The following is a 57,671-nucleotide window of genomic DNA, read 5'->3' as shown; positions in this document are numbered from 1 at the left end:
TCGCTGCGGCTGACCGTGCGGAGAAGCTTGCCGCTGCCGTTGACTAAGACAAGCGAGCAAAAGATCTGAGCTGTACATCTCAACAGACCGAGGAGAAGCCTTCGATCTAGGGCGCAGGTTTACACGTTTCTCGTGGTACCATGCCTGATGTTGATGGCGGTTTTTGCACCGCCTCTATGCTCGGTGAATAGAAGCGATGAGGAGGCCTCCTGTGGCTATGAACATGAACCAGATGATGCAGCAGGCGCGCAAGATGCAAGAGCAGATGGCGAAGGTAGAAGAGGAGCTTACATCCACAACGGTGGATGCTTCTGCTGGCGGTGGCATGGTAAAGGTTACCGTCAATGGTTCGATGATGCTCGAGTCCATCACTATTGACCCGGAGGCAGTTGATCCTGACGACATTGAGATGCTGCAGGATATGATTGTTGCTGCCGTAAATGAGGCTCAGCGTGGTGTGAGCGAGATTGCAAGTCGCCAGATGAGTGCAGTCACCGGTGGGCTTAACCTCCCGGGTATGCCGTTTTAAGGCGGCGGTCATCCTCTATGTCTGCAGATCGCAGCCTTCAAATCCTTCTCGATGAGCTTGGTCGCCTACCAGGTATCGGTCCTAAGTCAGCTCAGCGGATTGCCTATTATTTGCTTGAGGCTGATGCTGAGGAAGCGCGTCGTCTCTCCGATGCAATTCGTCGCGTAAAGGAGCAGGTGCATTTTTGTAGCCGGTGCTTTAATTATGCGACACAAGATGAGTGCTCGATCTGTATGGATCCAAGCCGTGATCAGCGCCTGATCTGCGTGGTTGGAGAGCCCCGTGATATCTCGGCCATTGAGCGAACGGGCAGCTATCACGGGCTCTACCATGTGCTCGGTGGTGTGATTTCTCCCATGGATAAGATCGGGCCTGACCAGCTCCATGTGCGTGAACTGCTTGCTCGCTTGGGTTCTGAAGATATTGAAGAGGTCATTATTGCCACCAATCCCAATATTGAAGGGGAAACGACGGCGAGCTATTTAGCACGTACCATCAAGCCGCTCGAGATCTCGGTCAGCCGCTTAGCGAGTGGTTTGCCGGTAGGCGGGGATCTTGAGTATGCCGATGAGCTAACCTTAGGTAGAGCAATCGAGGCACGCAGAACGATTTAGGTGCGGTGGCTTGAGTCTCGGGCGCATCTACAAGCTGTGATACGAGCCGCAGGGCGTGTTCTGGGCGTGGTGCGAGGTGCGGGCGCGACTTCCGTGGATTGCTTTGTGGATGAGGCAGAGTGACTGTGGGTGCGCTCGAGCGATCATGTTTCGTTGGCGTTTTGCACCACGTACCCACGGTAAGACGATTGAGAAATAGCGGATGGTTGAGCATGCAGGTGAGGGATTCATGACACGTTGGCTTATTGAGCGCATCTTAGGTGTTGAGGCTGCAAGTGAGGCTCCTGCTGCTGAGGCACGAACGCGGCTTGGTCAGGTATCGAGCTTGATTTCCATCGGGCTCAACCTCTTGCTCTGCCTTGCAAAGGGTGTGGCGGGTCTTACGGTGGGTTCAGTTGCCATTGTGGCAGATGCCATGAATAACCTCTCAGATGCTTCCAGCAATATTGTGAGCCTCGTTGGCTTTAAGCTGGCGAGTAGACCGGCAGACCGCGAGCATCCGTATGGGCATGGGCGCTTTGAGTATCTTGCTGGTTTGGTTGTGGCCGTGCTGGTGGCTGCGGTGGGCATTGAGCTGATCCGCAGTTCCATTGCTGAGCTGATCGATCCCGTGCCGGTGAGTACGAGCGTCGCTTCAGTACTGGCCTTGGTGTTTTCGATAGTAATCAAGCTTTGGATGGCAGTTTTCAATCGTGCTGCAGGTCTTCGCATTGATTCAGAGCCGCTCATTGCCGCTGCCGTGGATTCTCGAAATGATGTGCTTGCAACGGCGGTTGTACTCGTTTGCACAGGCGTTACAGCTGCAACTGGTCTTGATTTAGATGGCTGGGCTGGCTTGGCTGTTGGTGCCTTTATTTTAGTGAGTGGCTTTGGGCTCGTGCGCGATACGGTCAATCCGCTCTTAGGAGAAGCGCCGTCGCCAAAACAGGTAGCGCGAATCAAGGAACGCATCTTAAGCTATCCCGGTGTGCTTGGAACTCACGATCTTATGGTGCACGACTATGGCCCTGGCAGGCAGTTTGCGAGTGCTCATGTGGAGATGGCGGCAGAGTCAGATCCTCTGGCTACGCATGATTTGATTGACAATATTGAGCAAGACTTCCTCACTGAGGAAGGGCTCATTATGACCTTGCACTACGATCCAATCGTTACCGATGATCCCGGTTTGGACGACTTGCGCAATTGGCTGGCCGCTGAGGTAGAAACCGTACATCCCGGGCTTACGGTTCATGATGTGCGCCGTGTTTTAGGCCCTACGCACACCAATGTTGTCTTTGATTGTGTGCGCCCGGCCGACCTGCTGATGACTGACCGCGAGCTCAAGGCTCGCCTTTCTAAACTGGTGCGTGACCAGTATCCCGATGCCGTTTGCAAAATTACCGTGGATCACTCATACGTGAGTTCTCAGCAATAGTAGAAGCGGGGATATACGGAAGCGCGGGTTTTGAGTCGTGGGGGAGGCGGCGTAAGAACCTGCACAAAGCGTACGCACAACCCATTTTGAGCTTGGGCAAACAAGCGGGGTCGCCAAGGAACGCAAGACCTCTGACCGCTCCCTGCAACCGTGTTGTCTGAGCGTTACAATAGATGTAATGGATGCATGTCGGCTGCGCCCACGCCGGGGCGCTATCGTGCACCAAAAGAGAGGAGAGGGGTACATGGATCGCACGTATAAGTCCATGGATGGCAACGAGGCTGCTGCTTTTGTCTCGTATGCGTTCACCGAGGTGGCGGGAATCTATCCCATTACACCATCGAGTCCCATGGCAGATCACGTGGACCAGTGGTCCGCAAAGGGCATGAAGAATATCTTCGGTACGCCAGTTAACGTGGTAGAGATGCAGTCTGAGGCTGGTGCCGCAGGTACGGTACACGGCTCGCTGGGTTCGGGCGCTCTCACCACAACCTATACGGCCTCCCAAGGCCTGTTGCTCATGATCCCCAATATGTACAAGATCGCTGGCGAGGGTCTGCCTGGCGTATTCCACGTGAGTGCGCGTACGGTAGCTACCCATGCCCTGAACATCTTTGGTGATCACTCAGATGTTATGGCGTGCCGCCAGACCGGCTTTGCCATGCTTGCTGAGGGCAACGTACAAGAGGTCATGGATCTCTCGCCAGTGGCTCACTTGGCCGCTATTGAGGGTCGCGTGCCTTTTGTTAACTTCTTTGATGGCTTCCGCACTTCTCATGAGATTCAAAAGGTTGCTACCTGGGATTACGCTGATCTCAAAGAGATGTGCAATATGGATGCTGTTCAGGCATTCCGCGATCATTCGCTCAATCCCGAGCGCCCGGCTGCCCGTGGTTCGCATGAAGATGGAGACGTGTTCTTCCAGCATCGCGAGGCATGCAATACCTTGTACAACGAGCTTCCCGCAGTTGTTGAGAAGTATATGGCCAAGGTTAATGCCAAGCTGGGAACCGACTATGGTCTCTTTAACTACTATGGAGCTCCCGATGCAGACCGCGTTGTAATCTGCATGGGTTCGTTCTGCGACACCCTTGAGGAAGTCATTGACTACCTGAATGCACATGGCGAAAAGGTTGGCCTGGTAAAGGTTCGCCTGTTCCGTCCCTTCTCTATCAGCCATTTCGTAGATGTGCTTCCTGAGACGGTGAAAAAGATCGCCGTTATGGATCGCACGAAGGAGCCAGGCTCCATTGGCGAGCCGCTCTACCAAGACGTGGTAACGGCTCTGTATGAGACCAACAAGACCGGTATCACTGTTGTGGGCGGCCGTTATGGCTTGGGCTCAAAGGATACCGGCCCGGCATCTGCCTTCGCCATCTTTGAGGAACTTGCCAAGGACAGCCCGGCACGCGAGTTTACTGTGGGCATTGTTGACGACGTGACGCATCTCTCCTTGCCTGAGCAGGCAGATGTTCCCAACACGGCAGCAGAGGGCACGATTGAGTGCAAGTTCTGGGGCCTTGGCGGAGACGGTACCGTGGGTGCCAACAAGAACTCAATCAAGATCATTGGCGACCATACCAACAAGTACGTACAGGCCTACTTCCAGTACGACTCAAAGAAGACCGGCGGTATTACCATCTCGCACCTGCGCTTTGGCGATGCTCCGATTCGTTCGTCTTACTATGTTGCCAAGGCGGACTTTGTGGCCTGCCACAATCCGAGCTATATCATCAAGGGCTTCAAGATGGTTCGCGATGTTAAGCCCGGTGGTGTGTTCTTGGTCAACTGCCAGTGGACGCCCGAAGAGTTCTCACAGCATATGCCGGCAGAAGCCAAGCGCTATGTTGCTCAGAACAATATTACGATCTACCTGATTGATGCCATTGGCTTGGCAGAAAGCGTTGGCATGGGCAAGCGCACCAATACGGTGCTTCAGTCTGCCTTCTTCGCGCTTGCCGGTGTGCTTCCAGAGGCGGACGCCATTCAGTATATGAAGGACGCCGCCACTAAGTCGTATGCCAAGAAGGGTCAGGCCATCGTTGAGGCTAACCACAAGGCAATTGACGCAGGCGCTACGGCCTTCAAGAAGTTTGAAGTGCCTGAGTCGTGGCTTGAGGGCAAAGACGTTGAGACCGAGCGCGATGCAGCTGAGGATACTTCTGAGCTTACCGATGAGGCTCGTGCAGCCATCGTGAAGCAGGTGCGCGAGATTATGGAGCCTATCTCTCGTATGGAGGGAGACTCCCTGCCCGTATCTGCCTTCATGGGGCACGAAGATGGTCAGTTTGTCCTCGGCGCTTCTGCCTTTGAGAAGCGTGGCGTAGCTGTACAGGTTCCGCATTGGGATGAGTCGAAGTGCATCCAGTGCAACCAGTGCGCTTATGTTTGCCCGCACGCATCTATTCGTCCTTTTGCCTTAACTGACGAAGAGGTAGCGGCTGCTCCGGAGAATCTCCGTACGATCGATGTGCGCAACCCCAAGGGCAAGGGCATGAAGCTCACGATCTCCGTTTCACCGCTCGATTGCATGGGCTGCACGAACTGCGCCAAGGTCTGCCCGAAGGATGCCTTGAGCATGGTGCCCATTGATGATGAACTCGACCAGCAAGAGGTCTTTAACTACTGCGTGGCAAATGTGGCAGAAAAGCCAGCTCTCATTAATAACACGCTGGTAGGAACCCAGTTCAAGAAGCCGTTGCTTGAGTTCTCTGGCTCCTGCGCTGGCTGTGCCGAGACGGCCTATGCCCGCCTTATCACGCAGGTTTCCGGCGAGCGCATGTTCATCTCCAATGCAACCGGCTGCTCCTCCATTTGGGGCAACCCCGCAGCTCGCTGCCCGTTCACTACTGATGCAAATGGTCATGGTCCGGCATGGAATAACTCCTTGTTTGAGGACAATGCCGAGCACGGTTTGGGTCTGGCCTTAGGTTATGAGGCAGTGCAAAACAAGCTGGTTGCAGCAGCACAAGAGATGCTCACCTGCGATAAGGCAACGGATGAGCTCAAGGCCGCTGCACAAGCGTGGCTCGATGCTCGAGGCGACGTTGAGGCAAGTAAGGCAGCTGCTGAAACGCTGATTGAGGCCTGCAAGGGTTCTGAGTGCGAGCGTGCAGCAGAGATCTTGGCCGATAGGGCATATCTCACCAAGAAGTCCTTCTGGATCCTTGGTGGCGACGGCTGGGCATACGATATTGGCTTTGGCGGACTGGATCACGTCTTGGCATCTGGCCATAACGTCAACGTCTTTGTCTTTGACACTGAGGTCTATTCCAACACGGGTGGTCAGGCATCGAAGGCATCCAACTTGGGTCAGGTTGCTCAGTTCTCCGCTGCTGGTAAGAGCACGAAGAAGAAGAGCTTGGCCGAGATTGCCATGAGCTATGGCTATGTGTATGTGGCTCAAGTTGCTATGGGTGCCAACCCCATTCAGACGCTCAAGGCCATCACTGAGGCCGAGAACTATCCTGGCCCTTCACTCATCATTGGCTACAGCCCCTGCGAGATGCACTCCATCAAGAAGGGTGGCATGCAAAACTGCCAGGCCGAGATGAAGAAGGCTGTTGAGTGCGGTTACTGGAACCTCTTCCGCTTTAACCCTGAGGCACCTGCAGGTAAGAAGTTTGCTCTTGACTCTAAGGAGCCAGCTGGCGGGTATCAGGAGTTCTTAATGAACGAGGCTCGGTATGCAAGCTTGACACGATTCTTCCCAGAGCGTGCTGAGGAGCTGTTTGCCGAAAGCGAGCAGGCGGCTATGGAGCGCTATCAGCATCTGGTGAAGCTGAAGGCTCTTTACAACGAGGCGTAAGCCTGCCTGAGGCAACGTTGAGCTCGGAGCTTTACAGCTGAGCTTGAGGCGGGGTCTCCTTTGAATGTATCTTTCGAGGTGCTTCAGGGAGGCTCCGCCCCTTTTGTGCGTGCGGAAACGTGTGGGCTGTTCGATTTTGCAGAGACCTACGATGACGACAGTGGTCTTGCCTTGTTTAAGAACAAATGGGGTGCCAAAACGGTTGCATATTCGGGGGGCTTTGAAAAAGTAATCAGCCATCCTGCGGGTGATGTGTTCAGGTGGCTCATGAACCGCCGAGAGCGATTTACACAATAGTGGGTTTCTGCTTGGTTGCTCATCTGCATGCGAAGGATTAGCGGTTTCAACGTTAAGATGTCTGTTCGAGCCAGATGGCACGGTTGCGCATCTCCTAAAATACAAGCACGTCTTGTTGAAAGGATTCTTTTATGGCATCTGAGCGGCCGCGTAGCCATTCACTCCGATTCCATCTTGCGCTTATAGCTTCTAAGGTCACAGCTTCTGCATTGCGGATGCTTGGTCGTACGGGTGAGCAGCTTCCGGGCGCAATTGCAGGAGCGATTGATCCACAGTTTTTAGCGCATATAGGCAAGCCTGAGCACTGCGTTATTGTTTCTGGAACTAACGGAAAGACGACAACAACAAATCTTTTATGCGACTTGCTCGCGTTTAATAAGATTGATGTAATCACCAACCGTTCTGGCGCTAACTGTGTCGGCGGCTTTGAAAGCATCTTCTTAAAGCATGCAAATCTTTCTGGTCATGCTCGGCGCAAACTTGCCGTCATGGAGCTCGATGAGCTTTCGTTTCGCACGGTTATGCCGCATATGGACCCTGAGATGGTTATTGTTACCAATCTCTATGGCGATACGTTTACGCGGAGCGCCGATCCGGCCTATGTGTTTAGCGTCATGGATGCTCATCTTCCAGCAAGCTCAAAGCTTGTACTGAATGGCGATGACCTGTTGAGCTGCCGTCTTGGAGCTCAGCGCTCGTCGGATCGCGTATTTTTTTCTATTGCTCGATTGCCAGAAGATACAGGAGAGCCTCAGGGCATTGTATCTGACATGACCGTATGCCCAGAGTGCGGCGGAAGTCTTGAATACGAGTACTGCCATCTGCGGCATCTGGGAAAGGTGCACTGCACGCACTGCGGTCTTACTAACCCGTTGCCAGACTATGAGATTGTGTCGGTTGATCGTGAGCGTCAGACCTTTGTTGTGGCGGAGCACAAGGATCGGGAGCCGCGCACGTATGAGTACCGCTATGGCTCATATTCTGTGGCCACCCTCTATAACGTGTTGGCAGTGATCTCTGCAGCCCGAGAGATGGGGCTCGCACCCGATCAGATTGCTCGGGCGCTTGATGGGGGCGTTACTATCACTGAGCGTCGCCTTTTTGAGCGCGAGGCGCATGGAAAACGCGTTGCCTGCGTAGCGGCTAAGGGCGAGAATGCAACGGCAAATTCAGTTGCCTATGACATAGTGCGCAAAGGAGCTGGCAACAAAGCCGTCGTCATTGTTATTCATGACTCGCATATGGCAGAAGTTCCAGAAGACACTGAATTTACCGGTTGGTACTATCAGGCAGATTTTGAGTACCTCGCTGATCCAAGTATCAAGCAGGTTATCAACTTAGGTACGACGTCGGAAGATGTTGCGCTTCGTCTGGCTTTAGCAGGTGTCGATCGCTCCATTACGCATATAGCCTCTAGTCCAGAGGAGGTAGTCGAGGTCGTTGATTTCGACCTCGTGGATACCGTCTACATTGCACACTGTGTGACCAATGTCGAAGTTGCCCACCAGATGACAGACCAGCTGATTGCTAAGGTTGAAGGAGCTTTCCATGAATAGCGCTAATCAACCAATTATTGAGGTGTTATACCCTCGCTTCGGATGCCAGGCAGGAGATAATGGCAACGTGATGTATCTGAAGGCGTGCTTGCCAGAAGCTCGTTTTATTGAGACACATGCAGGAAGCCGACCTTATTTTGCTGATGCGCGTCCAGACCTCATTGTTATGGGGAGTATGTCGGAGCTTTGCCAGGAAATTGCCATTACGGAGCTCAAGGCCTATCGCGATCGCCTTATTGCTTTGATCGAGGCAGATGTTCCAATGCTTTTTACCGGAACTGCTGGTGAGGTGTTGGCTCAAACAATTGTGCAGCCGAATGGTGCGCGCATTGATGGCCTCGGTATTCTCGATGCAGTTGTAAGGCGTTGCGCGCCTGAGCGCTTCTTTGACGTGAACCTCTGCAGGTTTGTGCCATCTGAAGATGAGGCTCCCTGCACGGTTGTTGGCTATAAGGTACAGTTCACGCAAATTGAGGGAAACAATCAAACGTCCTTTTTTGGACGCAATGAAGTTGGCTTTGGACTGAGAAAGGGCATGTCGTTGGAGGGATTCCGGCATCACAACTTGCTGGTGACCTCTATGCTCGGCCCTCTGCTCCCCATCAATCCCGATTTCACCGCATGGTTGCTGCGCCTTGTTACGGGAGCCCCGGTCGAGTTGGCGTTTGAGGATTTATCACGCGCTGCTTGGGAACGCAGGATCCAAGAGTTTAAAATCCCGGGCGTAGGAATACACATCTAGGAGCGTGTCAGCATGATGCGCGCTTACCGTTGGTGAAGGTAGCAGATATGTCGGGAAACAAGCGGCTCTCGCTGCCACATATAATCGCGTCGGTTATCTGCGTCGTCTTCACCATTGAGGGCGTATCTCCTATGGCCGCGATTGGCAACGCCCAGCTCTTTTGGTGGTTGGTACTGATTCCAACCTTTTTGTTGCCCTATGGCATGGCTGTTTCTGAGCTGGGAACGGCCTACCCGCATGAGGGAGGCATTTACCATTGGGTGCGCCGAGCCTTTGGCAAGAGCTGGGGAGCGCGCACAGCTTACTATTACTGGGTGAACTATCCTGTTTGGATCTCCTCGCTGTCCCTGCTTTTCCCAGCAGTCATTCGTTCAATTTTTGGGGTTAATCTCGACTTTGGAACAAGCCTCTTCATCGAGCTAGGTTTTGTATGGGCAGTGGTGATTGCCGGTTTCATGCCGCTTTCTGAATCAAAGGGTTTGCTCACAGTTGGCACGGTCGTCAAGGTGGGGATCTCGCTGCTCACCGGAGTGATGGGGATCGGTTTCGCGCTCAAACACGGCTTTGCAATTCAGCCGACCCTTCAGAGTTTCTTGCCTGATCCTGCTCGTGGAGGAAGCGCGCTCGGCTATCTTTCTGTCATCTTATTTAACTTCATGGGCTTTGAGGTAATCTGCAGCTTTTCAGACTCGATGGCAAAGCCAAAGCGCGATATACCGCGAGCGATTCTGGTAGGAGGCCTTGCTGTTGCGGGCGTTTGTGTTTTGAGTTCCTTTGGCATTACGGCTGTGACTCCTCCCGAGGCGATTGCTGAAGATCTGGGGCTCATCAATGCGGTGGGCATTGTTGCTGGTCGCTCCGCGCTGCTCACGCGTGTCGTGGCTATTGGATTTTTGGCTACGGTTTTTGCAGGCATGGCAATCTGGGCGATGGGGGTGTGCCGTATTGCCTGTGAGGCCGCCGAGCAAAAGGACATGCCAGCAATCTTTGGACGGGTCGCAGGGAAAGACCGCATTCCAGTGGGTGCTGCAATCATGAATGGCCTAGTCGCTTCGGCAACCCTGTGCCTGCGTCTCATTCCCATGTTTTCAGACGGAATCTTTTGGATTATCTTTTCGTCAAACGTGATCTTTCTGCTGATGTCTTATATGGCGCTTTTTCCTGCCCTACTGCGCTTGAGAAAGGTCGATCCGAATCGTCCTCGTCCGTACCGCGTTCCGCTCACAGGATGGCCGCTTTATCTCTTGCTTGCCGTGCCAACGATTGAGCTGGTTCTAGTTATTGGCATGACGACCTTGCCGCTGAATGCAGCTGAGGTAAGTCAAAAGCTTCCCATTTTGCTCTGCGTGCTGACCTTTGTTGTGTTAGGCGAGATTATGCGGGTCATATCGTCGAGGCGTTCGTAAGGAGAGCCTGGCTGTTTCTATGCTCATGCTCGCGAATATTTCATTTCATTTTTCAAACGTTTTGCATATTATGAGGAAATGAGGCGGATGCTCTTGTCATGGCTGCATGTCTTCACAGCGAGATAGATAGTGAGTAAAGGAAGGGATCAGGGCGTTATTTTCACGCTCACCTCTGATTTTAGACCGTTTGCCTAGTCGCTCAGATCCCTCATTTCCAGAAAGATATGGGCGGAGTATATTGCATAAAAACAGCCACTTGGTGAATAATAAGTTGGCACGTTACAAAGAAAGGGGATCGTATGACGAAGCCCATGGGAAAACCAGATCGCATTGTTGTTGCTCTTGGCGGCAACGCGTTAGGCAATACGCCAGAGGAGCAAATTGAGAAGGTGGGTGCCACCGCACATGCCCTTCTCGGCCTCATTGAGCAGGGTAATGAGATCATCATTACGCATGGTAATGGCCCTCAGGTTGGCATGATTCAAAATGCTTTTGCTGAGGCACACGAAACCATTGGAACGCCTCTCATGGATCTGCCTGAGTGCGGAGCGATGAGCCAGGGCTATATTGGCTATCACCTCCAGCAAGGCATTGGCCGCGAGATGCATCGTCGCTATAAGCGCTGGCATGCGGCTACCGTGATTACCCAGATTGAGTGCGATCCTGAAGATCCCGCCTTCTCAGATCCCACGAAGCCCATCGGCCCGTTCTATTCCGAGGAGCAGGCACGCGAGATTATGGCCTCAAATCCCGAGATGGTATTTACCGAGGATTCGGGTCGCGGTTGGCGTCGTGTTGTTGCAAGTCCTGAGCCCAAAAAGATCGTTGAGGTTGCATCGATCTTAAACTTGCTCGATAACGAATTTATTGTTATCGCTTGCGGCGGTGGCGGCATTCCGGTTGTTCGTGATTACGAGAATAAGGGCTGCTACAGAGGCATTGCTGCCGTTATCGATAAAGATATGGGTGGCGAGCTGTTAGCCGAGGATTGCGAAGCAGACGTCTTGTTCTTGTTAACCGCCGTTGAGCATGTTGCCATCAATTTTGGCACACCTGACCAGGTTGACTTGGAAGAGCTGACGGCCGATGAGGCTGAGCGCTTGGCTGATGAGGGTCATTTTGGCAAGGGTTCCATGGAGCCAAAGGTGCGTGCTGCGGTGAAGTTTGCGCGCTCCCGTAAGGGCCGTACCTGCATTATTGGTGCTTTGGATAAGGCCTCCGAGACCATGGCCGGCCTTTCTGGTACCCGCATCATTGGGTAGGCTCTGCTACGGGTTGGGTGCCGAGAACGATTGAGTGTCACACGTAACTGCGCTCTAGGCGCGATGCGTGATTGAGCTACTTTTGCGCAGCATTTGCACCCAAAAGGTGTCTGCGTGAGGTATAAGCGAGTTCGCTGGTTTTTGCCACCTGCCAGCGGACTCGCTTTTTGCCCTGCAGCTCGGTTTGTTGAATACGCCCCGCACGATTTTTGTCGCGAGTGAGCGCGCTGGTACTGATTGGCGCTCCAGTTCGCCCGTCCAGCCCCTGAGTGTAGTCGGCATATTCTCAACGCTCGGCTACCGATTGGCGCTTGAGCTCATCCCACGATCAGGAGCAGACCTGCCGCTCGTTAGTAGGCTCGTCAGAAGGAGCCGCTTGTTCATCAGGGGCGAGCCTGCAGCCTGAGTAATCGAGGCGTTGTGTGAGATCGGTTAGGTCTCCACCTTCAATGAAGCGCTGAACAGCATCTTGATAGGCTGCAAGAGCACGATCAAAAACAGCCGGGAAGCTCTCACGTGATGCTTGGTGGGTAAAGGGGTTCTCCCATAGGTACTCATCCAAGTTCCCTGCACGCCGAGGAACCTTAGTTGTTACTCGGTGAGCCAAACCGCCCAACAGTGAGAAGCCAGCTACGCGCCGCTCAAGGGCGGCAAGCGTTTGGGAGCGTGGGGAGCCTGCTGGTTCAATCAGGCGGTAGATCAGGTTCATATCCGCCACAGCGCCCCCGTATTGGCTGGCATTCACATCGAGTCCATACACCTTGGTGGCGATATAGCTCATGAGCACGCCGCCAATCTTGTCAACCCGATCACCCGATGTAAGCAGGCTCGCGGGAGGCAAGTTTTCTGTAGTGGCACCTGAGCGCTTGCGTTGCAGCATCAACACATCAAGATCGCTTTCAATAATGGCATGGATTTGGTTACCAGCTGCAGCAATCTCGGGATCAGCTTCTTGGATGCCCCATTGCTGGGCATACACAAAGGGATGCGCTGTTCGATCCAAAATATAGTGAGAGAGCAGGCCTAAGGCAAAGGCGCGCCCTGTTCCTGCGTCATGCGCTGGTAGTCGGCTGACTCCATCGCGAAGGGTCATAAACTGCTGGGTAATAAACGAGGCATGCATGCGGTGAGCCAAGCTCATGCAGTCTTTGATTTTGAGCGTCCGAAACCGGAAAAAGAAGGGGTCAGGTCCTTGGTTTGCAATAAGAAACGCAGAGCGGTCATCTGCGCTGGCGATGAGCCCTTCAGGGAGTAACGTGATACTTTCTTCGCCAAAGAGGCGGTGAGTAATTAGAGCGGGCATAGGTTCCTCTCAAAAGAGCGAGCAGGAGCTTTTCTAGCGCAGTGCGCTACTCGTCGCTTACAAACATTGCTAGTATACTAGCGCTTGTTGGAGGAGCTGTAATGGATATGTCAGCATCTCTTTAGTGTCCACGTAACAGCTTGATGCGGTGCGCGCACAGATCATCTCTGATATGCCAGCATGCTTTCCGTACTTGCGTGACAGCTGACGCTCAATTTGCGTGACAATTGATGCTCAACGACCAGATCATTTCATGTTCATGGGCTTTCAGAAAGCTTACAGACGTCCCGGGTGTGTCTGTCGTACTATGAGGCGCGACAACAGCGAGGGGGTTTCATGAGATATACAAGGCTCGAGCGCAACTGGGTTATGTACGATGTTGGCAACTCGGCGCTCGTACTTTTGAGCACATCGGTTGTGCCGATCTACTTTAATGCCATCAATACCGGAGCGTCTTCTGCAGAGTTGGTTACGGCTTGGGCAAATGCGCAAACCATAGCTTCGCTGGTAGTGGCTCTGCTCATGCCCATTTTGGGTTCAATTGCAGATTTTGCTGGCAACAAAATCAAGTTCTTTATCGGCTCGTTTTTTACCGGCTTGGTGCTTTGCTTTGCTCAGGCGCTGCCCATGGGAGCGCTGCCGTTTTTGGTGATCTATGTGCTTTGCACCATTGGCCTGAACTCGTCGATGACGTTTTATGACGCCATGCTTTGCGACATCACTGATGATGAGCGTATGGATGCGGTATCCAGTTCAGGCTATGCTTGGGGCTATGTGGGCTCCACCATTCCTTTCATGCTCTGCTTGGCACTCATCTTCTTAGGGCCTTCACTTTTGGGACTTGAGACCTTGGTTTGCACACGGCTCTCGTTTGTGATCACGGGCATATGGTGGCTTGCCTTTACGCTGCCGCTCATCCGCACCTATCGTCAGCGCTACGCTAAAGAGCGTCGTCCCAATCAGACCGCTGCCTCAATTGTTGCTGAGACATTTGTGGGACTTAAGGGCACCGTGCGTGCGATCCTTTCAAACCGCGCGCTCTTGGTCTTTATGATCGCGTTTTTCTTCTATATCGATGGCGTTCATACCGTCATTGCTATGGCCACAAGCTATGGCTCGGCCTTAGGGATCGATTCGAGTCAGCTCATTTTGGCGCTTCTGGTAACGCAGTTCGTGGCCTTCCCGTCTGCCATTATCTATGGGCGTCTTGCTGGCCGGGTAGGCACGCTCAAAATGATCACCATTGCCGTCCTTGCGTATGTGGGTATTGTTACCTTTGCCGCATTTTTCCTGCAAAGCGCTGTGGAGTTTTGGATCCTTGCGATCCTGGTTGGCCTGTTCCAAGGCGGCGTTCAGGCGCTTTCTCGCAGCTACTTTGGGCGGCTGATTCCAAAGGATCGGGCAAACGAATATTACGGCTTTTTTGATATCTTTGGGCGCTATGCATCGGTCATGGGCACTCTGCTAGTATCGGTCGTGACGTCGCTCACGCACGATCCTTCTTTAGGAGTGCTTTCCATCGGGATCCTGCTCATGTTGGGCTTCGTCATGCTAGTAAAGCTCTCCCGCATGCCGGGCGCGGCCGTCTAGGTTCGTGCGCCGACACCACCAAGGTCTGCTTGCTTGACAGGTGCCGCTCTTGGCGCGTCTAAGCGGCTCGGGGGTTTTGCCAGCAGCGTGCAAGCCCCGAGTGAGAGGTGGATGAGTATGGCTTCAGCACAGATCTTTGATGCTCGATTCATTACGCGCGTGGGCACGGTTGCCGCGCTGTATGCAGCAGCGAGCCTGGTGACCCTGCTGTTTATGGGAAGCCTTGCTTGGGGGCCGGTGCAGTTCCGCATCTCTGAGGCGCTCTGTGCCCTCGCCTTGCTCACCCCGGCTGCCATACCGGGTCTCACGCTGGGCTGCGTCATTGCAAATGTGGCAAACATTGTGCTCTCAGGAACAGGAGCACTGGGTCTGCTCGATGTGATCTTTGGATCGTTTGCCACCTTCGTAGGTGCCACCATTACTTGGAAGCTCCGCCGTCACCCTGTTGTAGCACTGATGGGCCCGGTGCTTGCAAACGCTCTGATTGTGCCTGCGTACCTTCCGCTTCTCTTGCAAGGAATTGGCTTTTATACCATTCCCTTTACAGGCATTTCTCTGGATGGCGCGTGGGTGCCGATGTACCTCTTTGGGCTTGTCACCACAGGCATTGGCGAAGCGGTTATTATGTACGTGTTGGGCTTACCGCTCGTTCGTGCACTTTCGCGGACTGCCTTTAAGGAGGCGGAATCAGCCAACAGCTAATGGGGGATGTTGAGGCAGCAAGGAAGGGGGCTGGGCGATGAGACCCATGGTCGTGATCCCGTCCTATTGGTCGGGAGGAGCTACCTTCTCAGGTGCCCCCGCTGCCTATGACCACACCACCCCTGTTGATTCAGAAGCCCCTGAGCTTGATCGTTGCTTAACCTCGCTTGAGCAGGTGCGCGACTTGCCTCTTGTGGTTATCTTGGTTGTTTGTCCGCCTGCCCAAGCAGAGCCGGTAGTTGAGCGCGTGAGAGGTATCGCAGCGGCTCATCCAAAGATTAAGACACTCATTATTGAGCAGGAGCTTGCAACCCAAATTGGTTCGCGCGTAGCTGAGTTGGCTCCTCATGCCTCAGGAGAGGGTATTTCGCTTCGAGGCTATGGAGCGATTCGCAATATGGGGCTTGCGGTGGCAAGCATTCTTGGCCATGATGTCGTCGTTTTTTTGGATGACGATGAGCTGGTGATCGGCCCTGATTTTATGGACAAGGCGCTGTATGCCTTAAATCAGCAGAACCGTCAGCGCTTGCCCATCATCGCCAAAACTGGCTTTTTCTTTGATGAAGGGGGTTCTCCGCTGGCAGATACCGCCAAGGCAGGGCCTACGCGCCGGTGGTGGACCAAGCGCATTGAGTTCAATCGATGGATGCGCCAAGCGTTATCGGGGACACGGATCTCACGATCAAATTCGGTGTGCGGTGGCTGCATGGCGCTCTCTGCTCGTGCCTTTATGCGGGTATCTTTCGACCCGTTTATTACTCGTGGAGAAGACCTCGACTATCTTTTTAACCTCAAGCTGTTTGGCTATGAGATGTGGTTCGATAATCAGTGGGCTGTGCGTCACCTGCCTCCTCCTACTGCCGATCGTGCTGGTCGCTTTATGCAAGACGTATACCGGTGGTATTACGAGCGCGAAAAGCTTGCCTTTGCAGCTCGCCTCAAGCAATACAATCAGGTAACTCCAGCGGCGCTCATGCCCTATCCAGGACCTTGGCTCACCGATCAGCTCGATGAGCGCGTGAAAAAAACCGCATTAATTCGTGCCCTGCTTACGCGTGAGCGGAGGACATACTGGCGCATCTGGCGGGAGGGTCGTGAGGAGGCATTGCGCTATGCTCGCGAGAGCGCCCATCGGTACCTGCAGTTTCAAAGTTTCTGGCCAAGTATTATGAATGGGCTCTGGTGCGATCCTGTCCTGATGGCTGTATTGGAGCGCTCATGAGTCGTGACGCCTGGGATATGCATGGTGCCCTTACGGAGGGGGCACAAACGGTACGGGTGCTTCGTGGCGTCTGCCTGTCCTGCGCCGTTTTGCTCTGCGCCTATCTTGCGTATGCCTTCACGCACCATCTTGATCCGGTGAGCACCATAGTTGTTTGCTTCTTGCTGGTAGTTTTTTTGGCGGTCTTTACCTACCTCATGCTGAGCTCAGACCCTCTGCGCTCGCAATATACCGAGCGATCCTTATCGATTGCCTCAGACATGCTTGAAGATATACGTGACGGACTCACTCGTGAGGGAGCTATGGCGGTATGCCGGCGGCTGCTCTCAGAAACTCGTGCAATGACGGTGGCTGTTACCGATACCGAGTCCGTGCTTGCGTGCGCGGGCGACTTGGCTGACGATTTTCCTCCAGGATCGATGATTCACACACCGGCAACTCACTATGCCATTGAGCATGGGCTTGCCCAGTCCTTCACACGCGGTATATATCGCTCGCCAGCAACAGGGGAGGAGCGCGAAATTCCGGCAGGCATTGTGGCACCGCTCAGAGTGCGCGATACCTCCATTGGTGCCTTAAAGTTTTATTTTCGCAGCCCGCGTGATGTGGATCGCACGCAGTATGCCTTGGCTGCTGGCTATGCTGAGCTCATCTCCACACAGCTTGCTATCCATGAGTTGGAGCGCCAAGAGGAGCTGGTGGCTCGCGCGGAACTGCGTGCCTTGCAGGCTCAAATTAATCCTCATTTCTTGTTCAATACCCTAAACACGATGGCTGCGCTGACGCGCACCGATCCTGCGCGTGCCCGCGAACTCCTGCGTGAGTTTGCTTCGTTTTATCGCTCAACGCTTGAAACCTCAGGCTCGCTGATTCCCGTTGAGCGCGAAATTGCTCAAACCAAACGGTATCTTTTGTTTGAAAAGGCGCGTTTTGGCGATGATCGCATTGTTGATACCTTCGAGATTGATCCGGGTGCGCGTGAGGCTCAAGTTCCGGCGTTTGTGATTCAACCCCTGGTAGAGAATTCTGTTCGCCATGCTATGAGAATGGAGGGGGCACTGCATGTGCGTGTTTCGGTGCATGCAACTGCCGATGATGCCATCGATATTGAAGTGACCGATGATGGTGTGGGCATGGATGAGGCAACGGCGTCGCGTCTCTTTGCTCGTGCCTTAGGGCCGATGGCAGCAGATCAATCCCAAGGTGGTGGCGCTGGTATTGCCATGCATAATATCCACGAGCGGATCAAACGCTTCTATGGTCCGGGTTCGAGCGCCAAGGCAGTTTCGGTTCCAGGATCGGGAACAACAATCGCGCTCCATCTCGATCTGAGGGGCAGTATCTTCTCATAGGGTAGAATGCATAGGTAAGGGCTCGATAGCCCGCGTGTTCACCTGCGTTATCTGAAAGGGTTGCGTATGCTACGTGCGATGATCGTTGATGATGAGGCCCCAGCCCGCTCTGAGCTGCGCTTTTTGCTCGAGCAGACCGGTCAGATCTCTTCGATCTCCGAGGCGGCGAGCGTGCGCGCTGCGATCGAAACGCTCATGAGCGTCCGAGTGGATGTCGTCTTTCTCGATATCTCTATGCCGGGAGCCTCAGGAATTCAGCTTGCCGAGGCCTTGCGCAAGCTCAAGGCTCCACCTGCCGTGGTTTTTGTCACTGCATATAGCGACCATGCGCTTGAGGCCTTCGAGGTCGATGCGGTCGACTATCTTATGAAGCCGGTTGAAGAAGAGCGCCTCTCTCGCGCGATTGAGAAGGTGCTTGCGCGAACGGGTATGACTGCAGAGGTAAAGCAGCCAGCTATTGAGCGGATTCCGGTTGAAAAGGGCGGGCGTAAGGTGCTCGTTCCCGTGGAGCAGATCCGCTATATCATGGCCAAGGACGACTATTCGTGTATCTACACCGAGGATGATCGTTTCTTATCGACGACCTCACTTGCTCAGTTTGAGGCACGGCTTTCAGACTTCGGCTTCTTCCGCGTTCATCGCCGCTATATCGTGAATCTAGGCAATATTGAAGATGTAGAAACCTTGGAATCCGGTGCGATCCAGCTCGGCATTTCTGGCGTTGAAGAGCGCGTACCCGTTTCTCGGCGGCGTGTAGTTCCTTTGAAGAAAGCCTTGAGCCTCTAATGGCGGACACCGATTTTTCGCTCGGCTCTGGTAACGTGCGGCCTAAACGGATCGATATCATCTCTGACACACACGGCTATCTTTCCCGCTCTCTGCTTGAAACCATTGACGGAGCAGATCTGCTGATTCACGCCGGAGATATTACCTCCGAGGCAGACTGGGATCTTTTGAACACCTTGGCTCCCATCAAGGGTGTCTTAGGGAATAACGATTATTGCTACCACTACCATCCTGAGCTGAAGGCTCTCAATCGTTTTACCTACGAGGGGCTAAGCTTTGCGGTTGCTCATTATCGCGAAGATCTACCAGTTGGTTCAGTTGATGTTGCCATTTGTGGACATACGCATCGAGCGCGCGTGGTAGAGCTTGGGCGTTGCACGGTGATCAATCCCGGTTCGGCTTCGTATCCGCGTGGCACGCGAGGAGCAACCATTGCCCGTATGATCGTTGCAGAAGGCACGATTCTTTCCGTAGAGATTATTGATCTTTAAGCATGGTTTGTTATTTTACCTGCGAAAACACACCGTATTCAACTTGTTAAAAAATCGTGCTTGCCCACGCCTAGGCTTCTGTGTATACTAACGCACGCAGCCTAGCTGCCTTGGGGAGTTAGCTCAGTTGGTTAGAGCGCCGGCCTGTCACGTCGGAGGTCGCGGGTTCGAGTCCCGTACTTCCCGCCATTGCATGAAGATGCCCCGTCATTCGACGGGGCTTTTTGCGTTCACAGCTTCTTCATCATCTGCTCGTGTCACGCCGCACTGCGGGAGGGTATAGTGATGTGGCGCGCCTTGTCGGTCAGCTGGAAGGCATGAGGTTTGAGAGTCGGGTATGGGTGGCTCTCATGTTTGCTGTCTGGGAGCTTTGTTTTGTGACAGGCGTATTGGTACCGGGTTTGTTCCGCCAACGTTCAAGGAAGATCATGGACATCTCTCGAAAGACTGATTACGCCATTCGGATGCTATCGATGCTTGTCGATCTCGACGAGTCAGAGGCACTTTCGGTACGGATTGCTGCCGAGCAAGGTGATGTTCCCTATTCGTTTGCGCGATCAATTCAGCATAGCCTTATGCATGCGGGCATCATTGAGAGCCTGCGCGGTGTGCGTGGAGGCATGCGTTTAAAGATTGATGCCTCAACGGTTACGCTTCGCGCGATTGTCGAGGCAGTTCAAGGACCGATTGCGGTCAACCAATGTACGCTGCCAGATGTTACCTGCCCGCGCGAGAAAGGCTGTTGCTATCACCCCGTGTGGGTTGGTGCTCAGATGCTCCTGCGCAACTACCTTGATTCGGTCACGCTGGCGGATGTGGTGCGCGGCCAGCGCAATCCTGCGGTTGATCCCATCTTTACTGATCCTGAGCGGTTTAGCGAGTATACGGGTTGCACGATTAAGCGCCAGTGCGTGTCTTCGGATGGTGAAGCGGACGCGTAAGGCTTGTACCGTGTGCGTGCAGAGACTTTCAGAGCTAAACCGTGATGGAGCGCGGCAAAATGAGTGAGCGTGAGCGTGCAGACGAGCTTTGCAGTATGCGAGGTGTGGGTGGAGCTGATGAGCTTCGGGTCACGTCTGAACATGAGCTCCTCACATCATTTCGTTCCTTCGTTCGCTCTGAAGGAGCCCGTCTCTACCGTGATCTTCCATGGCGCAATACGCGTGATCCCTATGCCGTGTGGATCTCAGAAGTCATGCTTCAACAAACTCAGGTGCCCCGCGTACAAACGCGGTGGGGTGCGTGGCTTGAGCACTTTCCAAGTGTATTTGCACTTGCTGAAGCATCTGCTGCTGAGGTATTGGGCGAGTGGCAAGGACTTGGCTATAACAGGCGTGCATTAGCGCTTAAATCCGCTGCAGAGATCGTCGTTAACGACTACGATGGCGTATTTCCGACAGAGGTACGCTCGCTTACTGCGTTGCCAGGTATCGGTCCTGCGACTGCGCAGGGGATTCGAGCCTTTGCCTTCAATTTGCCGGGAGTCTATCTAGAGACCAATGTACGAGCGGTTTTTCTGCATCATTTGTATCCGGATGCGCCTGCGGTGCCCGACCGTGAGCTCATAGACCCTATTGAGCGTACATGCCCCGGATTAGATGCGCCCTATGCTCAGCCTCAAGACGATACGGATACGCCTCAGGCATGGTACTGGGCCCTGTTGGATTATGGCGCGGAGCTCAAGCGTTTGGTTCCCAATCCGTCGCGTCGCTCACGAAGCTATGCCAAGCAATCGCGTTTTGAGGGCTCCCGGCGTCAGAAGCGTGCGGAGATCGTGCGCATACTCCTTGCGGCGCAAGGTCAGGCTCTCGATTTAGAAACGATTACCGCCAAGCTCAATCAGGTTGAGCTATTGGCTGCGCGGCCACATGTTGGAACTGATCTGGTGCAAGAGATTATGGCCGACCTGTCTGTTGAGGGCTTTTGCGTAGATACCGGGTGTGCTTGGACAATCGCGTAGGCAGGGTTCATAGTAAGCGTGAGCTACCTTTATATTGCACGTGACGCAAGCCTATTTCAGCGTGTAATCGCCTCGTTCATGCGTCGTTCCTGCGCCTAACGAAACATGAGTTTACCTGCGATTATTTGATGAAATTGTGCTTCTTTTTTCTACCGATCGAAAAAGCAATGCTCTCAGGTGGGCAAAGCGAGCGGTAGGGGGTTAGCTTGCGTAGGAGCAGTGTAAAATGACGGCGTAACTTGATCCTTATTAGGAATGAGTTACAATAAGAGCTGACGTTGAGGGAACGTCACCTGTCGCATGGCACCGTCCGTACAACAGAGGGGAATGAATATGGATTTCGAGAATTCTCAGACAAAGAAGAACCTAGAGACCGCTTTTGCTGGTGAGTCACAGGCGCACACCAAGTACGCCTACTATGCCTCCCGCGCTAAGAAGGACGGCTACGTCCAGATCTCCAATATCTTTATGGAGACCTCCAAGAACGAGTCTGAGCACGCCAAGCTTTGGTTCAAGTATCTGCACGGTGGCGAGGTTCCTGGTACCCTTCAGAACCTCAAGGACGCTGCTGAGGGCGAGAACTACGAGTGGACTACCATGTACAAGGAGTTCGCTGAGACCGCCGAGGCCGAGGGCTTCAAGGAGATCGCAGCTAAGTTCCGTGGCGTGGGCGCTGTAGAGAAGGCTCATGAGGCTCGTTACCTCCAGCTCGCTGATCGCGTGGAGAAGGGCGAGGTCTTTACTCGCGAGGGCGTTAAGGTTTGGAAGTGCCTGAACTGTGGCCATCTGCATGTTGGCGCTGTTCCTCCCAAGCTTTGCCCGGTGTGTCTGCACCCGCAGTCCTACTTTGAGGAGCATGTCGTTAACTACTAAGGTAGTTACAACGAGTTAGCGCTCGTACACGAATCCTTCTAAGACCCCCGGAAGGTCAAGCCAAAACTGCTTTGGTGTTCCGGGGGTCTTTCTATGCGTATGCGGGGTAGAGCCGTGGGAGTTGCCCTGTGCGTGGGGCGGGGCACTTGAGCTCGAGCATACGTGTGCGGGGTAGGGTCGCTCAAGCTCACGTCCACGTTTGCGTATATGGGGTAGCCGCACTCCCGCTTGCTTGCGTGCGCGTGGGGCATGATCGTTTGATCCTCCGTGCGTGCATTTTGGTGTCGTTAGGAGCATTTTTGCCCGCACTTGGCGTCAAATCTATGCCTGATGGGCAATAAATGTACTAAATCAAACCCCCTCATGCACTCATACAAAAGAAAAAAGCCGCATACCTGGGTGTAGGTATGCGGCTAAGCACGTGGAGTAGGAGCTATATAGGTGCAACCTCCCTAGTGCTCTTCCTCGGAGCCAGAAGAGATGTAGAGCGTGATGGTAGAGCCGGGATGCTGGCTGCCTGTGGGGGAATAGCGGACAACACTGCCTCGTGGCACGGTTGCACTCGCTTCAGACCTGCCAATGGTGTAGCGCAGGCCAACGCCAGCAAGTACGCGCTGAGCATGATCCTGAGACATACCAATTAAGTCGAGCGAATCAACATCAACATCTTTTGCAGGCTCGGGTCCTTTGGATACAACAAGCGAGACTGCTGTACCCTTCTTGGCAGTTCCAGTAACGCTTTGACTCATAACCTGGCCGGCTGCATAGCTTGAGCTGTAATCAGAGCCTCCATTTTCTACCTGAAAACCAGCGTCAGACAGCGTGTTTGATGCTTCACTAAAACTCATGCCCAAAACGCCGGGAACATTTACCGACTCACTTTCTTTGGCCACGCGGCATTCAATCTCGGTGCCTTCATCTACCTCAGAGCCAGCCTCCTTGCTCTGCCAGAAGACTTCACCAGCCTTCACGCCATCATTGACCTCTTCAGTCATACGAGGCTTGAGGTTCAAAGCCTTAAGTGCAGCCTCGGCTTCAGAGGCGCTCATGCCTACGAGCTCAGGGACTTTCCGAACCTTTGCGGGTTCTTTGCCCTTAGAGATTCGAATTGTAATACGAGATCCCTTCGGTGCCTTGGCTCCTGCGTCAGGGCTTTGTTCGATAACCTTGCCCTTGTCCTCATCAGTAGAGTATTTCTCTTCAACGCTGGCGGTAAAGCCACTGCGCTCAATTTGCGCCATGGCGCTATCTTCTGTCATACCAATGAGATTGGGAACATCGGAGCCGCCGCGATTAAAGAAGGTCATGAAAGCGAAGGCGGCTACAGTAATCAGCGCAATGACTCCAATTACAATCGCGGCTGTCTTGCCACGGCTCCGCTTGCGATCTTCCTCTTCAGCTCCCTCAAGATCTAAGCTGGTTGGGTGCGCGCCAGCAGGCCGTGTGCCGGCCGGTGTTGCTGGCATCCGTCGAACCATCGTGGCATCTGCCGGTGGCACCACACGCGTGGTTTCGTTGCCTTGGGGAATCACGCGGGTTGGAGCGGGAACATCCACCACGCGGCCGGCTAAGTATGAATTGAGTGCACTCTTCAGCTCTTCGGCAGATTGAAAACGCATAGCAGAGTCTTTTTCCATGCAGCGAAGAATAATTCGCTCCAAGGTAGGATCGACGCGGGGATTAATCTGACTTGGAGGAACTGGCAGCTCGTTGACCTGCTTTAAGGCAACCGAGATAGCATCGTCACCATCGAAAGGAACCTGACCGGTTGCACACTCATACATCACCACGCCGAGCGAATAAATATCGGAGGTGGCGTTGAGTTCTTGGCCTCGGGTCTGCTCAGGGGACACATAATGCGCCGTGCCCAATACATTATTGTCCTGGGTGAGGTGGCTATTCTTGGCTCGCGCAATGCCAAAGTCCATGACCTTAATGTTGCCGTCGGGCAAAACCATGATGTTTTGCGGCTTAATATCGCGGTGGATGATCTCGTGGCGATGAGCAACCGAGAGTGCACCGCAGATCTGGGCTCCAATCTGGGCAACCTTTTGCGGATCCAATGATCCGTGCGATCTGATTCCGCTCTTGAGATCGGTGCCATGCAGGTATTCCATCACGATGAAATAGGTGTCACCGTCTTTGCCCCAGTCATATACACCCACAATGTAGGGGCTGGAAAGGCCTGCCGCTGCCCGTGCTTCTTGCTTAAAGCGGGCAGCAAAGGTGGCATCAGAGGCGTATTGCGGCAGCATGATCTTTACGGCAACCGTGCGATCAAGCACCTGATCTTGGGCTCGATACACAGAGGCCATGCCGCCAGCACCAATACGATCTTTGAGCAGGTAGCGCCCTCCGAGTATATGCTTCTCACTCATGCTATGTGCTCCTTATAGTCCCTGCGCCTCAAGCGCGGCCGCAATAACGCGTGATGCCAATTTGTCCGCTGAGACACCATGTTCATCGTAGTCCTCAACCATGACCGAGATTGCCACGGTCGGTTCATCGAAGGGGGCAAAGCCCACAAAAGCCGAGTTAATATTGGCTCCTGAGACCTCTGCAGTTCCCGTCTTTCCCGCAACCTTAAAGCCATACACAGCCGCGTCGCTGCCACTGCCACTTGCAACAACTTCAAGCATGGCCTGGCCAACTTGTGCAGCGGTACTTGCGCTGAGCGCTTGTCCGAGCGAGCGTGGCTGAGCGGTTCTTACCACTGTCCCTTCAGGGGAAAGGGTTTGGGAAACAACATGAGGATTCATCACGATACCGCCGTTTGCAATTGCGGCGGCCATAACAGCGTTTTGCATGACCGTGGTCTGAGGGCCGGGAGTGTGTCCTTGTCCAACTGGCTGGCCAGCACCAGCCCAGGCGAGCTCCCACTCGCTCATATCTGAGGGCTTGGGCATGATGGAAGCGGCGGTGGAAAAATCTACACCTAAGCGCTCCCCATAGCCAAAGGTGCGAGCAGCCTGCACTAAGCCTTCAGCTCCCACACTGCCAGCAAGCTGTGCAAAGACGGTATTTGCAGAGTATGCAAAGGCTTTGCTGAGCGAGATATGGCCAAAGTCGGTACCACGGATATTCGTTATATCGGCTCCGCCAATTTCTACCGAAGCGGGAGCGGCGAAGGTATCATCCAGTCCGGCGATGCCTGCTTCGAGGGCAGCAGCTAAGGTTACGACCTTAAAGGTTGAGCCGGGCGTATACAGCGCCTGAGTTGCTCGGTCATACATGCCTGAGTTGGAGCTATCCTGTGCGGCGGTGAGGGCAGAACCCACATCGTCGTTGTCGTAGGTAGGAGCACTTGCCCAGGCAAGGACGGCACCCGTCTTAGGATCGAGCACAACAATTGCGCCCTTGTATCCTGCAAGCGTATCTTCGGCTGCTCGCTGAATGCGTGAATCGATGGTGAGTTTGACCGAGTTTCCCGGCTGGGTCGATCCTGCCAGCGAGTTCAGTGCGTTTTGCCAATTTGAATAGTCCTTGGAGCCCGTGAGTGTTTGAGTTTGTGATGCCTCAAGACCCGTTGCTCCATACTGGGTTGAGTAATAGCCTACGGCGTGAGCTGCAAGGTTTCCGTTGGGGTGAGAGCGCTTATAGGTGCCATCTTCTTGCTGGTTCGATTCTGCCAAGGTCACGCCATCTGATGTAATGATCGAGCCACGCTTCACGTAGGCGGCTTTGAGAATCGTATGGTTATTGATGGGCATTTCCTGATACTCGCCAGCCTTAATAATCATGACATGGGTGAGATTGCCAATCAGGACAGCAAAAAGCGCGGTAAAGGCAACAACTTCCACGGTTAGGCGCTTCGCTAAGGCAACGCGACCCAAAACGCCAGATTCGGGAGTTTCGAGCATGCGGCGGTGCATACGCGAACTCGGGCGTGCATGAGCACCAAGAGAGCGCGCGGAGTTGCGCTTTAGGAAGCGAGCGCCAACAGCGGCAAGGCCACGAGCTTCTTTGGCATCTGAGCTTGCAAGAGCAATGCCTTCACCTGCGAGTTCAGCTTCCTGGCCAGTTGCCTCATCACCGGCACGGAGCAAGAGCGCCACAATAATGAAGCTTGCTAAGAGCGAAGATCCGCCCTGGCTCATGAAAGGCAGGGTAACGCCGGTGAGTGGGATTAAGCGAGTTACGCCACCAACAATCAAAAAGGCCTGAAATGAGATGGCGGCCGTGAGGCCTGAGGCAATAAAGGCTGCCAGGTCAGACTTTGCTCGAGCTGCCGTGGTAAGGCCACGAACGGCAAACAGCATAAAGAGCAAAAGAATGGCAGAGCCGCCAAGAAGCCCCATTTCCTCACCGATTGCTGAGAAGATAAAGTCAGACTCAACAACAGGAATGAGGGATGCCATGCCCTTGCCAATGCCCACGCCCGCAAGACCACCGTCGGCAAGCGAGAAGAGGGACTGCACGAGCTGGTAGCCCTTATTATGTGCATCCGCAAAAGGATCAAGCCAGATATCGAAGCGAACTTGCACGTGGCTCAGCAACCGGTATGCGCCCACAGCTCCAATGGCCAACATTCCAAGACCAATGACGATATAGGCAATGCGACCCGTGGCTACATAGAGCATGGCCAAAAAGATGGTGTAGAACAAAAGGGCGCTACCGAGGTCTTTTTCAAAGATGACGACGAGCATACAGACGCCCCATACCAAGAGTAAGGGCGCAAAGAGGCGCAAGCGCGGGATCTTAAAGCCCAAAATTGAGCGGTTAGAGAGTGATAGAAGCTCGCGGTTTTCTGAAAGGTAGCCCGCTAAGAACAGAACAATCAAGACCTTAGCGAATTCGCCCGGCTGGATAGTGCCCAAGCCCGGAATTCTAATCCAGAGCTTGGAGCCATAGATTTCAGTGCCAATAAACATGGGCAGTACGAGCATGAAAATGCCAGCAAGGCCGAGGCTGTATTTATAGTGCTTGACCATATCGAGGTTTTTCACCAGTGCCAGCGTGCCCACCATGAGCGCGATCGACAAAAAGAGAATGATGAGCTGAGAAATGGCGAGCTCTGAGTTAATGCGCGTAACAAAGGTGATGCCAATGCCAGAAAGCAAAGACACGATGGGCAGAATTGCTGGGTCTGCTCCGGGAGCGAGGAATCGAACGGCGATATGAGCCCCTGCAAAGGCTGCAGACAGGCCAATAGGCACAGCGAGCGTTGTTAGCGAGAGGGTGCCTCCACCGGTGGTGACATACATGGCATAGAGAAGCATGACCGGGAATGTGGCGGCAATGAGTAAAAAGAGTTCAGTGTTTCTACGGCTGCTCATTAGGCTCCACCTCCATCGGTTTGAGACAAGGGCTCAGAGGACTGATTGTAACCAGAGGCAGGAGTGTTTGGATCGTTCGGATCACTCGGGGTGTGAGCATTTTCTGAGCTGGTGCCAGCCTCAGCATGCGCGCCAGCTCCAGCGCTGCTTCTCACAGAAGCTGCGGCACGCTCTTTTTCTGCCTGCTCTTCAGAGATCTGTTTGCGATATTTGGAAATCGTTTCCATAGCAGCATCAACGCTATCTTGAGGAATGCCTTCATAAAGACGGCGCTTTGTATCGTCGGGCAGATCGTTGAGTGAGACGGTTGAGGTGTCATGGAGCCAGTGGGCATCAAAGCCTAAAAAGGTACCAGGGATGCCTGTAAAAATAGCCACGGTTCCATTGTGTGTGCCTAAATAGATCGAGTTCACAATCGAGGTGAAAGTGAGAACCGCTCCAATTGCAAGTGCTATGCCTATACAGAGCAGCGCCGTTTTAATGCTTTTACGTCGGCGCTCTGCTTCACGGCGGAGTGCTCCGTCATCAACAAGATCAACCACAACGACGGTGACATTATCGGTTCCGCCCGCCGTTAGTGCGGCATCAACCAAGTTATCGGTGCAGATCTGCGCTGTTGAGGACTTGGCTGCAATGCGTTCAATCTCTCCGTCAGAAACCATGCTCGAAAGGCCGTCAGAGCACAGAATGAGCCGGTCGCCTACCTCGATGCCAATCTTAAAATGATCGGCATACATAGAAGGATCTGAGCCGAGTGCTCGCGTAATGACCGAACGATTGGGGTGCACGCGAGCCTCATCAGCGGTGATTTCGCCGGCATCTACCAGCTCTTCCACAAATGAGTGATCGCGCGTAATGCGAATGAGGGTGCCATCGTGGAGTAAATAGGCACGGGAGTCTCCCACATGCGCGATTGCAACCGTATCATCTTCGAGGAAGGCGGCAGTTGCCGTGCAGCCCATACCAGGCTTTCCGAGTCCGTGCTGAGCTGCTTCAATTACAGCCGCGTTTGCCGCCTCAACAGCAGCACCCAACAAGGCAGGATCTGCAGTCGTGGGCGCAGTTTTCGCAATAGTTTCAACAGCAATTGAGCTTGCCACCTCGCCCGCTGCATGCCCTCCCATGCCATCGCAGACGCAGAATAAAGGAGACTGCACGAGATAGGAGTCTTCGTTGTGCGAGCGCACACAGCCTACGTCTGAGCGCGCTCCCCACATGAGTGAGGTAGTTGTACCAGCGTCATAGGTAGAGCTCGTATCGATGAGCTCGTCGGTTATTGGAGCAAAGCTTTGTGTCGAGCCGGGGTCGTCGAGTAGCGCCTCAATGGTCTGCACGTCAATTTCGGCGGTGTCTTCAGGGCTTGTTGGCTTTGCAGCTAAGGCGTCCGTATCCAGTTCATGGGAAAGGAAGTTGGGGAGCGTGTGCCCTGTAGCGGCAGGCTCTTGAGGTGCGGGCACGGAGCTTGCAGGTGCGGTCGGCGTATCTGTAGTCGGCGCATCTGCACTTGGAGCCGCTGGGCTCGGTACCGTTACACTCGTCGCGACTGCACTTGGTGTATCTATATTTGATGTCTCTGCACTCGATGCCGCAGGATTTGGAGCCACTTCATGTGGCGTATGTGCGCTCGGAACTGCTGCACTCACTACCACTTCATTCGGCATCGCTCTATCCGGCGCAGCTCCATCCGGCGTGGGCACATCGAGTGTCGTCGCAGGCTCAGGTGCCTGAGCAGGAGCTTCCGTCCGCGACTGGGTGCTCACCACAGCCTCAGCATCTGTGTTCTTGGTGCCTGTCAGCTCAGATGCCTGCTTTGAGACTTCGCGCTCGTCAGACGCTCCAGCAACGGTTGCTGGGGCGACATCTGGGGATATGTGCTCCCCATCGGTCATCGGCGATTCACCTTCATAACCACGTCGCCAATCTGTACCTCGTCGCCCTCACGCAAGGTGAGCGGCTCTACAAGCTGGCGTCCATTTACGAGCGTGCCATTCAGCGAGTTCAAATCCTCAATAACCAAGGCTGGTCCTTGGAGCGAAAAGCGTGCATGAGAAGCGGATACAAAGGGCTCGTTAATGCAGATGTCAGAGCTGGGGGATCGGCCAACAATAACTGGACCGAGCATGTCGACATGGATGCCTCTGATGCCACGAGGCCCTTTGTCGATGTCGATGGTCCAAATGCCACCGTCGCGGCGCTGTCCGCGCACGAGGCCAACGCCCGTCTTCATAACGGAGAACAAAAAGATATAGAGGAGAGCAACGAGGGCAATACGGCCTACGAACAGGATAATGTCGATCATAGTCAGCTCCTGAACTCGAAAGTGCTGAGTCCGAAGGTGAGCAGGTCACCATCGCGAAGCGGGCAACGGGTAATCCGCCTGTTGTTCACCATGGTTCCATTAGTGGAGTTGAGATCCTCAATGCTCCAATCAGTGCCGGTATAGGCAAGCTCCGCATGGCAGCGGCTCACATTGGGATCACGCAGGGCAATATCTGCCGTAGCACGCTCGCGGCCGATGATGCAGCGCGCACGAGAGATAGGATGCTCCTCGCCCGTGACTACGTCTTTAAGCAGAGCTCGGGGCGCTGCAGGGGCTTGGCGTGCATCTGCCATATTGGAGGCCACGCTCAAGACTCCTCCCGTTGCAGCAGCTCCTCCCATACCGGGAAGCTGATCGCGCAAAACGGTTGGGGGAACGGTAGCGACCGGATCAGGAATAGCAACAGGGCTGGGCTCAAAGCTGGAGTGTACGGCTCCTCGAGCTTCGGGAACGTTCACTCCCGCCTCGCCGGTGAGCTTTTGTTGATAGGCTCGCTCCTCTTCATAGAGGCGACCAAGGGTTGGGGCATCAACATTTTCTGCGAACACTGAGAAGCGCCCACTCTTTAAAGCAGGATCTACCATAAAGCGAACGAGTGGCTCACCTACGAGGGTATAGCGCTTACGTCCAGCTTGTGCTTTTACGAGCTCGCGTACCTCGCGCGAAATCTTGGAGTAGTAGGGCGTAAGAAAGGCATCATCATCGCTTGCAACGAGGATGGTATAGAGCGCCGGTGCAGTATCGACTCCATTAATGACCAAGGTTTGGTCTTCCATTTCGCGTGCTGCATGGCGAGCAAGCTTTTTAAAAGAAAACGGAGCACGAACGGTACCGAAGATATCCGATACGCGGCTCTCAAAGACGCTCAGGAAATTCACGGGCGATCAGCCTCCGTAGGTTCTGCCCGCAGGCCGAGCAGGTATATACATATCCAACCGAGTATAGAGGAAAGGGCTCCTAGGGCTACAGCTGCAGGTAGTTGCGAGAAGGCAGAGCCAGTAATTTCCATAGGGAACGCAAGACAGTAAAGCATTGGAACGCCAAAAAGCGGAAGTGCGAAAACCCCATAAGCACTGTTTGTATGGTTGATACTCTGCGCGCCTTCCGGTGCTGCGGGCGCATGATCCTCTGTAATTCGAGAGCGAACTCGTTTCATAGCGGCAGCGATGCCGGCGGCAAGAAGAGCGAGTCCAATCGCGCTGACCCAGCACTCGAGGTGGGCGAGACCGCCGATGGCGGTATGTATACCGGCCACACCTTCGGCAATCATGGACGCTGCAAGCCTTCCGAGCACGGTAGCTATGAGCATGGTGGCTGCGGCATCTACTGGAGCTAAAAAGCAGCCGGTCAGCGCCAGAGCTGGCGCTCCTACAAAAAGCGATGCGTCGGGCAGGCAGGTAAGACCCACGACAAAGAGTAAGGAAGCGGCAGAGGCAGCACGCATACGACCCCACACCAGCCACCAGCCAGCGCCCAAGGCTGCAACAAGAGAGATTGTTGCTAGTGCGGGCAAGAGGGAAAGGCTCATTCCTAGGGTGGCGATCAGGACGGCTATGGTAACAGCAGAGCCCAGCTCGGGTGCCAAGGCAGATGCAAGTGCACATGCAGAAGCCGCTATGAGTCGAGCGGGATCTTGAGCTGCGTGTAGGCTCTGTAAGAGATAATTCACAAAACCGGCTGAGGAAAGGCCGGCAATTGCACTGAAGGCAGCTCGTCGGGCATAGGGCCAGTGGCTTCCTAGATAGCCAAGTGCTGGATCAAGCGGTATTGCGGCATCTGCGTTTGCTGGGTCTGCAGCTTGGTCAGACGCTACATCGTCTGAGGTGAGTTGCGCAATTAAGGCAGCCAGACTCTTTCTGCCAGCACGTGCGCTACCCAAATCTTCTAAAAAGACATCGGCAAAGGCTGCAGTGGTGAGCGGACGCATAGCGGGGTCAGGCAAAAGTGCTGCTAAAAGCACATCTTCTGCGCTCACCGGAATATCGGGCAGTACAAGATCGGGAGCCTCCGGGCCTGCCTCTATGAGGGCGAGTGATTCATCTGGTGTGGGTGCGAGGAATGGAGCGGTTCCGCAGAGCCCCTCGTAGAGCACAGCAGCAAGAGAAAAGGTATCGGCTCGCTCATCAACCGCATATCCCTCGAGTTGCTCAGGAGACATATAACCAACCGTGCCGCCCCGAGCCCCTCCAAAACCAGCTGCACTGGCAAGAGAAGCCATACCAAAGTCGGCAAGCTTTACATGTCCACTGCGGTCGATGAGTACATTGGCGGGCTTAATATCAAGGTGCAAAACCCCGTTGTCATGAGCAAAGCTCAAAGCAGCTGCGAGCGCCTCAGCGATACAGGCTGTTTCGTCGTAGGTGAGCGAATGTCCATCCACGCCTGCGAGAAACTCAGCCAGATTCATCCCATCAACGTATTCCATAACCAAATAGGCAAAGGCAGCGTCATAGGTAAAATCGATCACCGAGACAATATGGGGATGCTGGAGCATGCTTGCAGTTTGAGCCTCCGCTAAGGCCGCTGCCGTGGTTTGTGGCCACGCTGCTCCTTGTGCACAAAGCGGAATACGCTTGATGGCAACGCGGCGCTTTAGGCGCGTATCGAGGCAAATTTCTACGCTGCCAAAGCTGCCAGTTGCACGCGTTTCGAGCGGCCGATACCGGCGTAGCAGCTGAGAAGCAGCTGCCCCGGCGGTTTCAGGCGCGCGGTCTGGATCGGGAGGCGATCCGGTTGTGCGGAAGGCAGAAAACGGCATACGAATACGGGCCTTTCGGGGTTCAGATAAGGTGTTTTTTAGGCTCCGCTCGGATTTTACCACGGGAGCTGCGGACAGATCGCATGTGGGTCGATATGTGGCCGCACGCTTGCGCTGAGGAGCTGTGCTTCGTTTGGCATTTGATGACTCTGCGCTCGTGTACGTGCGCTTGGATGCTGCATTTCGTTTGGCCTTGGCGACTCTGTGTACGCGTGCTTGCGCTTGGGTGCTGCATTTCGTTTTGCTTTGCGGCTCTGCGCCCGTGTATGTGCGCTTGGCTGCTGCAGATCGCCTCTGCACCCGCACGCCTGCGCTCGAGAGCCGCCTGCCGTCTGAGTCATCGTGCCTCGCAGATGCCTTTCGAGATACACCGTTGCGCCGATCTCATGACTCGCCCCACTGAACCTGGTTTTTAGGTTTTCACATGTTACAATCCGACCAGTATGTATTATCTAATCCCCCCGGGATAGGCCAGAAGGGAGACCGATGGACGACCTCGAGGAGTTCAAAGAAAAGTTTACTGCCTATTGGAATGGCAGGGCTGAAGGCTTTTATGACCTGCGGCGCAAAGAGCTCGCAAGCGATATGCATCTGCGGTGGTTGCAAGAAATAGAATCGCGACTCCCTCAAGGAGAGGCTCTTTCGATCCTTGATATTGGCTGCGGGCCGGGTCTTTTTTCTTGCATGCTGGCAGGACGTGGTCATACCGTTTTGGGAATCGACATTGCTGACGAGATGATCGCAGAGGCTCATCGCTTGTCCAAAGAACTCAACGTCGATGCGACCTTTGCGGTGATGGATGCAGAGCAGCCCACGTTAGAGCCAGGTTCTTTCGATGCCATTGTTACGAGAAATCTCACCTGGGGTCTGCCTCATCTTGATCAGGCTTATGCCACATGGCGAAGGCTGCTCAAACCGGGTGGGGCGCTCATCTGCTTTGATGCAGACTACGTACATGAGCAGGTGTCGTTGCCCGATGTGCCCGGAAGTGCGGACAGCGTTATTAGCGACGACCAGCGCGAAGCGTATCAGGAGTTTAAAGATACCCTCCGCCCGATTCAGCGTAAGCGTCCTGCTTGGGATGTTGAGTTGCTGCAAAAAGCTTGCTATTCCGATATAGAGGTAGACGAGGGTCTCTGGAAGCGTATCTATCTTGAGCGCGATGAGCTGTATAATCCCTCGCCCATGTTTGCAGTGGTGGCACGCGCATGAAGAGCTCAGTCACACGCTATGCGGCAAAGCGCATATTACAACTAATCCCTATTCTGATTGCCATCACCTTTCTCTCATTTGCCATGATTCGCTTAGCTGGAAGTGACGTGGTTTTGCAGCGCATGGAGAGTACCGGTCAGGTGCTCAACCAACAAATTATTGATGCCGAGCGTGCGCGCTTAGGTATCGATAAGCCCTTCTTAGTTCAGTATGGCACCTGGTTTTCTCGGCTGCTCTCTGGTGACATGGGCACAAGTTTTGTTACAGGAAAGCCCGTCTTTTCAGTCTTTATCTCTAAGCTTCCAGCCACCTTGCTGCTTGCTTTTGCCTCGGTTGCTCTGACGGTTGTTGTATCAATTCCACTCGGGGTACTTGCGGCGGTGCGCCAGGGTCGTCTGACCGATCTGCTCATTCGCTTTTCCAGCTTTGTGGGCAATAGCATGCCAAACTTTTTTGTGGCGCTCCTCTTAATGTATGTATTCTCGATTCGTCTCAAAATGCTCCCGGTTATTTCTCGCAATACCGGCGCGCTGGGTTGTATTTTGCCTGCCGCTACCTTGGCGGTTGCCATGTCTGCAAAATACTTACGCCAGGTTCGTGCCACCGTCTTAGATGAGCTGGGGCGCGACTATGTGGACGCAGCTCGTGCTCGTGGCGTTCGCTTTCGTACGGTGCTGACCGCGAGCGTGCTCAAATCTTGCATGGTTACGATCGTCACCTTGCTCATGCTCTCGATCGGCAGTCTGCTTGGCGGAACTGCCATCGTGGAGTCCATCTTTATGTGGGATGGCGTGGGCAAGCTTGCGGTTGATGCCATCACCATGCGTGACTACCCGCTCATTCAGGCGTACGTGATGTGGATGTCAATCGTATTTGTGATGGTGAACCTTATTGCAGACATTTCTTATCGTGCAATTGATCCGCGTGTGCGCATGAGTGGAGGGCGATCATGAGTCGGCGCGCGGGCAAGATTCCCGCACACCTTTCGCGCAAGCATACGCGCAAAAGACTCATCGCTTCTGCTCTTCTGGCCTTGGCTTTAGTTGCGGTGGCGATGTTTGCCCGCCACTTGGCACCGTATAATCCAGATGCTCAGCTCTTCGGATCGCTTGAGCCGCCCAGTTGGGAACATCTTGCAGGTACTGATATCTACGGTCGCGATATGCTCTCGCGCATCTTGGTTGGCCTTGAAACCAGTGTCTTTTCTACCCTGGCTTTGGTGGCCTCAATTACGATTACTGGCAGTGCGGTAGGCGTTGCCTCTGCCTATATTGGCGGTCCTTTCGATGCCTTTATGATGCGCGTGTCGGACTTGTGCCTGGCATTTCCGGGCCTCGTATTTGCACTTGCTATTACCGCAGTGCTCCATGGCGGGCTCATGAACGCAATTCTGGCTCTTGGGCTTATTAGCTGGCCAAAGTATGCTCGCATTGCGCGCAGCCAAACGCTCGCGCTTGCTCATGCAGATTTTATCCGAGCAGCTCGTATGGCGGGCAGCTCTCCTGCGCGGGTGATTGCCCTCGATATTTTGCCAAATATTGCAGGACAGATCCTCATTACCGCCATGCTCGATATTGGAACCATGATGATGGAGCTGGCGGGTCTTTCGTTTTTGGGTCTCGGTGCCCAGCCCCCAGTGGCCGAGCTCGGCAATATGATGAGCGGTGGCCGCAGCATGCTTCAGACATATCCGTGGGTTGTACTCGCTCCTGGCGTGGCAATTTTTATCGCGGTGGTCATATTCAACCTCTTGGGCGACGCCGTGCGCGATCACCTCGATCCCCGTGGCGGGACTCAAGGTGCGGCAGCACCGCCGGTTTCATGAGGATGAGTAGGTTGTTTGGAAAGGAGTTCAACGGTGGAAGTAGGAAATGAGATGAATATCGAGAAAGTGGATACCTTGGCCAGCAAGAAGGTTCATATGAGCCGAAGTGTGAGCCGTCGTACGGCGCTGTTGGGCACCCTCGCCGTAGCTGCAGGTCTTATGGCGGGCTGTGCAAACAAGCAAGGAGCCGGTTCTGCCGCGACAGCTCGAGGCTCGCGCTTTGTTTTTGGAGATACGACCTTTAATCCCGAAAACGAAGAGCCTGATATCAATCCTCATAACACCTATTCGGGCTGGGCTGCCATGCGCTATGGCGTGGGCGAGACCTTGTTCCGCTACTCAGACGCCATGGAGATCCAGCCATGGCTGGCAACTGGCTTTAAGATGGAGGATCCCAAGACGTGGAGGATTACGCTGCGCGATGGTGTGAAGTTCTCCAATGGTCGCGACTTGGATGCCACAGCTGTTAAGGAGTGCCTCGATCACCTCATTGAGGTACACGATCGTGCTCGTACTAACTTGGACATTGAGTCAATTGAGGCCTCAGGCAAGGATGTCATTATTACCACCACCACGCCTAAGCCCACGTTGCTCAACAGCCTTTCTGACCCCTTCGGATGCATTATTGACATGCAGGCAGGCATTAGCTCTGTGGGCATGGTGGTAGGGACTGGCCCTTACGTTGCTACGTCATTAGAGTCAGGTTCTCAGATTGATCTTGAGCGCAATAAGCACTATTGGGACGGTACGCCGGGCTATGACGAGATTCGCGTACTGACCATTACCGACGGCGATACGCTCACGATGTCGTTGCAGTCTGGAGAGATTGACGGCGCCTATGGCATGCCGTACGCAAGCTATCCGTTGTTTGAGGGCGATGATTACACCTTCTCAAGTACGCCTACGAGCCGCGCATTCTTTGCTCAGATGAACTTTGAAAGTCCCCTTGCGAAAGATCCGGCAGTTCGTCGCGCGATTGCGCTTGCCATTGACAAAGAGACCTTTGTGAACAAGATGCTGAAAGGAAACGGCTATGTAGCCCACGGCCCGTTCCCTGAGAACATGTCATTTGGCGGCAAGATCAAGGGCGCTCCAGCCTATGAGCCCAAAGCTGCGATTGCTGCGCTTGAGCAGGCTGGCTGGGTTGATGCCGATGGAGACGGCATTCGTGAGAAGGATGGCGTGAAGCTTCAGATCCGCTGGCTCACCTATCCGAGCCGCCAGGAGTTGCCCTTACTTGCTGAGTCTGTCCAGGCAACCTTAAAAGAGGTTGGCATCGACGTGAGTATCAATTCCACGGCTGATCACAATACGCTTCGCAAAGATCGCAGCGCCTGGGATGTCTATGCAAGCGCTATGGTCACAGCTCCCACGGGCGATCCTGAGTACTTCTTTGCGACGCACTGCTTGGATTCTTCTACGGCAAACAACGGCGCGTATCACAGCGATGAGCTGGAGAAGTTGGCCGCTGAGCTCTCAGAAGAGTTTGATGTAGAGAAGCGCTCCAAGATCGCCGTGAAGATGCAGGAGACCATTTTGGCTGACGACGCCTATGTGTTCTGCTCGCATCTGAAGATGAGCATGATCAGCTCTTCAAAGGTGAAAGGGCTTGTGGCACATCCGTGCGACTTCTATGAGATCAGCGCCGAGCTCGCTCCCCAGTCGTGACCTCGGAGCTTTTGACATACGACGCTGTTGCGGTTGAGTTTGAGGGCAAGCGGGCGCTTTCGGGTGTCAGCCTGACACTTGCGCCCGCAGAGATTATTGGGGTGGTGGGCGAGTCAGGTTGTGGTAAGTCCACGCTCTTGCGCGCCACCCTTGGCCTCTTAGGTTCTGCTGGCTCAATTGCTGAGGGAGATATATGCTTCTCTGGTCGTTCGCTGCCATCTCTATCTGATGAGGAGATCCGGCAGGTGCGTGGTGCCGAGATTGGCATGGTGTTTCAGGATTCAGCCGCATCGTTTTGTCCTATTCGAACCATTGGAGATCAGATTGTAGAGGCGCTTGCGGCTCATGGATCTGATACAGCTGCTCGGGCTCGCGAGCGGGCGCTTGAGCTTTTTGAGCGCTTGGAGCTGCCCGATGCCGCTCGGATTTGGGAGAGCTATCCCTTTGAGCTTTCTGGCGGCATGGCTCAGCGTGTTGGTATTGCCATGGCCATGCTGCCCGGCCCTTCGGTGATCTTGGCTGATGAGCCAACGAGTGCGCTGGACGTAGTTGCCCAGCGAGCTGCTCTCGATGAGTTGGCAGATTTGCGCGAGCAATTTGGTACTTCGATCATCTTCGTTACGCACGATATGGGTGTGGTGAGGCGGATTGCCGATCGCGTCGTGGTGATGCATGACGGAGGCATTGTAGAGACTGGTCTGGTAGACCAGGTGCTTGAGCATCCGCAGCATGAGCGCACGCAAGAGCTCTTAGCGGCAGTACCACGCTTTTCTGTCGCTCGTATTGAGCATGCGGTCAAGGGTGCGCCGAGCGAGAGCGTGCTGAGCGAGGGAGGCTCCACGCCAACCGAGGGCGTGGGTACGTCTTATGCAGGCATGCTGAGCGAGAGCGCGCTGGGTGAGAGCGACGATGCGACAAATACGGGTGCAGATACGTCTCATGGGGGAGTGCAAAACGAGAGCGAGGACGCTGATGCGCCAACAGCAGGTGCAGATACGCCTCATGGGGGAGTGCAGAGCGAGGATCCAGAGCTTGCAGCTTCGCATGTGCAGCCCATCCTTGCTGCCCACCACTTGCTACGTTCCTTTGCTGGACGCGAAACAGACAAGCTTGCTGTCAACGATGTGAGTTTTGAGCTTGCACCTGGTGAGGCCTTAGGCATTGTTGGAGAGTCTGGCTCGGGCAAAAGCACCATCGCTCAGCTCATCATGCGCCTGGTAGATACGACGGCGGGCACGATTGAGCTTGAGGGAAGCGATATCACGCACCTCAAAGGTCGTGCTCTGCAGAAGATCTATCAAAAAGCTCAGATGGTCTTTCAAGCAAGTACTGCCTCCTTTAACCCGAGGCGAACGCTTCGCGCAGGCATTGCGGAGCCACTTTTAAACCGGGGTCGTTCTCGTAAGGAAATTAAGCCTGAGGTAGATGCCTTGCTTGAGCGCTGTGGTTTGGATCCCGCACTTGCCGATCGTTTTCCACATGAGGTAAGTGGTGGCCAGTGCCAACGTGCAGCCATTGCCCGTGCTCTTGCAGCAAAGCCGGAAATTTTGGTCTGCGATGAGTTGACGAGCGCCTTGGATGTAACGGTTCAACGTCGCATCATGGATCTCTTGGCGGAGCTCAAAGATGAGCGAGGGCTCGCCCTGATTTTCATTAGCCATAACCTTGCCTTAGTTCAAGAAATTTGTGATCGCGTATTGGTTATGCGCGCCGGTGTGGTTGTAGAAGAAGGCCTGGTTGATGAGGTTATTGGAGCACCGAACGATGCGTATACAGAGCTCTTGGTTAGATCGGTGCTCTAGCAAATTCTGAAATACGCGCGAATGAGGCCGGGGAGGGTATGATGATCTCCCCGGCCTTTGTGTATCGTTGGCCAGATTGTTTGTCGCTCTCATGTACCTGTTGCTTGCGAGGAGTTCTTATGGAGTCGCTCTATAGAAAGTACCGACCTCTCACCTTTGAGAGCGTGGTTGGCCAAGAGCATATTGTCTCTACCCTTGAAAATGCGGTTACCGAGCAGAGGCTTTCTCATGCCTATCTCTTTTGCGGGCCGCGTGGTACAGGAAAAACGACCTTGGCTCGTATCTTGGCTAAGGCTTTGCTCTGTGAGCGCGCCTCAGCAAGACCAGATGGGCATATTGGTGCCTTGCCTGACGGAACCTGTCCGGAGTGTGAGGCGATTGCTGAGGGTACCCATCCCGATGTGTATGAGCTTGACGCTGCAAGTAGAACCGGCGTGGATAGCGTGCGCGAGGAGATTGTGAACTCGGTGGGCTTTGCGCCGGTGAGAGGTGCGCGCAAGGTATATATCATCGACGAGGTTCATATGCTTACAACAGCGGCATTTAATGCCCTGCTCAAGACGATTGAGGAGCCTCCTTCACACGTGGTTTTTGTGCTCTGTACAACCGATCCGCAAAAGGTTCCTGAGACTATTTTGTCTCGTTGTCAGCGTTTTGATTTTCATCGGATCTCTGAAGATGGCTTAGTGAACCGTATGCGCTGGATCTGTGAACGCGAAGGCTTTGCCTTTGATGATCAGGCACTCGAGATCGTTGCCAACCATGCCCGAGGTGGTATGCGTGACGCCCTTTCTACCTTAGAGCAGCTCTCTGTTTTTGGAAACGGCGCGGTTCGTGCGGCAGATGCCCGGGCGCTTTTGGGTGAAACAGAGCGTCGGGTGCTTGCTCAAATTGCTGTAGGGATTGCCAAACGTGACGTGGTAGGGCTATTTGGCGCTGTGCGCGAGCAAGCAGATGCTGGCGTCGATCTGATGGAGCTCACACGCGATCTTGTAACTCACCTGCGCGATGTTTATACCGTCAAGCTTGCAGGGCCTGTGCCTGCCATAGTTGATGGCACTCCTGAGGAGCTTGCTGGTCTTGTTGCTGAAGCTGATCAATTTGAGCATGCTGATCGGCTTTCTCGAGCCTTGTTGGTCTTAGATGACGCTGCACTTTCTATGCGCGATGCAGCAGATTTGCGGATCGTGCTCGAGATCGCTCTCACGCGTCTTGCCCGCCCTGAGTCTGATCTTACGCTTGAGGCTTTGGCGGAACGAGTCGCCAAGCTCGAGGCTCAGATTGCTCGGGGCATTCCATCTGCTCCCACTGATCCTGAAAGGCTGGTAGGCCAGGCGGAGCAACAGCGAGCGCAACGAGGCGGAGCCACTGCGGTTGCTCAGTCGGGAGCTACTCGAGAGAGTGCTTCTGCCCAAGGTGTTGCTGAGCTGCCGCGTGCGGACTATGCAGCAGCTGAGCCTGCTGAGCTGCCGCATGCGGGTGGCGCAGAGTCGATGGCTGCTGCAGCACAGAGGCAGCCTAGCCAAGCTCCCACGTCTGCTCCAAGTCCAGCTCAGCCTGCAGCTTCATCTCCGGCATCAGTTGAGCGTCCAACTCAGCCCGTAGCTGCATTTCCGGCGACGGTCGTACAGCCGCCTTCAGCGAGCCCGGGTGCGCGCCCGGAGGCATGCGTGGTCGATGCGGGCGAGCTCCAGCGCAAGTGGGCAGAGGCAGTTAAGCTCATTACGGCAGCTCAGGCATCGCGGGGAGCCCTGCTGCAGCGCTCGCACGCCCAGTCTGATGATGGATCGCGTTTGGTGATCACACTGCCAAAGGGCTCAGGCTTTGCCCTGAAGATGCTCGCTCAGCCAGATTCTGGTGCGGTCATAGCGCCCGTAGTAGCTGAGGTATTTGGTAGCCGTGCAATTGAATATCGCATGGAAGGTGATAGCGCTGCCGGTGGCTCTGCTGTAGTACAGCCGCAGCCCGCACCTGCAGCTCACGCCGCTTCCGTACCATCCCGTCCTGTTGCTTCTCGTGTTGCTTCGTCTGACAGGCCAGCTGCTGCTGCAAGTGAGTCAGTATCAGTGGGAGCTGGTGCGGCACCAAGTGCGGCAGCAGAGGTGACAGGCACTGTGCCTGCAGTGCAAACAGCCGCTCCAAGTGCGGCTCCATCAGCGCTGCCCTCGCCTGAAGCACAAGCGTCAGCAGGGCATGCGTCTGTACCGCAGGCATCTGCAGCTCCCTCCTCGCCAGCAGGTCACGCGTCCGCCGTGCAGCCTCCTGCCGCACATTCGCCAGCAGCTCACACGCCCGTACCGCAGGCACCAGCCGTACAAGCATCAGCAGCGCAGCCATCCACAGCTCCTGCTCAAAGCGCACAACCAGGATCTGCGACTGATTTTGATGTGGACGACGCAAAGAGCGTGTTGGGCGATGTTTTTGGTGCGGGTGTGATTTTCAAAGATGAATAAACCGAATCTAAGGGTTTTGCATATGCGGGGGTCACGCTCGAATGGCTGAGGTATGGACAATTGGTCGCTGTCTCACGTGGATCGACGGCTATCTTGCAAAGAAGGGAGACGAACGGCCGCGCCTCAGTGCGGAGTGGTTGCTCTCCTCTGTTTTACATGTGAGCCGGGTCGAGCTCTATACCTCGTTTGATCGCCCCTTGGCCGCCCCTGAGCTTGACCGTTTACGCGAGCGGGTTATTCGCCGAGCAAACGGGGAGCCGCTGCAATACATTGTGGGCACTACACAGTTCAGAGGGATTACCGTGCGCTGCGAGCCGGGCGTTTTAATTCCTCGGCCTGAGACGGAGCTCTTAGTAGAAGAGGTGCTTTCGTTTATTGATGCTGAGGTTTTGCACGAGGCAGCTCCCAAGCGCAAACGCGCTCATCTTCCATGGAGCGAGACCATGGCTAAGTTCGTGGAAGCTGAGGCTCAAGAGAGCCACGAGACGTCGCCGGAAGAGGATGCTGAAGCGGCGCTGTCAGAGGAGTCGTACACAGCAGAAGCGAGTGAGCAAAACGGTGCCTCTCATGCCCGGGTGCTTGAGATTGGTTGCGGAACCGGCTGCATTTCCTTGGCGATCGCAGCCGAGCGGCCAGGCCAGATCTCTTGTGTAGCCATTGATATTGATGAGCAGGCAGTTCGACTTGCCGCGTCTAATCGCGAGGCCCTGCACGTGGATCCTGAGTATATGGACATACGCACAGGCGATATGATCGAGCCGGTCGATACGCAGGAGTTGGGCAGCTTTGATGTGCTGGTGTCGAATCCGCCCTATATTCCCGATGCTGTGATGGAGCACTTGCCTCAAGAGGTTGCCTTGCATGAGCCGAGGCTGGCGCTGGCCGGTGGAGCAGATGGCCTCGATGTGTTTCGGTGCATACTTGTCGCAGCTCCTCAGGTGCTCCGGCATGGAGGATTGCTTGCCTGTGAGCTGCACGAAGACTCACTTGAGGATGCAGCAGCACTCTGTATATCCGCTGGTATGGAGTTGGTAAGGATTGAAAAAGATCTTGCCGGTAGAAATCGTTTCATCTGTGCTCGCACTCCGTAAAGCGTAAAATCCAAGCGAAAGAAATTCGAACGCGTGACGAGCATATCCGGTAAGGGGTGACCCCTCACCGAAAGATGTCCTCCGTTGATCTGGTGAGCGCAGCTTGCGTTGGGTATCTTATCTTTGCTTATGCGAATATGGATTGGGGCTATACGGTTGCATTCTTGTAGCACATTGGGTGCTATGAGAACGACTACGAAAGGAGTTCGGGCATGCGCAGGATCTATCGGATTGGTTCCGACGACCATCCCGCGCACCACGACTCCATCAGCTATGCCGCATGCGATATTGAGCGTGGTGCCCTTGCCTTGCTCCCCACCGAGACGGTCTACGGGATCGGAGTTTCTGTAGCCGCAGCTGCTGCGAGTATGCAAGAGCAGCATCGCATGGTGCCGGTGCGAGAGAGTGGCTACGAGCGAATTTTCAGCTTAAAACAGCGCGACCGTACTCAAACCGTTCCGTGGTTGGTAGCGGGTGTTCAGGCTCTTGATACCTATGGTAGCGAGGTTGATCCACGCGCTCGAGCGCTTGCGACTGAGCTTTGGCCAGGGGCGTTAACTATCGTTGTTCAGGCAACGGATCAGGTTCCATCGTTTTTGCAAGCAGCAGACGGTACGGTGGCACTGCGAGCAAGTGCATCGCCTGCCATTCAGGCGCTGATTGCGAGGGTTCACGCGCCGCTCGCGGTTACGAGTGCTAATACGCATGGTGCCCCAGCTCCAACATCGTTTGCAAATGTGGAGTCACGCATTCTTTCTGGCGTAGACGTTGCAATTGATGCTGGCGCTACCGGCTCAGATGAGGCGTCTACTATTGTTTCATTTACAAGCGGATCGCTTGAAATTCTTCGTATCGGCGCGATTTCACCCAAAAAGATCCTCAGCATCGTGCACGCGCTGCCCTCTGTTGGCTCAGATGGATCTTTGCCGGTGAGCGAGAGGGGATGGCAGAAACCATGAGCTTCTCGTTGAGTGACCTGCATATGGCCGACACAGCAGGTACTCCTCAGAAAAGCAAATACATTATGGCTCTCGATTCGGGCACGACCTCGGCTCGAGCGGTTATTGTAGATGAGTATGGCTGCATCGTTTCTCAAGCTCAGAGGGCAATTCCTACAATCTATCCCAAGTCGGGTTGGGTTGAGCAAGACCCGATGGAGATTCTCGCTGCCCAGATCGCCGTCATGATGGAAGTCCAGTTCAAAAGTGGCATCCATTCAGATCGGATAGCTGCCATTGGCATTTCAAATCAGCGCGAAACAACCATTGTGTGGGACGCCGATAGTGGCCAGCCCATTCATAACGCCATTGTTTGGCAGTGTCGTCGCACGGCTCCGTTGGCAGATGCCCTCATCAAAGATGGGTACGAGTCCATGATCCGGGAAAAGACTGGTCTTAAGCCCGATGCCTATTTTTCTGCAACCAAAATTAGCTGGATCCTTGATAACGTAGATGGGGCACGTGAGGCCGCCGATGCAGGCCAGCTCATGTTTGGCACGGTGGATACCTGGCTCTTATATAACCTCACAGGCGGCCGGGTGCATGCCACCGATTTTACGAATGCCAGCCGAACGATGCTTTTCAATATTACGAGCCTTGAATGGGATCAGGAGCTGCTTGAGCTTCTGAATATTCCTGCTGCGATGTTGCCAGATCTGAGGTGGAGTTCAGGTTCATTTGGACGTGTTTCAGGCGAGATTATGACGCATATGCCTCCCATTACCGGGGTGGCAGGTGACCAGCAGGCCTCTTTGTTTGGGCACTGTTGCTTTGATGAGGGCGATGTAAAAAACACCTACGGTACCGGCTGCTTCATGCTCATGAACACCGGAGCGCGTCCGGTCAGCTCAAAAAATGGCTTGGTAGCAACCATCGGAATTGCAGAAGGAGGTCATGTGAGCTACGCCCTTGAGGGCTCAATTTTTCATGCAGGCTCGGTTATGAGCTGGCTGCGTGATCGGTTGGAACTTGTCTCAAGCGTTGAGGAAAGCGCAGAGATTGCCCAATCAATTCCAGATACCGGGGGCTGCTATGTGGTGCCTGCCTTTAGTGGGCTTGGTGCTCCATGGTGGGATCCAGATGCTCGAGGCCTCATCTCAGGTCTTTCTGCAGCCTCTGATCGAGCGACACTCATACGTGCGGCTTGCGAATCCATGGCCTATCAGACCTTAGACGTCTTGCGTGCGATGGAGGCAGATGCCGGATCTGCCATGAGTGAGCTTGCGGTTGATGGGGCGGCAGCTCGCAATGAGTTCATCATGCAGTTCCAGGCTGATCTGTTAGGGATCCCCGTGAGGCGTTCTGAGTTTGTAGAAACCACTTCATTAGGGGCAGCGTATTTGGCCGGTCTTGCCGTAGGCTATTGGGAGGATCGAGAAGATCTTCGCCAAAACATTGGGCGCGGGCGTACCTTTGAGCCATCGGCTGATTCGGAGCGCATAGCAAGGCTCACCGCTGGCTGGCATGACGCCGTTGCCCGCTCGCGCACGAATATTCATATGGGCTGATCTCAGGCGCGTATGACCTACCTACCAAGCCGAAGAACTATACTTCTAGACCAAGACATGTTTGCAGGAGAGCGAGCTGCGTGTCAGCCTCAGGTTGTACGCGTTGTTTTGCATCTTGCATATAAGTACAAGGAGAGACCATGCCCCACGTTAGCAACCGCGTAACCCTCATCGATCACCCCATGGTTCAGCATAAGCTCGCAATTATGCGGAGTGTACATACGGGAACCAAGCAGTTCCGTGAGCTTGTTCGTGAGCTTGCGCTGTTTGAGGGCTATGAGGCAACCCGCGATTTTCCTCTGGAAGACATCGATGTCGAGACGCCTATTTGTGAGACCGTTTGCAAGCGTATTGCCGGGCGCAAGGTTGCCATTATTCCCATTTTGCGTGCAGGCCTTGGCATGGTAGATGGCATGCTCGAGCTTATTCCCTCTGCACGCGTGGGGCATTTAGGCATGTATCGCGATGAAGTTACTCATGAGCCGCATCCGTATTACGCAAAGTTTCCTGCAGATATTGATCAGCGCATTTGTTTGATCGTCGATCCCATGCTTGCCACAGGCGGTTCTGCGGTAGATGCCATTCAGTCGCTTCGCGCCGAGGGTGTCCGCGATATTCGTCTGTTGGTGCTTGTTGCTGCTCCAGAAGGTATTGAGGCTGTGCTCGCGTCAGATCCTGATGTTCGGATTTTTACCTGTGCCATTGATGAGGGTTTAAATGAAGCGGCCTATATTGTTCCGGGCTTAGGAGATGCGGGGGATCGAATTTTTGGCACTAAGTGATTAAGCCTCACCTGTCAAGTTATGCGATGAGTGTAAACATCCATGGCCGCTCATCTGCTCTATCCTGCCGTTCGCATATTTGTCTTGCCGTTTGCAAGCTTATGAAAGCCGCATGCCCCGCGACGTTGCGCTCGTTGATAATCTAGATATACTTAGGGACGTGCTGTTCCTCGGACTGCGAGGCATGCGGGGTGGTTGAGTGCAAGGCTTTGTGTTTGATGTAGAAACGCATATGCCCTTTCTTATCATCGGTGTCATTTCGGGCGCGTTGGCGTTCGGCTTGCTCCTGCTCGCACTCGTCCCCGTGATACGGCGCAAGCGCAACGCAAGCATGGCTAAGGGTTCTATGAGCGTAGCTGCTTCGTTTGCTGTGCTTTTGCTCGGTGTCATCGTTGTGTATTTACTCGCGCATGATGGGCTTTTAGCCTACCTTGTGGGAGAACTGATGGGGTTTCTCGTCGGCTGGATTGTTTTGGCGTGCGTGCTTGTGGCTCGGTAACTGCTGAGCCCAGCCTGAAGTGAAAGGGTGTGATCGTGGAAGCATTCGACCGGCTCCCTGGTGAGATCAGCCATCTTGTTTCGGAGTTTTCTTCCATCCCAATATTCGGTACGCTGAGACTGGGTCTCACGCAATACACGTTCTGGCTCATTGTTTCTTCGATCGTGCTTCTGGCGCTCGTTTTTGCCTATGTGCGCCGCATTTCGCTGGTGCCTCGGGGCATTTTCGCAAACGCCATGGAGGTCTGCATTAACTTTGTGGCAGACGGCATGGGCAAGCAGATCATCGGCGCTACCTGGGAGAAGCACTTCCCCTTCTTGGCAACGGTGTTCTTCTTCATTCTTGTTAATAATGTTGTTGGAGTTATCCCGGGCATGAAGCCGGGATCGGGCACCATTTCAACCACTGCAGCTATTGCTGTGGTTGTGTTCATCTACTTTGTTTTCGTAGGCATGCGCCAGCACGGAGTTGGTGGCTATCTTAAGAGCTTGGCTCCGGCAGGTGTGGGTTTTCCCCTCAATGTGCTCGTCTGGCTTATCGAGCTTGTCTCAATGCTTTTGCGTCCCATCACCTTGGCTATCCGTTTGTTCTGCAATATGTTTGCAGGCCACATTGTTATGGGCTCATTTGCATTGATGGTGGCACTTTTTGCTGAACCACTCATCCAAGAGCTGACGGTTTCCAACGCGCTCGGTGCAGTTCCCGCCTTTATTTTTGCTGCTATCTTGTTTGTCATTTACGCGATCGAGATCTTCGTTGCATTCGTACAGGCATATGTGTTTACCATGCTTACGGCTGTCTATATTCAGGGAGCCGAGGCTGAGGGTCACTAAGCTCACGTGTGAGCCACATGAGAGCTGAGCTCTCGTATGATTTGGTACCAGGCGCGACAGCGCTTGATATAGAAGTTTGCATTCGGATGCGTCAAGACGGCGCATGAACGAAGGAGGAAACGTGGGAGTTATCGGTTACAGCATCGGAGTTCTTGGCGCTGGTCTTGCTATTGGGCTTACCGCATTCGGTTGTGCCCAGGCTATGGCTCGCCAGCCTGAGGTTCAGGATCGCTTGTTCACCATCTTCATCATGGCATCGGCATTTGCCGAGGCACTGGCCCTGATCGGATTCGTCGTTGCCTTGGTTGTTCGCTAGACCAGACGCGACGCTACGTAAGGGAGCAGTCATGAAAAAGGTACACATCGGTATCGTCGCCGGCATGGGCTCTACACTCATGCTACCTGCGGCCGCATTTGCGGATGGCCAGGCGGCGGGTGGCGCCGAAATCCTGATCCCGAAGCTCGCCGAGTTCATTCCCGCGCTCGTCATCTTCTTGATCATTATGCTTCTGCTGTCTAAGTTTGCCTGGCCTAAGGTGCTTGCCGTGCTGAAGGCTCGCGAAGAGACCATTCAGGACAGCATTGATGAGGCAGCAGAGATTAAGGAGCGCGTTCGTACTTCTCGCGAAGAGGCAGATGCCGCAATCGTGGAGGCTCGTCGTAAGGCATCCGAGATTGTGCTTGCTGCCCGCGCAGACGTAGAAAAAGAGCGTGGTCGGATCGTTGCAGAGGCTCACAAAGAGGCCGAGGACATTTTGGCTAAGGCACGTGAGCGTGCAGCAGATGAGCAGCATCGTATTTATGCGAACGCTACGGATTCAATTGCGAAGGTGTCTGTGGCCGTTGCTGGCAAGATTGTTGATGAGGTCTTGGACGCCAACGATGAGAAGCAGCGCGAGCTGATCAAGAAGTACATCACGGAAGTGGGTAGCTTGAAATGAGTGAGCGGAAGCAGGATAGCAGGATCGAGCAGCGCAAGCTCGAGACCTATGCGCGCACCCTGCTCGAGGCCGCCCAGTCTGAGGACCGCGTCTACGAGGATATGGTGCCGCTCAAGGCAGAGGCGGATGCCTCGCCTGAGGTGCTCTCGGTTCTCTCTTCCATGGCCACAGGTGGCGACCTCGACAAGTTGCCCGAGGTCTTGGACATGTACCGCGATATGGTCGATGGAGAAAAGGAGCTCGTTGGTGTGCATGTCACAACGGCGATTCCTTTAGACGATGAGCTGCGCAGCTTGATTAAGAACAAGTGCGAGGCCGACTTGGAGGAGGAAGTGTTCTTGATCGAGCACGTCGATCCTTCCATTATCGGAGGCATCATCCTTTCGGCGCGCGGTGAGCGCCGCGACGCGTCCGTGCGTATGCAGCTTGAGTCAGCTCGCAGGGTTATGACGCAGGGCAGCGGGAAGTCGGAGGTATAGCGCTTATGACAGACGTCATCAGTGCCGTTAACATTGAAGAGGTCTTGCGGCAGCGCCTGCTGGATCTTGAGACTACGGTCGATACCCAGGAGGTATCGTATGTAGCCGAGGTGGGAGACGGCATCGCTCATGTGCTCGGCTTAAAGAGCGCCATGGCAGGTGAGCTCCTCGAGTTTACAAGCTCCATGACAGGCAAGCCCGTGTATGGACTCGCCCAAAACCTTGATCGTGAGGAAGTTGGTGCCGTACTTTTTGGCGACGTTGACTCCATCAAGGAAGGCGACGTATGCCGAACCACCGGTCGCGTTATGGATATTCCGGTTGGTCGAGGCATGCTTGGCCGCGTGGTCAATCCTTTAGGCCAGCCCATTGACGGCAAAGGTCCCATCAATGCCACGCATCGCCGTCCCATTGAATTTAAGGCTCCAGGCGTTATTGATCGTACGCCGGTGTGCGAGCCAGTTCAGACCGGTCTTTTGGCCATCGATGCCATGATTCCTATTGGTCGTGGCCAGCGTGAGCTTATCATTGGAGACCGCAAGACCGGCAAGACCGCCATTGCGATTGATGCCATCATTAATCAGCGTGGAACAGGCATGATCTGCGTGTATGTGGCAATTGGTCAGAAAGCTTCTACCATTGCTTCGATTCGCGAGACCTTGGCTGCCCACGGGGCTTTAGACTACACCGTCATCGTTTCGGCCAGTGCAAGTACGGCCGCTCCGTTGCAATACATCGCTCCCATGGCTGGTGCTGCCATTGGTGAGTTCTTTATGTACAACGGCGAGGACGGAAACCCAGCAAGCGCCTCAAACCCCGGTGGTCACGTACTTGCTGTGTATGACGACCTCTCCAAGCAGGCAGTTGCGTATCGTCAGATGTCTTTGACGCTTCGCCGCCCGCCTGGACGTGAGGCATATCCGGGAGACATTTTCTACCTGCACTCTCGCTTGCTCGAGCGTGCCTGCAAGCTTTCCGCGGCTAACGGCAGCGGTTCGCTCACGGCACTTCCGATCATCGAGACTCAGGATGGAGACGTTTCTGCCTACATCCCCACGAACGTGATTTCAATCACTGACGGTCAGATCTATCTGCAAAGTGAGCTGTTCTTCCAGGGTCAGCGCCCTGCTGTTGACGTTGGCATTTCGGTGTCGCGTGTCGGCGGTGCTGCCCAGACAAAGGCTATGAAGCAGATGGCGGGCAATCTCCGCCTCGATCTGGCTTCCTTCCGTGAGCTCGCTGGCTTTACGCAGTTTGGATCAGACTTAGATGCCACTACGCAGCGCCAACTCACGCATGGTTCACGTATGACTGAGCTGCTCAAGCAGCCGCGCTTTGAGCCAATGTCTGTGTCTGATCAGGTGCTTGCACTCTTTGCAGGTAACCGAGGTTACCTGGACGATCTTGAGGTCGAAGAGGTTGTGCCCTTCCGCGATCAGATGCTCGACTATTTTGCAGGTGCGTATCGTCAGCTGCGTGAGCGTGTGGGACATGACAAGATTGACGATGCGCTCGCTCAGGAGCTTGAGACGGTTATCGGCGACTTTAAAGCCGAGTTCTTGATCGCTCGCAGCTCTCAGGCGAACGCCGCTGAAGGGGAGCGCTAGCCGCTATGGCGAATCTCCGCGACATAAAAAAGCGCATCTCCTCGGTATCGACGACCGAGCAGATCACGCGCACCATGGAGATGGTCTCCACGGCCAAGATTGCCCGCGCACTGGCACGTGAGAAGCGCTCCGAGCCCTACCGCGCTGCTATCACTGACGTGATGCTCACGGTTGCCGGAGACGCTTCCTCATCCTCTCCCTTGCTCAAAAACCCTGAGCACTATGAGCGAGCCTTGCTTGTGGTCATTAACTCGGATCGAGGGCTTGCAGCTGGCTTTAATACCCAGGTACAGCGTGCCGCTGAGCGCCGGATCGACCACTATCGTCGTCATGGTGCATCAGAGGTTGAGCTCATCACCTGCGGTCGTAAAGCAACGGAGCACTTCCAAGATCATCCAAATCTTGTGATGTCTGTTACCGGGGAGTCTGACTCGCCAACGCTTCAGCGTGCCCGCGAGATCGCTGACTATATTATTGACGGCTTTGGTACAGGTCGGTTCGGCCGCGTGGACATTGTTTACTTCCATGCTAAGAACCGCGTTGAGCAGGTTTTGCGCCAAGAGCGCATCTTGCCACTTGACCCGGATGTTCTGGCAGCTCCTCGCGGTCCTCGCACTGACGATAAGGGCGGGCCTCGCAGGATTAATCTGCCGTTTACCTATGCCCCGTCTGCCGATCACGTGCTCGATCGTTTGATTCCGAGCTACGTGTTAACCGTCGTACACCAGGCACTGATCGACTCTGCCGCCGCTGAGCACGGGGCACGCCGTAAGGCCATGCACTCGGCCACCGAAAACGCCAGCGCGATCATCGCCGATTTGAACCGCACCTACAACCGCGTGCGCCAAGCCTCAATCACCACTGAGCTCAATGAGATCGTGGGCGGGGCTGCAGCATTGGAGGATTACTGATGGCTGAGAACACCGCCAACACGCCGACGTATAGCGCCGGCATCGGGCGCATCGTCCGCATCATCGGTCCGGTCGTGGACGTCAGGTTCAAGGCCGATGTTCCCGATATCTATAACGCCTTAACCGTTGACGCTGAGACTCCCGTTGGGCGTATTCAGACCGTGCTTGAGGTTGAGAGCCAGCTGCCGGGCAACGTCGTTCGCTGCGTTGCCATGTCTTCAACCGACGGTCTTTGCCGTGGTATTGAGGTTGTAGATACCGGCGCTCCCATGAAGATGCCGGTGGGTAAGTCCACTCTTGGCCGCATCTGGAACGTCATGGGCGAGCCGGTTGATGGCAAGGAAATGCCTGAAGTTGAGGATTGGTATCCCATTCATCACCCGGCACCGAAGTTTGATGAGCTGACAACCAAAACTGAGATCTTTGAGACGGGCATCAAGGCCGTTGACCTTTTGGAACCGTATATCCGAGGCGGAAAGACGGGTCTTTTCGGTGGCGCAGGCGTTGGCAAGACCGTGTTGATCCAAGAGCTCATTAATAACTTGGCTCAAGAGCACGGCGGCACCTCGGTCTTTACGGGCGTCGGTGAGCGTACCCGTGAGGGTACTGACCTCTTCTTGGAGATGACCGAGTCTGGCGTTATTGAGAAGACTTGCTTGGTCTATGGTCAGATGAATGAGCCACCAGGAGCACGTCTGCGTGTTGGCTTGGCTGGCCTGACCGAGGCTGAGTACTTCCGTGATCGTGGCCAAGACGTACTGCTCTTTATCGACAATATTTTCCGTTTCTCGCAAGCTGGCTCTGAGGTGTCTGCGCTGCTCGGTCGTATGCCTTCTGCTGTGGGCTATCAACCCACGCTTGCAACTGAGATGGGCGACCTCCAGGAGCGCATTACCTCTACCAAGACGGGATCCATTACTTCGGTACAGGCCGTATATGTTCCGGCAGACGACCTGACTGACCCGGCACCGGCAACAACCTTTACCCACCTCGATGCAACAACGGTGCTTTCGCGCTCCATTGCTGAGTTGGGTTTGTATCCTGCCATTGATCCTTTGGCAAGCTCATCGGACGCTCTTGATCCTGCGGTTGTGGGCGAGGAGCACTACCGGGTTGCCGTAAAGGTTCAAGAGATGCTGCAGGAGTACTCAGATTTGCAAGACATTATTGCAATTTTGGGTATGGATGAGCTCTCTGAGGAGCAGCGCTTAACGGTGAATCGTGCCCGTAAGATCCAGCAGTTCCTCTCTCAGTCCTTCCACGTGGCTGAGCAGTTCACCGGTAATCCGGGAGTTTATATTCCGGTTGCTGACACGGTGCGTTCGTTTGCTGCCATTGTTGATGGCGAGTGCGATGACTTGCCCGAGCAGGCCTTCCGCTATGCGTCAACGATTGAGGACGTGCGTCGTCGTGCCGAGGAGCTGATGGGTTAAATGGCCATTCACGTCCGCATCGTGTGTCCTGAGCACCTCGCTTTTGAAGAAGACGTAGCGTTCCTCACGGTTCCTTCAACCGATGGAAGCATGGGTATCGCGCCTCGTCATGCGAGCGAAATCTTTACCATCGAGCCGGGATTCACAACGATCTGCGCTCAGAAGATGGGTGAGGTTACCAGCGAGTTTGCCATTGGAACAGGCTTTGTTGAGGTGGCTGATGATCGCGTGATCATGCTGGTTGAGCGTGCGGAAAATGTGGCAGAACTCAAGGCTTCTGAGCTTCAGACCAAGCTTAAAGAATTTGAAGAGGAGCTGGGTAATTTGTCGGCAGATGATGCACAGCGGGTGAATCTCTATAATGAGATCGCTTGGTGCAAGCTCCTGCTCAAGAGGATTCAGGCTGCATAGCTTGATTCAGACCGTTAACGAGTAGCGTGCCCGGAAGCCAGCGGCTTCCGGGTCTTTTTTTGAAAGGGTCTCTTGCTTGGATATCATTCGCGTACAAGGTGGGCGAAAGCTCGAAGGATCCGTTGCTGTCTCTGGTGCTAAGAACTCAGCATTGAAGCTAATGGCAGCAACCTTACTGGCTCCTGGTGTGACCACCCTAACCAATGTTCCTGATATTTCTGATGTCCATGTCATGGGCAAGGTGCTCAAGCATATGGGTGCCGAGATTGAGGTTGTTGATAAGCATACGCTTGCGATCGATACCTCAGAGGTGAACTCGTGGGAAGCACCGTACGAGCTGGTTGCTAAGATGCGGGCAAGTACAGCGGTTATGGGGCCGTTGTTAGGTCGCTTTGGTAAGGCAAAGATTGCTATGCCTGGTGGCTGCAACCTCGGTGCTCGCAAAATAGATATGCATATCTTAGGTCTTGAAGCCCTCGGGGTTTCTTTTGATACCGAGCATGGCTATATCTATGCCGATGCAACGAAGGGTATGACAGGCTCAGATGTGACACTTGAGTTTGCAAGCGTTGGCGCGACCGAAAATCTCATTATGGCTGCCGTTCGTGCAGAGGGCACCACGCTCATTGATAATGCCGCACGTGAGCCTGAGATTGTAGACTTAGCCGAAATGCTCACTAAGATGGGCGCCAAGATCGAAGGCGCAGGCACGCCCCTTGTCCGCATTGAGGGTGTGCCCGAGCTGCACCCCACTGAGCATCGCGTGGTGGGAGATCGCATTGAGGCTGGAACCTTTTTGGTTGCCGGCGCGCTTGCAGCTGGCTCTCGCGGTGTAGAGGTTACCGGCTTTAATCCGGTGCATCTCACCATGGTGATTCGCAAGCTTGAAGCCATGGGTATCTCGTTTGAGCGTACCGAGGCGGGCATGCGAGCCATGCGTGCCGAAACGATTCGGCCGATCGATATTCAAACGCTGCCATTTCCGGGTTTTCCAACCGATATGCAGGCGCAAGCCATGGTGCTTTCTGCCTTGGCTGATGGCAGCTCCATTATTACCGAGAATATTTTTGAGAATCGCTTCATGTTTGCATCTGAGTTGGTGCGCATGGGAGCAGATATTCATATTGAGAGCCATCATGCGATGATTCATGGGGTGCGCTCGCTTTCTGGAGCTCAGGTTGTATCTCCCGATCTTCGTGGTGGCGCCGCATTGGTGTTGGCAGGCTTAGTTGCTGAAGGTACAACTGAGGTTTCTGCAGTTCACCACATTGCTCGCGGATACGAGGCCTTCGTCGAGAAGCTCTCAGCGCTTGGAGCCTACGTAGAGCATGCAAGCGTGCCCGACCCTGAATTCGATTAGCAGGGAGTACACCTATGTCGAGAAATCCTGTTCAACATATGCGACAGCCATCTATCGGAGCTGCGAGCCGGATCTATAGCCGCGAGAATGTGGGCAGGTATGCCGAGCGTGCACGCCAACGCAGGAGGTCTCGTCGGATACGCCGGGCTCTTGTTTCAACCTTTATTATCTTGTTGCTTTGCACCGGTTCAGCCTTAGCAATCACGGTGGTTAAAAGCATCATTAACGGTAGCTTGCATGGTAGTTCTGGCTATTTGAGCGGTCTTGCCGGCATCTTGACGGATGCAAACGCTGCGCGTGACCCCTTTAATATTTTGCTGTTAGGAACCGACGGACGGCCTGGTGAGACAACGTACCGCTCAGACTCAATTATCTTGGCTCATGTCGATCCGGTTAAAAAGACGGCTGCGCTCATTTCTATTCCCCGTGATACGGCGGTGGAGTACAAGGGTGAGACCATGAAGATCAATGAGACGCATGCCTATGGCGGGCCTGAGGCGGTGGTTACTGCAGTGCGCGATCTGACCGGATCAAATATTGCCTACTACGCCGAGGTGAGTTTCACCGGTTTGGAGAGCTTGGTTGATGCCGTTGGTGGCATTGATATTACGGTGCCTGAAGGCGATGAGGTTGATGACCCGCAGGCAGGAGACATGTCTATTCCTGCAGGCTCTCAGCACATGGACGGTGCAACGGCACTGACCTTCTCGCGTGCTCGCCATCAATTTGCAGACGGAGACTATACCCGCATGCGTCACCAGCGCATGGTGCTTGGAGCCTTGGCGCACAAGATTTTGAACGGACTTGAGATAACACAGATCCCTGCTTTGCTCGAATCGCTCTCGAATATGCTCATTACCACCATGGATGTAGACGATATTGTAGGCGTCGTCACGGCAATGCGCGGTATGGATACGTCCAATATCTGGTCTGCCAATCTGCCGAGCTATACCGGAGCCGATACATTCGTCGATGGCAAGAGCTATGTCTTTGTGTACAAAGATGCCCTGCGTGAAATGATGGAGCGCGTAGAGGCTGGTGAGGATCCCAAAGGCCCCAATACCTCTGGCAAGGGTGGCACATCTACCACACTTGGTGATCTGAACACGCGCAATAATCTGAGCTGGGCTAATAGCGGAGATGATACGCCGGAGTAGGCTCTAGCTCCACAAATTGCAGAGACGAAATGCCAGAGCAGGCTCTCACTTGATTGTGTGAGCCTGCTCCTGTGCTTTGGCAACGTGAACGGTCAGTTCATGTTAGGCCGCGTGTGCGAGCCTACTCCTGTACTTGAGCGAAGCGCGCGACCAGTTCAGTTAAGACATCGACCATCAGCTCAAGTGAGCGCACCGGAATAAACTCATTTACCGAGTGCATTGCATAGCCACCGGTAGAGAGATTGGGGCAGGGAAGTCCTCTAAAGCTGAGCTGGGCACCATCGGTACCGCCTCGGATGGGTAGCTCGCGCGCTTCAATTCCAACGGCACGGAACGCCTCATGAGCAGCAGAAATGAGCTGCGGGTGCTGAGATACCACCTCAGCCATATTGCGGTATTGGCGCTCGACTTTAACCTCTATGCGGTCACGATCCAGCTCTTCATTTAAGAAATCCGCAGCATGTTCCATAAGGCTGATCCGTCGCTCAAATGAGGCAGTGTCGTGATCGCGGATGATATAGCGGCCGATGGCAAGAACGACCGTGCCTGACATCGATTCAAGATGGAAGAAGCCCTCCCGGCCTTCCGTATGCTCTGGCCGCTCTGCCTCGGGAAGCATGGCGTGGTAGCGCAGCAAGATGTTTTGAGCGTTGATCATCCGCCCCTTTGCATCGCCCGGATGAATCGAGTGTCCCTCAACGCGCACCACTGCTTCGGCCGCATTAAAGCATTCCCACTCAATTTCTCCGATGGGGCCTCCGTCTACCGTATAAGCCCAGTCGCATCCAAAGTCTGAGATATCGAGCAGGGAAGCTCCATGCCCAATCTCTTCATCAGGGCAAAAGCAAATACCAAGGCTTGGGTGGGGAAGGCTGGGATCTTGAGCAAGGCGAGCAACAAGAGCCATGATCTCAGCTATGCCCGCCTTATCATCGGCTCCAAGTAGCGTGGTTCCGTCAGTGCAGACCAGATCCTCACCAACAGCTTCTGCAAGTGAGGGCATCTGATCAGGACTTACGCTCACCGGCCGTCCATCAACTGTTCCTGCAATCAGGTCTCCGCCCTCGTAGTGCACAATATGAGGGGCAACGCCCGCACCGGGAGCAACCTCAGTGGTATCAAGATGGGCTATGAGTCCGAGGCGAGGGAGATCCTCTGCTCCAGCAGATGCAGGAATATGAGCAGTTACATACGCATGCTCACTCACGGCTACATCGTGAGCTTCTAAATCTTTGAGCTCTTGAGCAAGGAGCTGAGCCAGATGGAATTGCCGATCAGTTGAAGGCACCTGATGAGCGTGCTCGTCTGAAGATGTTGTATCAATTTGTACATAGCGCAAGAAGCGTTCGAGTACATCTGAGGTGTTTGACATAGCTTCCTCCTTGGTTTTAGCGTGCCTGCCTGCACTGTAGCACGCCTTGATGTGTACTGGGTGTGTTTAGTAATCCGTCTCATGAGGTAGAATGAGAACCAGAGTGAAAGGGGTTCATACATGGAAACCACTGAGACTTCCCGTAAACGTCATCTCACTATGGCCAATGAAGATTATCTCGAGGCCATGGTTCGTATTGAAGAAGAGAACGGCCAGGGAGACGGCGTTCGATCCGTAGACATCGCTCAGCTCATGGAAGTGTCAAAAGCTTCCGTGAATAAGGCTGTTTCTGCGCTCAAGGCTCAAGGCATGGTGGAGCAGTCTCACTACGGTAAGGTCATGCTTACCGATGAGGGTCGTTCCTTGGGGCGTGCAGTATGGAAGCGCCATCAGATGCTCCGCACCTTCTTAATGAAGGAGCTGGGCGTTGAGTTTGAGCGCGCAGATGCTGAGGCCTGCATGATGGAACATGCCGTTTCAGAGGATACGCTGCAGCGCTGGATGGACTATCTCGAGGGTCAGGGTGTTTCACTCGCTGAGTAGCCGAGCTTGTCTTGAGCGAGTCGCGCGTTCGTTCGCTTTGAGCTTTTCTCGAGTGAGCTGAGCGCGCATTCGGATCAAGCGTTATCACGAACGAGTTGCGCGCTCATTCGCATTGAGCGTTGCTTGAGCGGATCGCAGGTTCCACTTGAGCGAGCCGAACGCACCCTCGAATGCTGCTCCGACCGTTTTGCCTTCGTGAGAATAGCTCGGCGGCTTAGTTCGACGAGTCTCTGAGTGCCCGGGTGCATGGTGTGGCGTGAAACGCCCGGTACGCGATCGTATGTGCGTGAGCTACAGCTGAGATCGCTCCGTATATATCCCTCAAGGAAGTTTATCGACCGTTTTCTTTGACACCCCGCTTGTGTTCACCTCATGGAGAGCAAGATTGAGGTACCATCCTCCCCTCGAGTCTGGCAGTATATCTCCTTGCCGCGCGGCCGAACCGGCCCGGGCGGGTACCTTGAAAACCGGATACTGCGAGGAGACCGGGGGAGACCCCGGTTCCAAAGACGAAATAAGATGCCA

Annotated in this window: 48 protein-coding genes and 1 tRNA gene (1 of these 49 running past the window's edge); 41 read left to right on the top strand and 8 right to left on the bottom strand. The window is 54.4% G+C overall.

Annotation, left to right across the window (positions count from 1 at the left end; translation table 11 throughout):
* From prfA to arcC, 9 genes are all read left to right on the top strand, one after another.
* Positions 1-47 carry the 3' end of a peptide chain release factor 1 gene (gene prfA, locus K6V98_RS04570; RefSeq protein WP_222199349.1) on the top strand. The gene continues 1,024 nt to the left of window position 1, outside the view, so only the last 47 of its 1,071 coding nucleotides appear in the window; its start codon lies beyond the left edge, outside the window; the stop codon is at positions 45-47.
* A gap of 170 nt (positions 48-217) precedes the next feature.
* Complete coding sequence (locus tag K6V98_RS04565) at positions 218-529, top strand: YbaB/EbfC family nucleoid-associated protein (protein WP_222199584.1); 312 nt, start codon at positions 218-220, stop codon at positions 527-529.
* Between the two features lie 17 nt (positions 530-546).
* On the top strand, positions 547-1,143 hold the full coding sequence (gene recR / locus K6V98_RS04560; protein ID WP_222199348.1) for a recombination mediator RecR: 597 nt from the start codon (positions 547-549) through the stop codon (positions 1,141-1,143).
* 229 nt (positions 1,144-1,372) lie between these two features.
* Positions 1,373-2,557, top strand: coding sequence for a cation diffusion facilitator family transporter (locus K6V98_RS04555; RefSeq protein WP_222199347.1), 1,185 nt, complete (start codon positions 1,373-1,375; stop codon positions 2,555-2,557).
* Positions 2,558-2,801: 244 nt separating this feature from the next.
* Positions 2,802-6,365 (top strand): pyruvate:ferredoxin (flavodoxin) oxidoreductase, encoded by a 3,564-nt coding sequence (nifJ, locus tag K6V98_RS04550; protein WP_222199346.1) that lies wholly within the window; start codon positions 2,802-2,804, stop codon positions 6,363-6,365.
* Positions 6,366-6,793: 428 nt separating this feature from the next.
* A complete protein-coding gene (locus tag K6V98_RS04545; RefSeq protein ID WP_222199345.1) occupies positions 6,794-8,218 on the top strand; it encodes a MurT ligase domain-containing protein in 1,425 nt (474 codons plus the stop codon).
* Positions 8,211-8,960, top strand: coding sequence for a glutamine amidotransferase (locus K6V98_RS04540; protein ID WP_222199344.1), 750 nt, complete (start codon positions 8,211-8,213; stop codon positions 8,958-8,960). The genes K6V98_RS04545 and K6V98_RS04540 overlap by 8 nt, the downstream gene beginning before the upstream one ends.
* A gap of 47 nt (positions 8,961-9,007) precedes the next feature.
* On the top strand, positions 9,008-10,366 hold the full coding sequence (locus K6V98_RS04535) for an APC family permease (protein WP_222199343.1): 1,359 nt from the start codon (positions 9,008-9,010) through the stop codon (positions 10,364-10,366).
* 299 nt (positions 10,367-10,665) lie between these two features.
* On the top strand, positions 10,666-11,628 hold the full coding sequence (gene arcC, locus K6V98_RS04530; protein WP_222199342.1) for a carbamate kinase: 963 nt from the start codon (positions 10,666-10,668) through the stop codon (positions 11,626-11,628).
* A 328-nt stretch (positions 11,629-11,956) separates the two neighbouring features.
* On the opposite strand, the gene K6V98_RS04525 is transcribed toward arcC, so the two are convergent.
* Positions 11,957-12,931 carry a zinc dependent phospholipase C family protein gene (locus K6V98_RS04525; RefSeq protein WP_222199341.1) on the bottom strand — a complete coding sequence of 325 codons (975 nt, stop codon included), beginning with the start codon at positions 12,929-12,931 and terminating at the stop codon, positions 11,957-11,959.
* Between the two features lie 336 nt (positions 12,932-13,267).
* Here K6V98_RS04525 and K6V98_RS04520 point away from each other — a divergent pair, with 336 nt between their 5' ends.
* The 10 genes from K6V98_RS04520 to rbr all read left to right on the top strand — a co-directional run bounded on the left by K6V98_RS04520 (position 13,268) and on the right by rbr (position 21,907).
* Entirely contained in the window at positions 13,268-14,521 is a 1,254-nt protein-coding gene (locus K6V98_RS04520) for an MFS transporter (protein ID WP_222199340.1), read from the top strand.
* A gap of 117 nt (positions 14,522-14,638) precedes the next feature.
* A complete protein-coding gene (locus tag K6V98_RS04515) occupies positions 14,639-15,223 on the top strand; it encodes a QueT transporter family protein (RefSeq protein WP_222199339.1) in 585 nt (194 codons plus the stop codon).
* A gap of 37 nt (positions 15,224-15,260) precedes the next feature.
* Positions 15,261-16,445 carry a glycosyltransferase gene (locus K6V98_RS04510; RefSeq protein WP_222199338.1) on the top strand — a complete coding sequence of 395 codons (1,185 nt, stop codon included), beginning with the start codon at positions 15,261-15,263 and terminating at the stop codon, positions 16,443-16,445.
* Positions 16,442-17,797, top strand: a complete 1,356-nt coding sequence (locus tag K6V98_RS04505; protein WP_306792762.1) for a histidine kinase — start codon at positions 16,442-16,444, stop codon at positions 17,795-17,797. Before K6V98_RS04510 ends, K6V98_RS04505 begins: the two co-directional genes overlap by 4 nt.
* Positions 17,798-17,863: 66 nt before the next feature.
* Positions 17,864-18,583 carry a LytR/AlgR family response regulator transcription factor gene (locus tag K6V98_RS04500; protein ID WP_222199337.1) on the top strand — a complete coding sequence of 240 codons (720 nt, stop codon included), beginning with the start codon at positions 17,864-17,866 and terminating at the stop codon, positions 18,581-18,583.
* Positions 18,583-19,074: a metallophosphoesterase family protein gene (locus K6V98_RS04495; protein ID WP_222199336.1), complete on the top strand. Its 492-nt coding sequence runs from the start codon at positions 18,583-18,585 to the stop codon at positions 19,072-19,074. Before K6V98_RS04500 ends, K6V98_RS04495 begins: the two co-directional genes overlap by 1 nt.
* A gap of 112 nt (positions 19,075-19,186) precedes the next feature.
* Positions 19,187-19,263 (top strand) — tRNA-Asp (locus tag K6V98_RS04490).
* 239 nt (positions 19,264-19,502) lie between these two features.
* Positions 19,503-20,015, top strand: coding sequence for an RrF2 family transcriptional regulator (locus tag K6V98_RS04485; RefSeq protein ID WP_222199335.1), 513 nt, complete (start codon positions 19,503-19,505; stop codon positions 20,013-20,015).
* 59 nt (positions 20,016-20,074) lie between these two features.
* Positions 20,075-21,034, top strand: a complete 960-nt coding sequence (locus K6V98_RS04480; protein WP_306792761.1) for an HhH-GPD family protein — start codon at positions 20,075-20,077, stop codon at positions 21,032-21,034.
* Positions 21,035-21,367: 333 nt separating this feature from the next.
* Positions 21,368-21,907, top strand: coding sequence for a rubrerythrin (rbr, locus tag K6V98_RS04475; protein ID WP_222199334.1), 540 nt, complete (start codon positions 21,368-21,370; stop codon positions 21,905-21,907).
* A gap of 452 nt (positions 21,908-22,359) precedes the next feature.
* On the opposite strand, the gene pknB is transcribed toward rbr, so the two are convergent.
* From pknB to K6V98_RS04445, 6 genes are read right to left on the bottom strand one after another with little or no spacing between them, the layout of a single operon-like run.
* Positions 22,360-24,285, bottom strand: a complete 1,926-nt coding sequence (gene pknB, locus K6V98_RS04470; protein WP_222199333.1) for a Stk1 family PASTA domain-containing Ser/Thr kinase — start codon at positions 24,283-24,285, stop codon at positions 22,360-22,362.
* A gap of 12 nt (positions 24,286-24,297) precedes the next feature.
* Positions 24,298-27,183 (bottom strand): FtsW/RodA/SpoVE family cell cycle protein, encoded by a 2,886-nt coding sequence (locus tag K6V98_RS04465; RefSeq protein WP_222199332.1) that lies wholly within the window; start codon positions 27,181-27,183, stop codon positions 24,298-24,300.
* A complete protein-coding gene (locus tag K6V98_RS04460) occupies positions 27,183-29,072 on the bottom strand; it encodes a Stp1/IreP family PP2C-type Ser/Thr phosphatase (RefSeq protein ID WP_306792760.1) in 1,890 nt (629 codons plus the stop codon). Before K6V98_RS04460 ends, K6V98_RS04465 begins: the two co-directional genes overlap by 1 nt.
* Positions 29,069-29,482 carry an FHA domain-containing protein gene (locus K6V98_RS04455; protein ID WP_222199331.1) on the bottom strand — a complete coding sequence of 138 codons (414 nt, stop codon included), beginning with the start codon at positions 29,480-29,482 and terminating at the stop codon, positions 29,069-29,071. The genes K6V98_RS04460 and K6V98_RS04455 overlap by 4 nt, the downstream gene beginning before the upstream one ends.
* Positions 29,483-29,484: 2 nt before the next feature.
* The gene (locus K6V98_RS04450; protein ID WP_222199330.1) at positions 29,485-30,381 is read right to left on the bottom strand and encodes an FhaA domain-containing protein; all 897 of its coding nucleotides are present in this window, start codon (positions 30,379-30,381) and stop codon (positions 29,485-29,487) included.
* Positions 30,378-32,261: a serine/threonine-protein kinase gene (locus tag K6V98_RS04445; protein ID WP_222199329.1), complete on the bottom strand. Its 1,884-nt coding sequence runs from the start codon at positions 32,259-32,261 to the stop codon at positions 30,378-30,380. Before K6V98_RS04445 ends, K6V98_RS04450 begins: the two co-directional genes overlap by 4 nt.
* Before the next feature lie 486 nt (positions 32,262-32,747).
* On the opposite strand from K6V98_RS04445, the gene K6V98_RS04440 reads away from it, so the two are divergent.
* The 21 genes from K6V98_RS04440 (at position 32,748) to K6V98_RS04340 (ending at position 55,231) form a co-directional block, all read left to right on the top strand.
* The gene (locus K6V98_RS04440) at positions 32,748-33,473 is read left to right on the top strand and encodes a class I SAM-dependent methyltransferase (RefSeq protein ID WP_222199328.1); all 726 of its coding nucleotides are present in this window, start codon (positions 32,748-32,750) and stop codon (positions 33,471-33,473) included.
* Positions 33,470-34,426 (top strand): ABC transporter permease, encoded by a 957-nt coding sequence (locus tag K6V98_RS04435; protein WP_222199327.1) that lies wholly within the window; start codon positions 33,470-33,472, stop codon positions 34,424-34,426. The genes K6V98_RS04440 and K6V98_RS04435 overlap by 4 nt, the downstream gene beginning before the upstream one ends.
* The gene (locus K6V98_RS04430; RefSeq protein WP_222199326.1) at positions 34,423-35,298 is read left to right on the top strand and encodes an ABC transporter permease; all 876 of its coding nucleotides are present in this window, start codon (positions 34,423-34,425) and stop codon (positions 35,296-35,298) included. The genes K6V98_RS04435 and K6V98_RS04430 overlap by 4 nt, the downstream gene beginning before the upstream one ends.
* Before the next feature lie 33 nt (positions 35,299-35,331).
* Complete coding sequence (locus tag K6V98_RS04425; protein ID WP_222199325.1) at positions 35,332-36,966, top strand: ABC transporter substrate-binding protein; 1,635 nt, start codon at positions 35,332-35,334, stop codon at positions 36,964-36,966.
* Positions 36,967-36,977: 11 nt separating this feature from the next.
* Complete coding sequence (gene nikE, locus K6V98_RS04420) at positions 36,978-38,768, top strand: nickel ABC transporter ATP-binding protein NikE (RefSeq protein WP_222199324.1); 1,791 nt, start codon at positions 36,978-36,980, stop codon at positions 38,766-38,768.
* A gap of 119 nt (positions 38,769-38,887) precedes the next feature.
* On the top strand, positions 38,888-41,221 hold the full coding sequence (gene dnaX, locus K6V98_RS04415; protein WP_222199323.1) for a DNA polymerase III subunit gamma/tau: 2,334 nt from the start codon (positions 38,888-38,890) through the stop codon (positions 41,219-41,221).
* Positions 41,222-41,262: 41 nt separating this feature from the next.
* The gene (locus tag K6V98_RS04410; protein WP_222199322.1) at positions 41,263-42,312 is read left to right on the top strand and encodes a N5-glutamine methyltransferase family protein; all 1,050 of its coding nucleotides are present in this window, start codon (positions 41,263-41,265) and stop codon (positions 42,310-42,312) included.
* A 212-nt stretch (positions 42,313-42,524) separates the two neighbouring features.
* The gene (locus tag K6V98_RS04405) at positions 42,525-43,271 is read left to right on the top strand and encodes an L-threonylcarbamoyladenylate synthase (protein ID WP_222199321.1); all 747 of its coding nucleotides are present in this window, start codon (positions 42,525-42,527) and stop codon (positions 43,269-43,271) included.
* Positions 43,268-44,818, top strand: coding sequence for a glycerol kinase GlpK (gene glpK, locus K6V98_RS04400; RefSeq protein WP_222199580.1), 1,551 nt, complete (start codon positions 43,268-43,270; stop codon positions 44,816-44,818). Before K6V98_RS04405 ends, glpK begins: the two co-directional genes overlap by 4 nt.
* Positions 44,819-44,958: 140 nt before the next feature.
* On the top strand, positions 44,959-45,600 hold the full coding sequence (gene upp / locus K6V98_RS04395) for a uracil phosphoribosyltransferase (RefSeq protein ID WP_222199320.1): 642 nt from the start codon (positions 44,959-44,961) through the stop codon (positions 45,598-45,600).
* Between the two features lie 199 nt (positions 45,601-45,799).
* Positions 45,800-46,099, top strand: coding sequence for a hypothetical protein (locus tag K6V98_RS04390; protein ID WP_371734522.1), 300 nt, complete (start codon positions 45,800-45,802; stop codon positions 46,097-46,099).
* Positions 46,100-46,134: 35 nt separating this feature from the next.
* Positions 46,135-46,932, top strand: a complete 798-nt coding sequence (gene atpB / locus K6V98_RS04385; RefSeq protein WP_222199319.1) for a F0F1 ATP synthase subunit A — start codon at positions 46,135-46,137, stop codon at positions 46,930-46,932.
* Between the two features lie 121 nt (positions 46,933-47,053).
* A complete protein-coding gene (locus tag K6V98_RS04380) occupies positions 47,054-47,248 on the top strand; it encodes an ATP synthase F0 subunit C (RefSeq protein WP_222199318.1) in 195 nt (64 codons plus the stop codon).
* A gap of 31 nt (positions 47,249-47,279) precedes the next feature.
* On the top strand, positions 47,280-47,873 hold the full coding sequence (atpF, locus tag K6V98_RS04375) for a F0F1 ATP synthase subunit B (RefSeq protein ID WP_222199317.1): 594 nt from the start codon (positions 47,280-47,282) through the stop codon (positions 47,871-47,873).
* Positions 47,870-48,352, top strand: coding sequence for a F0F1 ATP synthase subunit delta (locus K6V98_RS04370; RefSeq protein WP_222199316.1), 483 nt, complete (start codon positions 47,870-47,872; stop codon positions 48,350-48,352). The genes atpF and K6V98_RS04370 overlap by 4 nt, the downstream gene beginning before the upstream one ends.
* A gap of 5 nt (positions 48,353-48,357) precedes the next feature.
* Positions 48,358-49,959 (top strand): F0F1 ATP synthase subunit alpha, encoded by a 1,602-nt coding sequence (atpA, locus tag K6V98_RS04365; RefSeq protein ID WP_222199315.1) that lies wholly within the window; start codon positions 48,358-48,360, stop codon positions 49,957-49,959.
* Between the two features lie 5 nt (positions 49,960-49,964).
* The gene (gene atpG / locus K6V98_RS04360; protein ID WP_222199314.1) at positions 49,965-50,870 is read left to right on the top strand and encodes an ATP synthase F1 subunit gamma; all 906 of its coding nucleotides are present in this window, start codon (positions 49,965-49,967) and stop codon (positions 50,868-50,870) included.
* Positions 50,870-52,303, top strand: a complete 1,434-nt coding sequence (atpD, locus tag K6V98_RS04355) for a F0F1 ATP synthase subunit beta (RefSeq protein ID WP_222199313.1) — start codon at positions 50,870-50,872, stop codon at positions 52,301-52,303. The genes atpG and atpD overlap by 1 nt, the downstream gene beginning before the upstream one ends.
* The gene (gene atpC / locus K6V98_RS04350) at positions 52,304-52,714 is read left to right on the top strand and encodes an ATP synthase F1 subunit epsilon (protein ID WP_306792759.1); all 411 of its coding nucleotides are present in this window, start codon (positions 52,304-52,306) and stop codon (positions 52,712-52,714) included. It abuts the gene before it with no gap.
* A gap of 76 nt (positions 52,715-52,790) precedes the next feature.
* On the top strand, positions 52,791-54,074 hold the full coding sequence (murA, locus tag K6V98_RS04345) for a UDP-N-acetylglucosamine 1-carboxyvinyltransferase (RefSeq protein WP_222199312.1): 1,284 nt from the start codon (positions 52,791-52,793) through the stop codon (positions 54,072-54,074).
* 14 nt (positions 54,075-54,088) lie between these two features.
* Positions 54,089-55,231 (top strand): LCP family protein, encoded by a 1,143-nt coding sequence (locus tag K6V98_RS04340; RefSeq protein ID WP_222199311.1) that lies wholly within the window; start codon positions 54,089-54,091, stop codon positions 55,229-55,231.
* A gap of 121 nt (positions 55,232-55,352) precedes the next feature.
* Here K6V98_RS04340 and pepT read toward each other — a convergent pair whose 3' ends face one another.
* Positions 55,353-56,603 carry a peptidase T gene (pepT, locus tag K6V98_RS04335; protein ID WP_222199310.1) on the bottom strand — a complete coding sequence of 417 codons (1,251 nt, stop codon included), beginning with the start codon at positions 56,601-56,603 and terminating at the stop codon, positions 55,353-55,355.
* 120 nt (positions 56,604-56,723) lie between these two features.
* Here pepT and K6V98_RS04330 point away from each other — a divergent pair, with 120 nt between their 5' ends.
* A complete protein-coding gene (locus K6V98_RS04330) occupies positions 56,724-57,146 on the top strand; it encodes a metal-dependent transcriptional regulator (protein WP_222199309.1) in 423 nt (140 codons plus the stop codon).
* Positions 57,147-57,671: the final 525 nt, after the last annotated feature.

The sequence above is a fragment of the Collinsella ureilytica genome, assembly GCF_019795105.1.
GTDB classification, from domain to species: domain Bacteria; phylum Actinomycetota; class Coriobacteriia; order Coriobacteriales; family Coriobacteriaceae; genus Collinsella; species Collinsella ureilytica.
This window is presented reverse-complemented; position numbering and strand designations above follow the sequence as displayed.

What these genes read in the sequence shown, in the direction of transcription:
- K6V98_RS04510 (WP_222199338.1), top strand. Translation starts at nt 15,261, where the DNA reads ATGAGACCCATGGTCGTGATCCCGTCCTATTGGTCGGGAGGAGCTACC.
- K6V98_RS04520 (WP_222199340.1), top strand. Translation starts at nt 13,268, where the DNA reads ATGAGATATACAAGGCTCGAGCGCAACTGGGTTATGTACGATGTTGGC.
- K6V98_RS04410 (WP_222199322.1), top strand. Translation starts at nt 41,263, where the DNA reads ATGGCTGAGGTATGGACAATTGGTCGCTGTCTCACGTGGATCGACGGC.
- K6V98_RS04540 (WP_222199344.1), top strand. Translation starts at nt 8,211, where the DNA reads ATGAATAGCGCTAATCAACCAATTATTGAGGTGTTATACCCTCGCTTC.
- K6V98_RS04545 (WP_222199345.1), top strand. Translation starts at nt 6,794, where the DNA reads ATGGCATCTGAGCGGCCGCGTAGCCATTCACTCCGATTCCATCTTGCG.
- atpC (WP_306792759.1), top strand. Translation starts at nt 52,304, where the DNA reads ATGGCCATTCACGTCCGCATCGTGTGTCCTGAGCACCTCGCTTTTGAA.
- K6V98_RS04455 (WP_222199331.1), bottom strand. Translation starts at nt 29,482, where the DNA reads ATGATCGACATTATCCTGTTCGTAGGCCGTATTGCCCTCGTTGCTCTC.
- K6V98_RS04480 (WP_306792761.1), top strand. Translation starts at nt 20,075, where the DNA reads ATGAGTGAGCGTGAGCGTGCAGACGAGCTTTGCAGTATGCGAGGTGTG.
- atpG (WP_222199314.1), top strand. Translation starts at nt 49,965, where the DNA reads ATGGCGAATCTCCGCGACATAAAAAAGCGCATCTCCTCGGTATCGACG.
- pepT (WP_222199310.1), bottom strand. Translation starts at nt 56,603, where the DNA reads ATGTCAAACACCTCAGATGTACTCGAACGCTTCTTGCGCTATGTACAA.
- K6V98_RS04535 (WP_222199343.1), top strand. Translation starts at nt 9,008, where the DNA reads ATGTCGGGAAACAAGCGGCTCTCGCTGCCACATATAATCGCGTCGGTT.
- K6V98_RS04440 (WP_222199328.1), top strand. Translation starts at nt 32,748, where the DNA reads ATGGACGACCTCGAGGAGTTCAAAGAAAAGTTTACTGCCTATTGGAAT.
- K6V98_RS04370 (WP_222199316.1), top strand. Translation starts at nt 47,870, where the DNA reads ATGAGTGAGCGGAAGCAGGATAGCAGGATCGAGCAGCGCAAGCTCGAG.
- nifJ (WP_222199346.1), top strand. Translation starts at nt 2,802, where the DNA reads ATGGATCGCACGTATAAGTCCATGGATGGCAACGAGGCTGCTGCTTTT.
- glpK (WP_222199580.1), top strand. Translation starts at nt 43,268, where the DNA reads ATGAGCTTCTCGTTGAGTGACCTGCATATGGCCGACACAGCAGGTACT.
- K6V98_RS04460 (WP_306792760.1), bottom strand. Translation starts at nt 29,072, where the DNA reads ATGACCGATGGGGAGCACATATCCCCAGATGTCGCCCCAGCAACCGTT.
- K6V98_RS04435 (WP_222199327.1), top strand. Translation starts at nt 33,470, where the DNA reads ATGAAGAGCTCAGTCACACGCTATGCGGCAAAGCGCATATTACAACTA.
- K6V98_RS04485 (WP_222199335.1), top strand. Translation starts at nt 19,503, where the DNA reads ATGGACATCTCTCGAAAGACTGATTACGCCATTCGGATGCTATCGATG.
- K6V98_RS04445 (WP_222199329.1), bottom strand. Translation starts at nt 32,261, where the DNA reads ATGCCGTTTTCTGCCTTCCGCACAACCGGATCGCCTCCCGATCCAGAC.
- K6V98_RS04340 (WP_222199311.1), top strand. Translation starts at nt 54,089, where the DNA reads ATGTCGAGAAATCCTGTTCAACATATGCGACAGCCATCTATCGGAGCT.
- K6V98_RS04500 (WP_222199337.1), top strand. Translation starts at nt 17,864, where the DNA reads ATGCTACGTGCGATGATCGTTGATGATGAGGCCCCAGCCCGCTCTGAG.
- K6V98_RS04405 (WP_222199321.1), top strand. Translation starts at nt 42,525, where the DNA reads ATGCGCAGGATCTATCGGATTGGTTCCGACGACCATCCCGCGCACCAC.
- K6V98_RS04430 (WP_222199326.1), top strand. Translation starts at nt 34,423, where the DNA reads ATGAGTCGGCGCGCGGGCAAGATTCCCGCACACCTTTCGCGCAAGCAT.
- atpF (WP_222199317.1), top strand. Translation starts at nt 47,280, where the DNA reads ATGAAAAAGGTACACATCGGTATCGTCGCCGGCATGGGCTCTACACTC.
- recR (WP_222199348.1), top strand. Translation starts at nt 547, where the DNA reads ATGTCTGCAGATCGCAGCCTTCAAATCCTTCTCGATGAGCTTGGTCGC.
- K6V98_RS04505 (WP_306792762.1), top strand. Translation starts at nt 16,442, where the DNA reads ATGAGTCGTGACGCCTGGGATATGCATGGTGCCCTTACGGAGGGGGCA.
- K6V98_RS04555 (WP_222199347.1), top strand. Translation starts at nt 1,373, where the DNA reads ATGACACGTTGGCTTATTGAGCGCATCTTAGGTGTTGAGGCTGCAAGT.
- upp (WP_222199320.1), top strand. Translation starts at nt 44,959, where the DNA reads ATGCCCCACGTTAGCAACCGCGTAACCCTCATCGATCACCCCATGGTT.
- K6V98_RS04495 (WP_222199336.1), top strand. Translation starts at nt 18,583, where the DNA reads ATGGCGGACACCGATTTTTCGCTCGGCTCTGGTAACGTGCGGCCTAAA.
- atpD (WP_222199313.1), top strand. Translation starts at nt 50,870, where the DNA reads ATGGCTGAGAACACCGCCAACACGCCGACGTATAGCGCCGGCATCGGG.
- atpA (WP_222199315.1), top strand. Translation starts at nt 48,358, where the DNA reads ATGACAGACGTCATCAGTGCCGTTAACATTGAAGAGGTCTTGCGGCAG.
- K6V98_RS04330 (WP_222199309.1), top strand. Translation starts at nt 56,724, where the DNA reads ATGGAAACCACTGAGACTTCCCGTAAACGTCATCTCACTATGGCCAAT.
- arcC (WP_222199342.1), top strand. Translation starts at nt 10,666, where the DNA reads ATGACGAAGCCCATGGGAAAACCAGATCGCATTGTTGTTGCTCTTGGC.
- K6V98_RS04515 (WP_222199339.1), top strand. Translation starts at nt 14,639, where the DNA reads ATGGCTTCAGCACAGATCTTTGATGCTCGATTCATTACGCGCGTGGGC.
- pknB (WP_222199333.1), bottom strand. Translation starts at nt 24,285, where the DNA reads ATGAGTGAGAAGCATATACTCGGAGGGCGCTACCTGCTCAAAGATCGT.
- rbr (WP_222199334.1), top strand. Translation starts at nt 21,368, where the DNA reads ATGGATTTCGAGAATTCTCAGACAAAGAAGAACCTAGAGACCGCTTTT.
- K6V98_RS04525 (WP_222199341.1), bottom strand. Translation starts at nt 12,931, where the DNA reads ATGCCCGCTCTAATTACTCACCGCCTCTTTGGCGAAGAAAGTATCACG.
- K6V98_RS04565 (WP_222199584.1), top strand. Translation starts at nt 218, where the DNA reads ATGAACATGAACCAGATGATGCAGCAGGCGCGCAAGATGCAAGAGCAG.
- dnaX (WP_222199323.1), top strand. Translation starts at nt 38,888, where the DNA reads ATGGAGTCGCTCTATAGAAAGTACCGACCTCTCACCTTTGAGAGCGTG.
- K6V98_RS04465 (WP_222199332.1), bottom strand. Translation starts at nt 27,183, where the DNA reads ATGAGCAGCCGTAGAAACACTGAACTCTTTTTACTCATTGCCGCCACA.